Here is a 57,671-nt window from a genome sequence, read left to right on the forward strand (position 1 = left end):
AGTGCGGCCTGCGGGTGTTGTACTGCTGCCGCCACTGTTCGATCACCACCTGAGCCTCCTTCAATGAATAGAAGATCTCTCCATTCAGACATTCATCTCTCAGCCTGCACCGTGATCCCGGCTTCCTTGCACGCTTGCGGCGTTGTCTTCCCGCTGGCCACCGCCACTTCAACCTGCCGCAACACCACCGTTACGATCTGCTCTGGTTTGTACCTCTGCATCGGCATATTCAAATACCTCCCTCATGAGATTCTCTCTCACTTCGGCTGGTATCGAAATCGCCGGGCAGGTCAGGAGGCTACCTTAAAGGAAGTTGAAACGTGGGCTGTTCGGAAGTCCTACTTCCTCTTAGACGAAAACGCCTCAGATACATCCAAGGCGTTGAAAACATCACGCAACCGAGTGGCGCGCGTTATCAATGAAATGGATCGGGCCGATGTCGAACTATAATCCCCCAGGTCTTGAATTTTTAAACATTAGACTCCCCCATTCTCAAGTAATCCGCGGATACAGGAATTTCTAGATAGGGCGTTAACGACCACGGGCCCTGCTGTCCGTTGATATAATACTTAAAAGTCGAATGAATAGGTGAACTTGGCCTGCATGGTGCGATCTTTCTGGCCGTCCAGTTCCTCGCCCAGACGGCGGCCTTCGTTGTAGACGAGGAAGAAATCGTCGCCGGGGCGGTAGATGTAGTTCAGGCGAAAGTTCAGGCCGGAGAATGCGTCGGCGTTGTTGTATTGCATCGTGGTGGTGGTCAGCCACTTGTTGGTGAAGTTGTAATAGACGCGGAAGTTGACCACGTGATCGGTGAACTCGGTGGTGTTGATGCGCCCATCGTTGATGCGGTAGTTCAGTTCTACCGCCGAGTTGTTGTTGATCTTTACGCGCGGCGTGAACCCCCACTCCACCAGGTCGCCTCCATAGTAGCCCGGCGAGGGCTTGTAGGAAATCACGCCGGAGACGCGGCGCTTGGGCGAAAAGATAAAGCTGGAGTTGAGATAGAACCACTTATAATCGCCGTCCGGCACAACGACGGTGGGAAGCCGCCTCGCCTGACCGTACTGGTCAATCTCCACCAGCCGGCTGCGCAGCGTGAAGCGCTTGTCAATGCGCTCGAACGGCCGGTGCGGATTGGCGGTGATGGCGTCGCCGGAGTGAAACTCGATGCGATTGTGCATGTGCGCCAGGCGGCCGGTGAGACGGTACTGGCTGTCGGTCTCATAATCGAATCGCGGATTCATCGAGATGCGGCGGATGGGACCGCTCTTCGGCCGAGGGGCCACGGTGAAGCTGGCCGTATGCCTGCGCCAGTCCTTGCGGCGCGTGAAGCCGAGGTCGTTGCGGAAGTTCGGCTGGATATAAAAAGTTTCCACGCCAAAGGTATAGAGCTGCTCTTCCCAGAACATGCTGAAATCGCCTAGCCAGTCTTTGCCTTCGCTGCGCCTTGGCCCGATGGGCGAGGCGGTCTTGGCAAAGGTGCCAAGAATCTGTAGGTAGCGGAAAAAGGTGAAGTTAACGTCGGCGCCATACACGCGATTGTAGTCCCCCGTGCCGCCCATCTCCTTGCTCAGGACGAAACCGCCGATGATGGAGCGATTCAGCACGTTCTTCTTGATGCGGACGACGCTGTAGTTGCTGGCCAGCGTGTTGTAGTCCGCATCGCCTTCCGTCTGCACGGACATGAAGCCGAGCGAAAGGCCGCGATAGTTGCCGGTGATGCGCGCGCCGCCCTGCATGGGCACCGATGAATCATTATTGATGCTCGATCCGATGCGCCGCGTGTGGATCAGGCGCAACTCAGGGACAAACTCGGCGCGTGGGCGTCCGAACTCGAAGATGCCCGCTCCTTCCAGGAAAAATTCGCGTTTCTCGGGATAGAACAGCGGGAAGCGGTCGAGGCTCACTTGCTGATCGTCCACTTCGGTCTGCGCGAAGTCGGTGTTCCACGTGAGGTCGGCGGTGAGGCCGGAGGTCAGGCGAAACTTCATGACTTCCATGCCCACGTCGGAGGCGTTGTCCGTATTGCTGCGAAAGTCGTTTGACGACCGCTTGAATCCCGCCACGCTGTAGGGCTTGATGCGATAGCGCATGCCGCTGTCGATGCCCTCGAGGCCGTCGAGGTGCCCGGACTGCGAAATATTCTCCAGCTTGTAGCTGCGGCTGAAACTGTTCCAGTAAGAAAACTCATTCTTGCGGCGGATGACGCGCTCGACATCCAAGCCCCAGGACTGCGCGCCCGCGCCGTCCTTCATGCGCAGGCTTTTAAAGGGGATGGCGAACTCGGCCACCCATCCACCTTCGATAACTTTCGCGGCCACGTCCCACTTCTCGTCCCAATTTTCGTTGAGGCTGCGGCCTTCATCGGTGATCAACGCGTCATACTGCGTGCCCAGCGGATTGGTGCGGAACAGATAGGCGTTGCGGTGATCGTGGAACGTGTCGATGACCAGGCTGAGCATGTCGTCGTTGGCGAGCGAGGAGTCGCGGCGGCGGTCGCTGGCCAGGATGCCGGCGTTGTCTTTGTCATAGCAGAGGATGGCAACGTACAGCGTGGTGGGCGTGTAGACTACGCGGAACTCGGTCTTCTCCGACGACGGCTGTCCCTCTTGCGGGTCTTTCTGAACAAATCCCAGCGAGACGGTGGCGCGCTCCCAAGCGGTCTCATTTAGATTGCCGTCCAGCACCGGCGGCGTCGAGGTTTTTACGGCGCGCAGCGAGCGCTGGGCATGGGCCGCAACCGCGTTATTGGCGGTGGGTGCGGTCATTGCAGTCGCCCCGTACCCCTCGCTCTGTTGGGCCGAGCCGGAAGCCGTCCCGAGCAACAGGAACGTCGCCAAGGCGCAAACGCGCCGGAGGCTTATGAATTGGGCAAAAAGTTTCATGGCCATCACCACCTATGCACTTTGTATAAAAGAGCTTCGCAAATTATCAATACGGTCTCTGACCCTCTAGACTGAACAAGCTGAAGCATGAATAGTCCGGCCCGGCAAGAGCTGGTCAGCTGTGAGCGATTTTACGTGAGCGGATTTCACGGGTCAAGAAAGAAAACAAATATGAAGGTAGTGCCTCAAATTAAAATTGCGGCTGAACTGCCTTTGTCATCCTGAGCTGCGCTCAGGATGACAGCCTTAAAATCAGGCTGAAATTTCAAACTGACCCACTACCCGCCGCCGCGGGCGGCCTATTCGGGCGTGCTATAATTTTCTGCTATGATCCATGAAATATTGCCGGTGGGAATGCTGCGATGTAATTGCTCCGTGCTGGGAGATGAGTCTACCGGCGAGGCCATGGTGATTGATCCCGGGGATAATATTGACGCGATTCTGGCCATCGTGGCAAGGCACCAGCTGCGCGTGAAGGCCATCATCGTTACCCACTCGCACATTGACCACATCGGCGGGGCCAAGAAGATGAAGGCGGCGACGGGCGCGCCAGTGTATCTGAACGAGAATGATCTGGATCTGTATAAGCATCTGGGCGAGCAGGCGCTGATGATCGGCGTGGCCGATCCGGAAAAGACGGAGATTGATCTCTCGCCCAAGGACGGCGACACCATAACCGCCGGACGCATCAGGGCCACGGTGATTCACACTCCGGGACATACGCCGGGCAGCATCTGCCTGTTGGTCCCGCAGTTGCCCGATGCAGATGGCGCGGCGACGGGCGCTCCTCCCACCTTGATCGCCGGCGACACGTTGTTTCGCGGCAGCATCGGACGGACCGACCTGCGCGGCGGCAACACGCGGGCGATCCTGAAGTCGATCAAGGATAAGCTTCTCGAACTGGACGACGCCGTCATCGTCATACCCGGCCACGGCGAGGAAACCACCATCGGCTACGAACGGGTTCACAATCCCTTCTTGCAATTGAACTAACTACCTCCCCGCATCATTTTTGTCTCGAATCACTTCCATTCTCGTCCCTTCCGGCAGCGTTGCGCGGCGCGTATCGGCCGCGGCACAGGTGTGTCTACATAGCGCTTGCGCGTCCGCTCGTCCTGTTAACACTCAGGTATAGGCAACTCCAAATGAGTCTTTCGTACCATTCAATGGAATTCGTTTCTGTCCGATAGTTACCTTTTGCCCATGCTTGCGGGCATCGTGCAGGTGTGCCCACAGCAGGACGGCAATTAGACGGAAGAGGAAACGAGATGCGGCGGCGGACGGATCGGAACTCGGAATCAAATTTGCAGCGCGCGAGGCGATGCATCCATCTGTGCGCGCTGGCTGTTTTGTCATTCCTGCTCGCACCGGCGGGCTGGGCACAGACTGCAAGCCAGACATCGGAGGCACTGTTTGACGACTCCGTGGTGCATGAGATTCACCTCACCATGGCTCCGGCGGACTGGGCGCAACTGAAAGCCAATTTCCGCGCGGACACTTACTATCAGGCAAACTTCTCCTGGAGTGGACAGCAGGTCCAGCGCATTGGAGTGCGTTCGCGCGGCAATGGCTCGGCGAGCGGCGAAAAACCATATCTCGGGCTGGACTTCAGCCGCTATGTCTCATCGCAACGATTTCTTGGATTGAGCGCCTTCCGCCTGAAGAATGCTCTGCAGGACTGGTCGTTCGTGCATGACCGTCTGAGCATGGCGCTGTTCCGCCGCATGAACATCCCGGCTCCGCGCGAGGCGTTCGCAAAAGTCTTCATGAACGGCGATTACATCGGTCTGTATATCATCATTGAGGAGATGGACACCAACTTCCTCAATCGCGTCTATGGCGAGAGCGCCGGATACTTGTTCCAATTCTCCTGGGTGCGCGAGTACAACTTCGAGTTTCTGGGCAATGATCCGGCCAATTACGCGCCGAATATGTTCGAGCCCAAGACGCGCAAGACCAGCTACGACCCCGCCACGCTGGTGGCGATGATCCGGGCGATCAATCAATCGTCCGACGCCAACTTCATCGCGGCTGTCTCCGAATACATTGATCTGAAAGAGTGGCTGCAATATTTGGCGGTGGAGCAATATCTGGCCGAATTCGATGGAGTCTTCGGTCATCTGGGAATGAACAATTTTTATCTGTACCGTCCGCCTAATGGGAAGCTGTTTCATATCACTCCCTGGGATAAGGAGCAGGGTTTCTGGGAACCCGAAAAGTCCATTTGGGCGCGCACACAGCAAAACGTACTGATGCGGCGGGCGATGCAAGTCCCTGCCTTGCGCGACCTCTATCTTGACGCGGTGCGCCGTGCCGCGCTGGCCGCGGGCGGACCCGGCGGCTGGCTGGAGAAGGAACTGGCCCGCGCCTATGAACAGATACGGGAGGCAGCGCTGTCCGACCCGGCGAAGCTAACCACGAATGAGGAATTCGAGTTCGCCATTGAAGTCACACGGCAGTTCATTCAGGTCCGGCGCGATAACGTCATCTCAGAAGCCGGCCCAATCCCCGCGCCCTCCGTGCGATCGGCGATCCCCGCGGGGATGGAAAATCCTGCCAGTCCGGAGCTGGTAGTCGGCGGGCTGGCAGCGATTGAAGGTGAGAATCTGGCCTATTGGGATTGGCCGGCGGCAGAGTTCCCTCTGCCCAGACAACTGAATACCTCCGTGGCGGAAGTGAACGGCATCGCCGTGGCGCCCGGACACATCAACTTTCAGGTTCCCTGGGAGATGGCGGGCCTGACGAGCGCCACGCTGCGTGTAGTGGTGGATGGAAAACCGAGTAATGTGATCGAAATTCCCTTGACCGATGCGGCCCCGCGACTCATCTCGGCGAGCTTGGCTGCTCCGGCAATCCAGCCAGCAACAGCAGACTCTTCCAATGGAGATTCGGACGGTAGCGGGACCAACCCCAACGCCATGGCTCGCGGGTCGGTCATCTCGATCTATGCCATCGGCCTGGGGCCTGTCGCCAACCAGCCGACCAGCGGAGATCGCCCGTCCGCTGACCTGCCTGCCTTCAGCTTGCATGTCCCGGAAGTGACCATCGGCGACGTTCCCGCGCAGGTGCTCTATTCGGGCCTGGCGCCGGAGTGGGTGGGTGTTTACCAGATCAACGTCGCCGTGCCGATGGATGCGCCGGGCGGAGATTCCGTTCCGCTCATGCTGCGCATGGGCAGCGTGGAGTCCAACCTTCTCCATATTCCTATTCAGTAGAGTCAGCCACCGGACCAATAAACTGCCCTCCGCTTTGTTTGTGCCCCCTCAGCTAATCAGCGGCTGGACCACCGGGGGTAGACCATCGGGGGTTGGGTCAGCGGGCCCCGCTCATCCCCGGGCGTGTTATAATTTCCATTTGAATCATTGAATTTGCCTTTTGAATCACTGAATTTGGATGAATTATTGAGATGCCGGCCAATAAACCAGCGACCTCCAAAACAAATGTGTCCAGCGGCAAATCCACCAAGCGAGTGGTGAAGCGTCCGAAGAACTATTGCTTCGGATGCGGTCGTGACAACACAACCGGCATGCACTTGAAGATTGGCATTGACGAAGCGACTGCCGTGGCGCGGGGCGTCTATCGCACCAACGGACGTTTCCGTGGCTCGCGCTATCATCTGCATGGCGGAATTATCGCCACGCTGCTCGACGAAGCCATGGGCAATCTGAACCGCATTGACGCCATCATCGCCCCCACGGCGGAGTTGACGATTGAGTATTTGCGGCCCGTGCCCATCGGCACGAAAGTGGTGCTGGAGGCGCGGCGCTCGAAACAGGATGGCCGCAACTATTGGCGCGAGGGAACGGTGTCGGACGAGCAGGGCAACGTGCTGGCGCGCGCGCGGGCGCGGTTCGTCAAAATTGGCGACCGCTCGCCGAATCACCCATAGCGCGATGTGTGGTTGGAGTATGGAAGCCCTGGTAGCCACGGTGAGTGCTTTTCTCACCGTGAGCTTTCCCTCCAGATCCGACAGGCGAGAGCCCACGGCGAGAAAAGCACTCACCGTGGCTACCAACGCGAAGCACTAAACAGCAGAATTTTCGAGGAGGCAGCATGGCGGAGAATCAGGCGTATCGACTGAAGGTGGGATTGGCGGAGATGCTCAAGGGCGGCGTCATCATGGACGTTACCAACGTGGAGCAGGCCAAGATCGCCGAAGACGCCGGCGCGGTGGCGGTGATGGCGCTGGAGCGCGTGCCCTCCGACATCCGCAAAGAAGGCGGCGTGTCGCGCATGGCCTCCATCTCCATCATCCGCGCGATCATGAAAACGGTCAGCATCCCGGTGATGGCCAAGGTGCGCATCGGCCACGCGGTGGAAGCGCAGGTTTTGCAAGCTCTGGAAGTCGATTACATCGATGAGAGCGAAGTGTTGACGCCGGCCGATGAAGAGCATCACATCTATAAGCACGGGTATCAGATCCCGTTTGTCTGCGGTGCGCGCAATCTGGGCGAGGCGCTGCGGCGCATCGCTGAAGGCGCGGCCATGATCCGCACCAAGGGCGAGGCCGGCTCGGGAAATATTGTTGAAGCCGTGCGGCACATGCGCACCATCATGCGCGAGATGAAGCACCTGACCACTCTGCCCGAAGAGGAGCTGATGTCGGAGGCCAAGCGTCTGGCCGCGCCCTATGACCTGATCCGCGAAGTGGCCCGGACGGGCAAGCTCCCCGTGCCGAACTTTTCCGCCGGTGGCATTGCCACCCCCGCCGACGCCGCGCTGGTGATGCAGTTGGGAGCGGAGGCGGTGTTCGTAGGCTCGGGAATATTCAAGTCGTCCGACCCGGAAGCACGCGCCAAGGCCGTGGTGCGTGCAACCACCCACTTCAATGATCCCGCGGTGCTGCTGGAATGCTCCGAACAGGTGGGCGAGGCCATGCGTGGGTTGGACATCGCCCAGATAGACGAGAAGGACATGCTCCAGACACGCGGCTGGTAAGAGGAGCGGATAGAGGGAGAGTTTGACGTAAGGGCATGGCTTCAGCCATGCCGATTGAGCTTGCCGTAGCGAAGGGCTTTAGCCCCTGAGGTGCGTCCCCAGCGGTTAAAACCGCTCTCATGGACCATTTTACGGCACGGTTGAAACCGTGCCCTTACGATTTGCGAATTTGAAACTAACTGGCTACGAGAGGATTCCCTTAGCGCATGGGAGCCACGAAGACCTTTAATCCACTGGGTAAGCCTATCGGCATCCTAGCCATACAGGGTGATTTTGCAGCGCATGGCCGCATTCTGGAAGCGCTGAAGGTTCCCTTCCGTTTGGTCAAGAAGGCCGAGCACTTGGTAGGTTTGGCTGGCCTGATCCTGCCCGGGGGTGAAAGCACTACTTTAATTAAGTTCTTCGACAATGAAAAACTGTGGGAGCCGCTGGCGGCGTTCGCCAAGGATCATGCGGTGTTCGGTACTTGCGCCGGCGCCATCCTGATGGCCAGGGAAGTGGAAAACCCCGCGCAGCGCTGCCTGGGGCTGATGGATATGACCATTCGCCGCAATGCGTTTGGCCGGCAGGTCTATAGCTTTATTCGAAGCGCTCGCTGCAGCAATGAGTTCAATGCAACACTTGGCATGAAGGCAGCCAGCGACGTCCCTAAGATCGAGGCCGTATTCATTCGCGCGCCCCTGATTCTGAAGGCTGGCAAAGCGGTTGTCCCCCTGATCAAACTGGATGACAGCCCGGTGCTGGTCCGCCAAGGCAATTACCTGGCAGCGACGTTCCATCCTGAGCTTTCCGCTGACAGTGCTACCGTTCTATTCGTTCATGGATATTTCTGCCAGATGTGCTTCGGTGCTCTGCCCTCTCCCCTTAAGGGGTGTGTGTGATAACTCTGGTTTTGCGTCAGGGCACGGTTTCAACCGTGCTGAAATAGCGAATGCTAAAAGCGGTTTTAACCGCTAAGGGCGACACCTCGGGGGCTAAAGCCCCCCGCGATGGCGAGTCTGTTTGGCATGGCTAAAGCCATGCCCTAACGTCAAACTGACCCCGCACCAAACTCTGCATTGACCATTTATATAGATGAGTTTGTGGTACTGGCCCAGCTAGCCGATTAAGACTGAAGTTGTCTGGGACAGTGACGTGAAGTGTCACTAATAGTTGATTGCGCTGACTGGGCCAGTAGCGTAACTGAAAAATTACATTGTCCTACTGAGTGCGGTTAAGTATATATATCTAAAGTAAATATCCACTATGCTCGAAGACGTTAATGGCTTCGTTCTGATTTGGCATGGGAACTGCAACAGAGCTGCCGATAGAACGAATGGAACAAGAAATTCCAGCGTTCGGAGAGTTTTGCAAGATAGCTTAGTAGAAATTCAACTTAGTCCAAAATGTCGGAGAGGAGATTTACAGAAATGAAGAAGCAAAAAGGATTTTCGCTTATCGAGTTGCTGATCGTCGTGGCGATCATTTTGATCATCGCGGCTATCGCAGTGCCGAACTTGCTGCGTTCGCGCATGGCCGCCAATGAGTCGTCCGCGGCGGGTGGTCTCCGCACGCTTTCGACTGCCAATGTAACCTACGCCACGTCCTACGGTATCGGTTTTTCGCCTGACTTGGCTAGCCTTGGTTGCGGCGGCGGTTGCCCAGCCGCTCCAGCAACGGCAGATTCGACCGCCGCTGACTTGATTGATTCGGTTCTGGCCCAAGCGAGTGGTGGTATTGCCAAGAGTGGATACAGCTTCATTTATGAACCGGAAGTGGCGGCGCCCGATCCAGCTACGCAGAACCTTTCCTACGATATCATCGCCACGCCGACAGGTCCTAATGTTACCGGCGTGTCTCACTTCTGCGTGGATCAGTCCAATGTGATCCGCAAGGAAAACCCCGGCACGACCCTGGTCGGAGTAGTTATCGGAACCGCAACAAAAACTTGCGATCCTGCCATGCTCCCGCTGGGCAACTAACGAACTTGTTCTTAGTTGTGTAGATCAAATAGTATAAAGGGGGACTTCGGTCCCCCTTTATTTATTGGTCGGGTGCTCTGAGTTCAAATCGGATAGAAGTTTAGCGACCTCCGCCGAATTTCCCATGAACGCCCCAAAGAACTCCGCGGGATTGGCCGTGCGCCCGATCATGACCAGTGCAGCGTTGAGCGAACGCCGCGCTTCATCCCAGTTTCCCTGCTTCCAATACACAAAGCCGCTGATGATCCACAGCCCGGGATCAAATTGACTGACGCGCACGCCGCGCTCAATTGCCGCTCGCGCCGCTTCGAGGTCTCCAGCCAGATAATACGCGCGTGCCAGCTTGCCATGAATTTCCGGAGTCGCATTTGGCAATTCGGCCGCCATCTTATAGGCAATGATGGCTTGCTTGTAATCTCGCGCGGTAAAAGTAAAGCCTTCCCCCAGTTGTTGCAAGGTGTGCGGGGTAGCACGGATTTCAACCGCTCGAATCAACTCCTGCATCCCGCGATTGGTCTGGCCGTCCTTCAGAAGACTGGTTCCCAGGTTCATGTGACAGTACGCGGAGGTCAGGCAGGTGGGCGTAGTGGCCTCCCAGAGAGTCCGGTCACTCTTCCAGACAGGAATGTGTTGATGGGTACGCCATCCGAGGATGAGGACAATCGCCAGAATTGCTGCTTCCCAAGCACGCCTCGGAATTTTCGGCAAGAGCTCTTGGATATTAAAAAAGCCGATTCCTGCCAGGACAAATGCGCCGATGGCTGGAACATAGAGATAGCGATCAGCCACCCAGATTGGAAAAGGAACGATTTGTAGGACAGGTAGCAAGAAAACAAAAATCCACAATACCCAAAACTGAATTTTGCGATTGCCGCGCGATAGCACCCAGCTCATCGCGGCCAAGCCAAGCCAACCGAGAGTAACCAGCCAGTTAAAAGTTTCCTGCACTGGAAACATTTGCCAGGCCGACAGAGAAACAGGGAAAACTATTTGTTGCAGGTAAAATGCAAGCAGCAGCGGCATCTGCATGATGTGCCGCCCCGCTCCACCATAAAATTGCTGCTCCATGGACTGCGTTGAGCCGTGAAACGCGCCGAGATGGATTACCGTAAACATGCCGCTAATGGCAAAGAATAGCGACAGACTCCGCCACTTCAGGGTTCTGATGGTTGCCCCCTGGCGGTAGTCATACAACAGGAAGATTGCCGGAGCAACAACTGTATTGATCTTGGAGAGCACCGATAGAATCAGAAATAAGCCTGCCAGTGCTCCGTCCGTCCAATGCTGTCGCTCTCGCAGACGAATGAAAAACCAGAAAGAAATCAGAAAAAATAAAAATGCCAAAGTGCTCTTGCTTTCAGAGATCCACGCAACCGTCTCGACGTTGGTGGGATGCACCGCGAACAGCAAGCTGGCAACCAGCGCCACGCCCGGCGTTTCCAGCTTCTTCACAACCAGGTAAACCAGACAAACCACGGCGGTATGAATCAGCACCTGGCCTAGATGATACCCAAATGGTTCCAAACCAGAGAAGTGATGCACGAGCGCTAAGAAACTGTGCTGGACCGGCGCATAGTGTCCGAGATAGATGTCGGACCAAAACGCCCGTATGTGCATCCAGTCGAGTCCTTGAATTCTATAATTCCGAACTACATAGACTCCGTCATCCCAGACAAATTCGTAGTATAGGGTTACCGCGTAGAGAGCGGAAGTAACACTAATCAGTAGCGCATAAGGAAGCCATGCAAAGCTTGCGGAAAGCCTGTCCGTAAACTTCACAATAGACCATCGGTCACGAGATGCTGGAATCGTTGGGATCATGTCGCTTATTTCGGTATGGTGGAATTAGATGGCTTGAGTTCAGCCAACATCTTCCTTGTCTCGCCCCGGTCACCCCAATACTGGTCTACCATACCGTCAATTTGGATATCTTGGCCAAGCATTGAAATCAGCCCGGACAATGAGGCCCTAGCCCCATCCAAATTGCCCCGCTTCCACTGGAGGAATACGTCCATGACCCATACCCCGGGGTAGCGCCAATCATATTCTCTTCCAGTTTGAATCGCTTGACTCGCTAGATCCAATTGTCCTGAAAGTATATAAGCGCGCGCGAGTTTTGCATGGATTTTAGCAAGTCGTGGCCCTCCAATGTCCTGTCCGGCCGGCTTTCTGTCCTTTAGCGCCAGCAGATATATCCGAACCGCTTCGGGGTAATTTCGCGCGCTGCGCGTAAAGGCGTCGCCAAGATACATGAGAAACAGGGGTGTAGGCTGGAGTTCAACTGCTCGTACCAGTTCATCTCCACCACGCTGAAACTGCCCGGCGCTCATGAGCGCAAGTCCAAAGCTGGAGTGGCAGTATGCTGATGTCATGCACGTCGGTATGGTTGCCGACCACAGCGCCAGTTCATCCCTCCACACAGGCAGGTGCCTGTGTGTCCTCCAGGCCAGAGCAGCAACCACGGCCACCGCGAGCGTCCCCGGCTGCACAAGCCAATCCCAACACCAAAAGAAAAGCCTGGCTACGAGCGTCGCCCCGCCAATTAGAGGAATGTAGAGGTAGCGGTCCGCCACCCAAATCGGAAATGCAACTATCTGCAAAACGGGAAGCAAGAAAACCAGAATCCACAAGGCCCAAAACTGCGTGTCCCGGCCGGCACGAACGAGAAAAACAAGCAGCAGCGCAAGCCCAGTCCAGGCAAGGGCCACGATCCAATTAAAAGATTGTTGAACTGGAAACAGCTCCCAGGCAGACAGCCTGAAAGGAAGTACAATCATTTCCAAGTAGAACGAGATCAACAGCGGAAAATTCATAAGGCGCGTGCCCAGCCCGCTGTAGGGGCTGCCATCCAGCATTTCGCCACTGTTTCCGAACGCTTGAATATGAACCAGTACTAGAATTCCACTTAATACAAATAAAATGGCAAGAGAACGCCAGCGCAATTGTCTAAATGAGTCCCCGGTCTTGTAGTCATATAGAAGAAAAATAACCGGCGCTACAACGGTGTTGATCTTCGCAAGCGCTGAACAATCCAGAAAGATAGCGACCAGCGCAAAATGGAATGGTCGGTTCGTCTCACGAAATCGAATAAAGAACCAGAACGACAACAATACAAGCAATAGGGACAGAGTACTCTTGGTTTCTGAAATCCATGCGACGGTTTCGATGTTTGTCGGATGCACTGCGAAGAGCAAAGCTGCCAGGAGCGCAACGCGCGCCGGTTCGATTTTACTGAGAAGCGCGTATAACAAGCATACGCAAGCCGAATGAATCAGTACCTGACCTAAGTGGTAACCGAACGGCTCCATCCCTGAAACGCGATAGAGTAACGATAACAAAGTGTGATGCAATGGGGCGTAATGGCCCAAATAAGTACTAGTCCAGATCGCTCGAATGTGAAGCCAATCCAGAGATCGAATCCGATAATTTTCTCGGATGTAGATGGAATCGTCCCAGACAAAATTGAAGTACACAGAAGCGCCGTAGAGGGCGAAGGTGATAATAAGCAGGAGAGCGCAAGGGAGCCACTTAGCGGCACACTTATTCCCTTCCGCGGAAAGCGTTAAAGAATTGATTATCCTCATTTAGGCTGAATGTAGCATAGCCGCGCGGGGCCGATCTATGGCGCTGCGCAGTCTGTGCCGTAGAAGGAACTCCAACTACCGCACCGGCACTTTCCCCAGGCTGATGAGGTTGGCCACGATGCGGTATGCTCCGGGATTGCCCGCGGGCAATTGGCGGAACCAGACGTAGCCGGTGTAGGCGTAAAGGCCCTTGCCGTAGGGCGCGACCAGCATGCCACCTTTTTGCGGCGGTTCGCTCGGATCGTTGCTGGCCAGCAGCGGAGTGAACTCCGGGGCCCAGCTATCCATGAAGTAAGTGCCGCGCTCCTGCACCCATCCGCTGAAGTCGGCGGCGGTAATTTTGTTGGGGAAGTTGAACAAGGGATGCGTTGGGACAAGCATCTCCACAGGCGCCTCCTCCACTGAGACGCGCGGCGCCGAACCCATGCTCATGGCCAACGGCGCCCAAGGCAACGCGATTCCGCCAGGGCGACTGTACTGCACGATCAGAGACCCGCCGTTCTTCACGTACTCATCCAGCCGCGCGGAACTAGTGGCCAGGTCCTGCCGGACTTCAAACGCCCGGATACCCGTTACGATCACGTTGTATTGCTGAAGATTTCCGTAGGAAACTTCCTCTGGGCCGAGCAGCGTTACATTCACTCCCAACTGCTGCATGCCCGTCGCCACGTCATCGCCTGAGCCCATGATGTAGCCGATTTTCAGCCCCGGCGCCACCTTTACGTTCAAGCGCAGCAGCTTTCCCGCCGCCGGTTGAAACAAGTGTCGCGTCTCGACATGAGGATAGTCGATGACCATATAACCCGTTGAAAACTTCTGTCCGCCGGATTCCGCGACCGCGGTGAATGGGACTGTCTCCGACACTCCCGTGATGGCCGAGGCGGGCGGTGATACTTCAAAGCGGACCGAAAGTTCTTCGTTCTTCTCTTTCCACGACACCGGATGCTGAGCGGGAACGGAGGTCCATCCCGCAGGCAGTTGCAAGCGTATCACCGCCGTCTGCGCACCTTCGACGTTGCTGCGTGCCCGCACGCGAACCATGCGCGTGGTCTTCACGCCCACGGGAAATACCGACACACCCGGCTCCAGCCATACGCCAATCGCTGGCACCACGGCCAGCGGATTCTCCCGCTCGCCGTAGATGCGATCGGTATATCCGTAACCCACGTTCTTATGACTTTCAGCATTCAGGCGGTTCTGTCCGCCGTCGCCGCCAGCCCCGCCTGCCCCTACAGTCACGCTCAGCGGAAGCCGCACCGACAGCAACGCCGGGTCAGCGGCGTCGCCCATCCCGGGAGCGGGCGCCACGTTGAAGGAATCCTTGCGCCGCGGCAACACCAGCCAGTAAGGCTGCGAGGCCGGAGCATCCGCCGGAACCGTCACCTTGAAGCTCGCCTCAATCCGTCCATTCGAGTTCCCCGCTCCGGCAGGTGTTCCACCTGGCGTTCCAGATGTCGCGGGCTCGATCTTCCATCCGCGCGGCGCGTGAAGCTGCGGGATGCCAGCCTGAATCAGATCGCGGGCGCGCACCGCGCCTGATACGGTTACGGTGAAAGTTGATCCCGGAACCAATTCACCCGCGCTGGCCAAGGCGTCATAATACACTCCGCCAGCGAGAGTGATGGCGTCCTCAAAATCTCGTTCCTTCTGTGCCAGCAGGAACAGCGCGTGTTCCTTCATATCCGCGGTCATGTTGGGTAGCTCCAACTGCTGCCGCAATTGGCGCAACAACCCCAAGCCCTGAGCCAGAGGCGGCAGAGCCTTCTCCGGAGCAAAGGGCGACATCGCCGCGCTGGCTTGCTGAATGGTTTTCTCAATCTCAGCCACGCGCGCGGCAATCAGCGCGTTGCCACCGGACATCTTGGTAAAGCGGCCCAGAGTGAGATCAATTCCGTCAAACAATTCCTTGGGTGCCTGTGCTCCAACGTGATCCACCAGGGTAAAGCTGGTGGTGTAAGTGGACGCCCGGCGCGCGCCGCCCATGCCCTGGCTGCGATGATTGCTGCGCGCCTCCATACCCAGATCGCCAAACTGCTGACCGTAGAGCGGACTGAATCCTCCCAGCGTTATAGTGAATCCGTCGCCGGCACCGCCGCGCCCGCCACCGCCACCGCGATTCAGCAACAGCCGTGTGGCCTGCCACGGCTTCAGTCCCTCGGCGTCTTGTTCGGGAAATCGTGCGGGATCGGCGGCGGCGCGAAACGCCTCCTTGGTAAGAATGCCGGAAGACTGATGATGTCCGTGTCCATCGCTCGGCGTGCCGGTGAAGCGCGAGATAATCACGTCAGGGCGCAGGCGACGGATGGTTCGAACATAGTCGCCCAGTACTCCGTTGCGATCCCATTTCTCCAGCGTTTCGTCGGCGGACTTCGAGAATCCAAAATCATAGGCTTGAGCGAAATACTGTTCCGCGCCATCCATCTTGCGCGCGGCAATCAACTCTTCCGTCCGCAATATGCCGAGCGCTTCGTACTGCTCCGTGCCCAACAGATTTTGCCCGCCGTCGCCACGTGTGGCCGACAGATACGCCGTACGCAGATGCAGGCCGCGCGCAAGATAGGCCAGCAGTGCGTTGTTTTCATCATCCGGATGAGCCGCCGTCAGCAGCACCGTGCCCACCACGGGGAGCTTCTCAATGGCCGCGGCCACGGCAGTCGCATCAATTGGATCGGCGGCCGCCACCACGGAAATCGACTGCTCGCGCCAGACCAGCGCGGATAACGCCAGCGCGAGGGCTACCACCACGGCTCCGGCGCGACGGCGCTTAAAAAACGAGTTCGAATCCGTGTTCATCCATTGATTCTGTTTCATGATTTTTGCTCCAAAACTTTTCGGTAGAGTTCTTCATAGCGGGGAATAATAAGCGTAGAGCAGAACCGCGTCAGCGCTGTGTGGCGCGCGGCGGCGGCCATCTGCTGATACAAAACTTCATTGGTTAAGAGGTCAACGGTGTGCGCGGCCATGACGGCCACGTCCCCCACCTCTGCTAGAAATCCGTCCAGGCCGTGCGTGATCAACTCCGGCACGCCGCCCACGCGACTGGCCACCGGCGGAACTTCGCAGGCCATGGCCTCCAGCGCCGCCAGCCCGAATGATTCCAGTTCGCTTGGCAGCAGCATGACATCGGAGTTCGAGAGTATCTGGTCCACGTTGTCCTGCTTGCCTAGAAAATGGATGTGCTGCTGGATGCCCTTGCGATGCGCCAGCATCTCGGCGGCGGAACGGTCCGGGCCATCGCCGGCCATCAGCAGTTTCGCATCCACCTTCTCACGCACCAAGGCAAATATTTCCACTACGTCGGTGGCGCGCTTGACGGCCCGAAAATTCGACAGATGCACCAACAGCTTTTCCCCATTAGGCGCAAAGCGGGCGCGGTAGGCCGCATCAGGCGTGCGGCGATAATTCTCACAGTTGACGAAGTTGTAGATCACTTCGATTTCTTTGTGGATGTCGAGCTGCTCGAACGTTTTCTTCTGTAAGTAACTGGAGATGGCGGTTACGGCATCACTCTTCTCAATGGCAAATCGCGTAATACCCCGGTACGACCCGTCGATGCCCACCAGCGTGATGTCCGTGCCGTGCAGCGTGGTGATGAAGGGCAGCTTCTTCGGCTCCATCATCTCGCGGGCCAGATGCGCGCTGACGGAATGCGGGATAGCGTAATGCACATGCAATAAATCCAGTTGGGCGAACTCCGCGACCTCGGCCATCTTGGTGGCCAGCGCCAGCGCGTACGGCGGATAGTCGAATAGCGGATAGGTCATCGGTTCGACTTCGTGAAAATGAATCAGAGGATTGGTCGCGCGAAGCCGCATGGGCCAGGCCGAGGTGATGAAATGGACCTCATGACCGCGCGCGGCCAACTCGATCCCCAGCTCGGTGCCGACGACTCCGCTACCGCCGTAAGTGGGATAACACGTGATTCCGATCTTCATCGTTCGGGAAACTTCCTCGCTTCTAATCGTTCATTCCACACGCTGGCTCACACCACCACTATTCTTGCGGAAACAGATGCGCCTGTCGATCGGCTGGGAACTGGCGGAAGTAGGCCACGGGATCATTCAACTCCAGCGCCTCGCGAACCAGGAAAGGCTCACCGTGCGCAGCGCCGATCATGGCCCCGTAATAGCGAGTCATGGACTCAAAGACCTGCATCGCATAGGGCGTGCTGATCAGCGTCTCTGGCTCGCGCTGGCCCTTCTTACTGTCCGGCACGGCGATTGCTTGGCGGCTTCCGACCTGTGTCGAATAGCAGCGCAGTGCCTTCATCTTTTCCTCGAAGGTAGCTGATATATCTACAACAAAAGATGGATTGAATCCGATGCGTCCAACATAAAACATCACGCGAAACGGACGCCAGGCCGGCTGGCCGGTTTCGATCTTGTTGAGGCCGGAATAAAACGCCGCTTCGGCGATCAGACGGCTGGCGTGTACGTGATCATAGTGGCGCTCCTCCCAGTAAGGAGCAATGACCAGCCACGGGCGATGCTGGCGAATCTGGCGGATGACCGAATGCAGATTCTCCTGGGTCGTCGCAATGTTACCGTCTGGCAGCCCCAGGTTCACGCGGAAGTCGAGCTTCAGAATGCGATTGGCCGCCGCGGTCTCACGAGCCCGCGATTCGGCGGAGCCGCGAGTACCCAGCTCGCCTCGCGTCAGATCAACCGCGCCGACTCGCCACCCTTGGCGGCGCAGCAGGATCAGCGTGCCGCCACAGGTGATCTCCAGATCATCCGGGTGCGTGCCAAACGCCAACACGTCAATCCCTTGCCCCGGCCCTGGCACAGGCCCTTGTCCTGGCCTTGGCCCTTGCCCTTGTCCACTGTCATGCGGAGGCAGGCTTGCGCCAGCACGTCGTTTTTTTGGTGGTTTGGGCAAATATGAGTCCCTAAAGTTCTGAGCATGAACGAACCATTTGGCGGTGTCAAGACAGCCTCCCAAGAAGCGGCTTTGACCACATTTGAGGTTCCAGCGGAACACGGGGAAAATGCGGAAAATTCGGTCGTGCTCAAAGTGCACACTTTCACGGTTCTGACCACTCTGACCAGATTGACAAACCAGGGATTGTGGGTTCGGGTTTGGGGGGGGACTTCAGACCAGATTTCCCGCCACTTCGCACCCGTCTCGAACGTCAAATTTTCCAAATTGTTCACTCTGACCAAATCCATGGTTCCGCCGCCAAACAAATTTTCCAGATCCACCAAATTGCCCAACCTCGCGGTTCCGTCGGCAGGACGGCGGGAAATTAGGGAGTAGGGAGTGGGAATTGGGCAATGGGCTGCGCCGAGGACTTCCGCAGATGCCCTCCGGGCAGGCTGGCACGAAAGTAAATATTTTGGACACTGCCGAAATATTTCCCCCGCCTTAAGAAATCTTATCCGTGTTGGGTCATTGTGCAAGGTACAATGCACGCAAAAAAAATCCGGCAGGAGGCATCCACAGACGTATGCGGAGGAACGTCCCGTCTGTCCCTGGTTTTCCCGTTCCGGAGTCATGAGTTCCGTAGTTCACATTAAATTTGCTCTAAGGAGGAGATGGCATTGCAGCTAACCGGCAGCCTCAAAGAACTTGACTACAACCTTCCCAACGGTTTTCACGATGCACTCATTGAACGAATCGCGGTGGACTAGGTGAGAAGGATCGCTACTGTGAATCTCGAGTTGTCGACGGGTGGGCCGGATGGCCCGACGGAAGCACTTCGGGAAGAGTACAGGAAAGCTACGCTCACCTTAGAAGGTCTTGTCTACATTGTAATTGATCCTCCGTTTCCGGATTATGACTTCGCAAAGGCGGGAGCGTTATGGATAACGGGTGGCGAACACAAGTCGACAGACAAGGTTCAGCCACCGATACCGCTTGAGGAAATTCCGCATGACGCTTTCACTTACCGCTTCTATGTGGAGAATTGGAATTCATGCATCCATATTGTGGCGAAACAAGCAAGAATTCAGGTGGAATAGGACTGCGGCGCAACGTATTTCTACGGGCAGGACGGACTTGGGTCGGTGACGAGCCTGTTCACCACCACGGCGACGCTGGCGGCGACGTACACTTATGATGCCTACGGCAAGCTGGCGGCGACGACGGGCAGCGTGGTGAATCCGTACCGCTACACGGGCCGGGAGTTGGACGCCGCGACGGGCCTGTAGGGCTGCTGCTCGGGTGGCGCGCCTGCTACTACGACCCAACGGTGGGCCGCTTCCTCTCCAAAGACCCCATCGGCTTTGCCGGCGGCAACAACTTCTATTCTTATGTCGATAATAATCCGGCCAATTTTTCCGATCCTTTTGGTCTTGAGTCTGCGCCTCCCGGAGGTCCTCCGTTCGGGCGCTCCTGACGGAAATGGGACAGCCTGAACTGCGCCATTTTCCCGCGCGCTGGATCATACAAAAAGCTTCCCCCGGGCCGCACGCATCGCGCGGCACAAGGTGTCGGCATACAACCGATTCAGGCTCACCCATTAAAAATAAATTGAAATAAATTGCGCAGTTAAGGTTGTCCCCGTTTCCTTCTTTTCCTTCAATCAGGGTAGTTCTGGCACGGTAATTCGGGAAGCAATGGCTTGAATTTGTTGGGTACTGCGGGTTATCATTCCGGTTGAACCTAATTCAATTATCTGCAACGCGTTAGGGACTTTCCCCGTCTAGTTACTTGGCCATGGCGTGAAGTATTTGGGAGGAGACTGCGACTGTGAGTTTGATCAATATGGGTACGAAGTGCATAGGTACGAAAAAAATGGGTACGAAGAAAAAATTCAAAATGGCTCGCGGCGGTTTGCTGGTGGTAACCGCGCTGCTGATGCATTTCGGCGCGGGCGCCATTCCCGCACTGGCCCAAACCAACTCCCAAACCAATGCTCAGAGCAATGGACGAGTCTCCACGCATGGACAAAAGTCAGTGCGCGCCGCCAAGGCCGCGGGCGCATTTGTGCTGGATGGCGTGTTCGACGAAGCGGCGTGGAAGGATGCGCCGGTAACTTCTTCGTTTGTTCAGAAGGACCCCAATGAGGGCGCCGCCGCCAGCGAGAAGACCGAGTTTCGCGTCGTTTACACCACCTCGACTCTGTATGTCGGAGTGACGGCCTACGACTCCGACCCGCAGGCCATCGTCGCTTCCGAGCGTCGTCGCGACGGCAATCTCGACAATGACGACAACCTCACGCTGGTGATGGACACCTTCCACGATCATCGTAATTCCTATCGCTTCAAGACCAACGCACTAGGAACGCAGGCTGACGCATTGATTACCGATGAGGGCAACAACACCAACGAAGATTGGGATGAAAATTGGCAGGTGGCTTCGCGCATTACTGAAACGGGTTGGACCGCGGAATTCGCATTTCCGTTCAAGAGTCTGCGCCTGCCCATGGAAGATGGCGCGCCGGCCTGGGGCCTGGATGTCGAGCGGTTGATCCGCCGCAAGAACGAAGATACATTTTGGGCCAATTACCATCGCGGCTTTGAAGTCGAGAGTGTCTCACAGGCCGGCCACCTGAATGGAATCTCCGAGATCGAGACGGGGCTGAAACTACGCATCAAGCCTTACGTGCTGGGCGGTTTCTCGCACACCGCGGAACAGCGCGCCAGCCATGAATGCCGTCCTTCCGATACGCCGTTTCAAAACGGGCTCACGGGCGAGACTTGCAGCAACTCCAACGCCGGCATCGAAGTCATCAAGTATCGAATTACACAGAGCCTGACCGCTGACCTGACTTTCCGCACCGACTTTGCGCAGACCGAAGTGGATGACCAGGAAGTGAATCTCGATCGCTTCCCGCTGTTCTATCCCGAGAAGCGCGAGTTCTTCCAGGAAGGCGCCGGCGTATTCGAGTTCGGCATCGCCCAGAATGAGAATGGACAGGCCGTCTCGAAGCTGTTTCACAGCCGCCAGATCGGATTGTCGCCGCGGCGGTTACCGATCCCGATTGTGGGTGGCGGCCGGATCACCGGGCGCATCGGCGGCTTGATAGTGGGCATGATGAACGTGCAGACCGAGCGTTTCCAAGTCCGCACCGAGACCAATACGCCGACCGGCGTGGCGCGCTTCGAGGAGAATATCGCGGCCAGCAATTACAGCATTTTCCGCGTCAAGCGCGATGTGCTGAACCGCTCCAACATCGGCGGATTCTTCCTGAACCGTGAAGTCGGCGGATTCAATGTTCGCAATCCCGATGGGCAGATAGTTAATGATCGCAACAAGATTTACGGAGCCGATGCCACTTTTGTTTTCTATCGCTATTTGAGTATGAGCGGAGTGGTGGCCAACTCGGACGACCCGCGCACTACCGGCAGGGATTGGTTCACCTCCGCCGATGTAAAGTGGGACAGCGATGAGTTCAATCTGCAAGCCTCCTGGCACACCGTGGAAGCGAATTTTCGCGATGACCTGGGCTTCATTCCCCGCAAGGACCGCAAGGACGTGTCGCCGCAGATCGCCTGGCGTCCGCGTCCGGATGGCAACAAGCTCATCCGCCAATTGATCTTCCGCCTGCGCACCGACTACACCATGAACTCGAAGAACGTGCTGCAGACGCGCGTCAGCCATTCCGCGTTTGAGATGCGCCTGCAGAATGGCGATCTGTTCGGCTGGGTGCCTCATGTGCGGTTTGACACATTCGCGGCGCCGTTCAGCAATCGCGCCGGCGTGTGGATCATCCCCCCAGGCAGCTACTCCTGGTGGAACAACGCCCTGCGCTACGGCTTGAATCCCGGTCGGCGCATCTCTGGCCAGATCATTAACTGGGCGTGGCACGTCGGCTATTATGGCGGCGGCACGCTGCATGACATCAATTTCAATCCGCGCATCCGCATCACTAACCAGCTTTCCGGCCAGGTCGGCTACGGCATCAGCAAAGCGACATTCCCCACGCGTATGTGCGTGGATAAGACCGTGCAGGAGTGCGGTTTTACCGATCACGTCGTCAACGCGCGGTTGAATTACAACTTCAACAATCAATGGCTGACCAGCAGCATCATTCAGTACAACAACGTGGATCATATCTGGGGAATGAACTTCCGATTGAATTACATCTTCCGTCCCGGCGACGATTTCTTCCTGATCTATAACGAAGGCCGCCGTTTCCGCGACGAGAACTCTGGTCTCGCTTATGGCCCCAATGAGCGCACGCTACAGGCCAAGCTGACTTACTCGTTTGATTTTTAGTCAATGAACATCATCATAAAAATATTTCGTGGGAATATCCATGGCACGGCGGGTTCTGTTTTCACCCTGCTGTTGCTATGGGCCTGTGTTGCGGCCTGGGTGACACAGAGTGTCGCACAAACTTTAGGACAAGCCACCACGCATGGCCGCAAAACGCTTCGCGCCGTGGCCACGGACGCGCCGCCGGTGGTGGATGGGAAGCTCGATGAGGCCGTCTGGCAGAGCGGTGGCGCGGCCTCGGAGTTTTTCCAGCGTGATCCGCAGGAGGGTGCGCCCTCCTCGGAGCGCACTGAGTTCCGCATCGTGTACACGCCTACAACTCTCTTCATCGGCGTGATGCTGCACGATTCGAGGCCACAAGATATTCTGGCCAATGACCGGAAGCGCGACTCGACGCTGGAAAACGACGACACCATCAGCATCGCGCTGGACACTTTTCACGATCACCGCAACACCTACGTTTTCCGCACCAACCCGCTGGGTACGCAATATGACGCTCTGGTAACCGACGAAGGCCGCTCCAGCAACGTCAACTGGGACGAGCGCTGGAACGTGGCCGCGCAGGTCAGCGAGACGGGCTGGTCAGCGGAGTTCGCCATTCCCTTCAAGAGCGTGCGCACCACGGAAGACAATCCGCGCATCTGGGGAGTGGACCTCGAGCGGCTGATCCGCCGCAAGAATGAAACCGCTTCGTGGAATAATTTTCGCCGTGGCTTTCAACTGGAGAGCGCTTCGCAGTCGGGGCATCTGACCGGCATCTCCGACATCGAAACCGGGCTGCGGCTGCGCATCAAGCCGTACGCGCTGGGAGGATTCTCGCACACCAGCAACCGTGCGCGGACTCCCGTTTGCCGCGACGCTGGTTCGACCAGCGCGCCCACGCCGGGCAGCGAGTGGTGCAATGAATCGAACGCTGGCCTTGAAGTGGTCAAGTGGCGAATGACGCCCAGCCTGACTGCGGACTTCACGGCCAATACCGATTTCGCGCAGGCCGACGTGGACAATCAGCAGATCAATCTGGACCGCTTCCCGGTATTCTTCTCCGAACGCCGGGAATTTTTCCAGGAAGGCGCGGGCGTATTCGAGTTTGGCATCGCGGAAGGCGAGAATCGTGGCTCGGCGGAGATGAAACTATTTCACCCGCGCCAGATCGGCCTGTCGCCAAACCGCCAGCCGATTGCCATCCTGGGCGGCGGACGCATCACCGGGCGGGTGCAGCGTTACAGCATCGGACTGATGAATGTGCAGACGAAGCGCTATGACCCGGAAAATATTCGCGCCAGCAACTATTCGGTGGCCCGCGTCAAGCGCGATATCCTGGACCGCTCCACAATTGGAGGTTTCCTGCTGAACCGCGAGCAGGGCGGCACCGGCGATCACAACCGGGTTTTCGGCGCCGACGCCAACTTTGTTTTCTACCGCTATTTTTCCGTCGGCGGATTCCTTAGCAAGTCGGCGGCCACGCGGCCGCGCGGCGAGAGCGGAGACGACCTGGCCACGGCCGGGGCGATTCGTTGGGACTCCGACACGCTGAACGTGGAGACAAGCTGGCTGGTGGTGGACCCGAAATTCCGCGATGACTTGGGATTCGTTCCGCGCGTTGACCAGCGCAGCAACTCCTCGCAACTGTCATTTAAGCCGCGCATCGACGGCAAGCATATTCGCCAGCTCATCATTCGTCATCGCACCGACTACACCATGAACCAGAAGTGGAATCTGGAATCGCGCACCACGCACAACGCCATCGAAGTGTTCTTCCAGGACGGCAGCGTGCTCGGCTATGTTCCGCACACGCTGTTTGATTGCCCGCCGGAAAACTTCGCGCTGCGCCGCGGGCTGGTGGAGATTCCCGCCGGGTGCCACAGCTGGTGGCGCAACGGCATCCGCTATTCGCTCAATCCCTCCAAGCGCGTCTCCGGGCAGATCATTAACTGGCTCTGGAATTTCGGCTACTGGGGCGCGGGGACGCTGCAGGAATTCAACTTCAATCCGCGTTTCCGTCTGACCAATCAGCTTTCCGCGCAGGTCGGCTACGGGATCAACCAGGCCACCTTCCCCGCCCTGCGCTGCGTGGACAGGACCGTCAGCAGTTGCGGATTCACCGACCACCTGGTGAATGCGCGTGTCAACTTCAACTTGAACAACCGCTGGCTGACCACCACCACGATTCAATACAACAGCGCGGACGATTTCTGGGGCTACAATTTTCGACTGAATTATATCTTCCGCCCCGGCGACGATTTCTTCCTGATCTACAACGAAGGCCGTCAAGGCGGAGAGTTGTACCGCAACGGCCGCCTGCTGAATGACCAAACGCGGGAACACAAGGACCGCACTCTGCAGGCGAAATTCACCTACTCGTTTGATTTTTAGGTTTTGATTTGGTAGCCACGGTCAGCGCTTTTCTGGCCGTGGGATCTGTCATTGGAACAAAAAGCCCACGGCGAGAACGGCGCTCACCGTGGCTACCCGGATTTCCGCAACGCGGCCAGGAACTTTTCGGCGGGCAGCGTGTTCAACACATCGGATTTTTCGAGCCACCCGCGCCGCGCCGTCAGCACTCCATATTTCATGTGGCTCAGGTGGCGGGTGTGGTGGGAGTCGGTGGAGATCACCAGCTTCACTCCAATCTCCTTGCACATCCTGACATGCGTGTCGCGCAGATCGAGCCGGTCGGGAAACGAATTGATCTCCATGGCCACGCCGTGGCGCTTGGCGTGTTTCAGAACGGCCTCCATATCAAAAGGGAATGGGTCGCGGCGCAGTTGCAAGCGGCCCGTCGGATGGCCGATGATGCATAGATTAGGATTCTCGATCGCTTTCAGAATACGCTCCGTCATCTGCTCCGCGGGCTGATTCATGTGCGAGTGAACACTACCGACCACGACATCCAACTCGGCCAGGGCAGCGTCCTCTAAATCGAGTGAGCCGTCGGCCAGGATATCCACTTCCGTTCCGCACAGGATGCGGATGCCCTCCACCTGCTTCGCCAATGAACGTATCTGCTTGATCTGCTCCAGCAATCGGTTCTCGTTGAGGCCGTTGGCCATCGCCAACAATTTCGAATGATCCGTGATGGCCACGTACTCAAGACCTCTCAAGCGAGCGGCCTCAGCCATCTCAGTGATTGAGAACTTCCCATCCGAGGCGGTGCTGTGCATGTGCAGGTCGCCACGCATGTCTTCCAGCCGCAGCAGCGTGGGGAGCCTCAGCAGTTTAGGATGCTGAGCGGGACGGTCCTCCTGCACTTCGGCGGCATCCAATTCTCCTGTGTTCTCCCGCAGCTCCGGTTCAATGTAGGCCAGACCCAGCGTGGAATAAATCTCTTCCTCCGTCGCGGCGGCAACGAGTTTTTCGTCTTGAATGCGGAACAATCCATACTCATTGAGCTTGTAGCCCATGCGTTTCGCGCGGTCGCGCAAGGCAACATTATGTAGCTTCGATCCGGTGAAGTATTGCAGCGCGGCGCCGTGGCAGCTTTCTTCCAACATGCGCACGTCCACCTGAATACCCTCTTTCAGATGCACGCTGATTTTGTTCTCGCCCTGTGCGATGACGTCGGCGATCTGCGGATGCTTTAGAAAATGCGTTGCAACATCCTTGGCATCGCCGCCTGAAACGAGCAGATCAATATCGCCTACTGTCTCGCATCCGCGGCGCAAACTGCCGGCGGCGGTTACCGACTTCACATCCGGAACCTGCTTCAGATAATCAGCCAGTTCGCTCGCCAGATGATCGGCCACGTCAATCAAACGGCGGCCCGCGGTCTGCTGCAGAGACTCCAAAGACCGGATAATCTTCTGCTCCAGCTTCTCCCCCATGCGCGGCAAATCGCGCAACTTGCCCTGTCGTGCCAACGTTTCCAACTCCCCGAGCGACGCCACCTTGAAATGGCTCAGTACCGTGGCGATTCCCTTCGGACCAAGGCCCTGGACTTTGAGCATCTCCAGCGCGACGGGCGAGAGTTTCTGCAGCAGCTCTTTGTGCACGGACAGCTTGCCCGTGCGCAGAATCTCTTCAATATGAGCGGCCATGCTCTTGCCGATGGCGGGAACATCGGTAAGGTGACGCCCTTGCGTCGCAGCAATATCAGCCGCCTGCTCTGTCATGGTTTCCAAAGCCTGACAGGCATTGCGATAGCTGCGAATGCGAAATCCATCCGCGCCGTCGATCTCCATTAGGTCGGCGGTTTCCGTAAGAATTTGCGCGATCTTATGATTGTCCATAGGATGATTTTATCTCATCGCTGTCATTCTGAACGCAGCGAAGGATATGCTCTGCTCTTATTTTGGCGATTGGGGGAAAAACAGATTCTTCACTGTGCTCGGAAGGGCCACCAAATTTATATCATGTAATTCCGGGACAAAGCGCTGGATGGAATAAACTATTACTCTGCCAGCTCTGCTAGGACCGGGGATGAATGATTATGTCCACACTCTTGATGATCGGGCTGACCATGGGATTGCTAGCGGCTTTGGGCTGGCTGGTTTGGTATATGGTGGCGGCTCCCGATTCGCAGATCATTTGCCCAAGCCTCGTCGCTGGGCCGCGTGATCGGCAAGCAGTCGCACTCACATTTGATGATGGCCCAGGTGAGGATACGCCGCGCATCCTGGACATCCTCGCTGAGCATCAGATAAAGGCCACCTTCTTCCTGTGCGGACAAAATGTGGAACACTATCCCGAGATCGCTCGCCGCATCGCGGACGAGCGGCACGCTATCGGCAATCATGCCTACTCGCACCGACCATTCCTGTGGCGATCTCCCGGCTGGATTAAACAAGAGATTGAGCGCGCCCAACAAGTGATCGTTCAGAATACACACGCCACAGGCCCAGTTCTCTTTCGCCCACCCTACGGACTTCGCTGGTTTGGATTGGCTCCCATACTGCGATCCCTCGGGATGCAGGCAATCATGTGGGAAGTAAACTCGTTCGATTGGAAAAGCTCTCCCTCTGAAATTGCCTCCCGCGTGGCGCAGAAGACTCGGCCTGGTTCCATCATCCTGCTGCACGATGGAGTGCCGCCAAAGGAGTCCGGCACGCGAGCGAACACCGCCGATGCGCTGCCAGCCATCATCGCGGAACTGACGCCTCGATATCGTTTCGTTACGATTGCGCAATTGCAACGACGCTCAAACGATCCAGTCTAAAGATTAAATAGTTCCCTCAAACGCGGAGTCTGTGCGCGACTCACCAGAACCTCAGTGCCCTTGCGATCATTCATGAGCAGTTTGTAGGTGCTCTTGAACCAGGGAATAACCTCTCGTACGTGATCAATATTCACCAGATGCGAGCGATGCGCGCGCCAGAATGACGCGGCGGGCAGCACGGCTTGCAGCTCATCAAGAGATTTGAAGTTGGATTCCCCTTCGCAATCCTTCGCCACCATGGAAAGCCTTCCGTCCTGCATGGCTGCAAAGATCAGATCACGTGCGTCGATCAGCAACATGCGGTTGCCGGAGCGGACCATGAGCTTGGACTGCGACCCCGCAGCCAGCGCTGTTCTCGGTTGGACTGCATTGGGAGGCAACGATTGCAAAGCCTTCAGCACTCCATCGAGACTGCTGCCCATCTTCTCCGGAGTTCTCCTGAAAGATTCCAGGAACCGTCGAACGCGCTGTAACGATTGTGCGAGCCGGGGTTTCTCAATGGGCTTCAGCAAGTAATCGACCGCGCTGATCTCGAATGCCTGGACCGCGTATTGATCGTAGGCGGTGGCGAAGATAATCTGCGGGAGCTTCGCTTTCCCTCGCCGCTCGATCAGCTTGCGAACCACCTCCAGGCCGTTCTGCCCCGGCATATTGATGTCCAGAAACAACAAGTCCGGTTCGTGCTCTTTAACCAATTGGAGCGCTTCATTGCCGCTGCGGCCCTCGCCCACCACGCGAACATCGCCGTGCGCCTTCAGCAGATAGATCAACTCCGCGCGAGCCAGTTGCTCATCATCCACAACAATTGCGGTGATCATCGGCAAGTCCGCCGCCCGAGCCTCGATTTTGTTGGTATCGCGCATGTCGAAGGAGCAGTATAACAGTCCGCCCTGCGTGCATCCAGAGAAGCACGACCGATACCATGCGGGCGCGCCGGACACTGAACCGCGAAATTTTCCCGCCGTGCTATAATTTCATTTTCCCGTAGTTAATTTTTCTTACGCATCTTGCGGCAACACCGACAAGCGCCTGACCAACTTATGACAAGCAAATGACCAAAGCAAAAGACCATGCAGAGAAGCTGGGCGCCAGCGAGATCTTGTACTCAGGCCGTGTTTTTTCGCTGGAGCGCCACCGCGTTCGTGAACCGAATGGCCTGCTGGCCACGCGAGATATAATTCACCACCCTGGCTCGTCGGTAATCCTGCCCGTGCTGCCAGACGGCAACGTCGTATTGATCCGGCAATATCGCATCGCCATCAACTGCGAGATATGGGAACTGCCCGCGGGAACGCGCGACCCCAAGGAAACTTTTTTGCAAACCGCCAAGCGGGAGTTGACGGAAGAAACCGGCTATCGTGCGCGCAGATGGAAAAAGCTGGTGGAATACTTTCCATCTCCGGGCTTTCTGAACGAGCGGATGGCAATCTATCTGGCCGACCAGCTTGTGCCGGGCCAGGCTACTCCAGAGGACGACGAGCAGATTACCGTGCATCGCTTTTCTTTTGAACGGGCCTTGCAAATGATTCGGACCGGACAGATATGCGACTCAAAGACCTTGATTGGGTTGCTCTACTGGAAGCAGTTCGTGGTGGCCCAGACTCAACCAAAATCAAACAGGAAGATTAAATAAAATGAAGAAGGACTATCCCGACGATCTGTCCCGCGCGGGACTAACCGCGGCGCTCCCGGCGCTCTCCACCTGGCCCAATCAGTTTCCGAAAACTGAGATTACCATTATGGTGCCTGAATACACATCCATCTGCCCGAAGACGCACCTGCCCGATTTCGGGACCATCACCATTCGCTACGTGCCAGGCCGCACCTGCATCGAGCTGAAGTCGCTGAAGTACTATCTGTTGGGCTATCGCAATTTAGGGATTTTTTATGAGAACGCGGTCAACCGGATACTGGAAGACATCGCGGATGCCTGTCGGCCCGAGTGGGCCATTGTGAAGGGCGAGTTCAGCACCCGAGGCGGCATGCATAGCATAATAGAAGTCCGCTACGACAAACCGAGTAAGTCTCAGAGCAAAACCAGCCGCAGTTAATTTCTCGACAGCCGCACTGAAAAACTGTTCGCAGCCCTGCCATCATCAGAGCTGCGAGAGCCTTGTTTGCAACCTGTGTCCGGTTATTCGCCGACAGGAAAGGTAACGGTGTTGCTGACGATATCGAATTCGCTCACGGAGCCGAGAATGATCAGGTTCTGTTGCAGCGAAAACTTTGTTAAGGGATTCGGAGCAGCGTCGGTCGGAACGGTGAAGTACACCTGGTAAACTCCCACCGATCCTTTCAGCAACCCGGCAAAAGAAACGGATGTTCCAGTCGAACCCGTGGTCGTAGCGCTGTCGGTGATGCCGAGCAGCGTTGAGGCAGTGGGAACAATCAGGCGGAAGGAGATTTGCGAGTTGGAGGTAGGGTTCTTCAGGGCAACGTTAATCCGGTTATTCACGGTATCCGCCGTGGCGGAAACGTTGGGGTCCGTGCTGATTACCTGCGCGAAGTTGGTAACCATGGACTGCAACGTGTCGGATGCAGAAACGGTATATTGATACACTGTCTCCAGCAGACGGACGGTGAGAATTTCGCCAGGAACCGGCGTCCCGCCAAAGAAGATGGTGCCGGGAACGACATTCAATGCTTCGCCTATCGTGGCGGAAACCGTATTCGTTGCCTGCGCGTCTCCCGCAGTCAGCCTGTTGCCTTCCGTCAGAAGTTGGAAGGGTTGCGTTCCACCAATGGATATGGAAACAGGGGTTTGATCCGCGCTGGTGGTAACAACCGTGAGTGTCGAACCACTGGGTAAAATCAGGCGGAACTCGATTGCATCTGTCAGCGTGGGGTTCCTGCGGGATAGTAATATCCGATTCGTGATTGTGTCCGCAACAGCGGCAACATTGAGGTCCGCATTGATGACTTGAGAGAATTTCGTTACCAGGGTTTGCAAAGTGTCGTTGGACACAACCGTATAGGTATAGGAAACCCCTCCCAACTGAAGGGTTAAAACGTGGCCGCCTGTCAGTGCCCCGGAGAAAGTGATGGAGCCTGGAACGAGCAGTTTCGGTTCTTCCCGAAGGGCAATGGAGATCGTGCCCGCTGCTGAATCCGCTGTTGCCGAAACTTTGGGATCAACATTAATAAGGCCAGCCAACCTGGTGGCAATCGTCCCCAGCGTATCGCCGGCAACCACCGTGTAGGAATAAATACGCGTCCCGACGAATGCTCTTACCGTTTGCCCAGTGCTGGGGTTTCCGCGTAGCGCAAGCGTCGCGGGAGCAACGCCCACTCCGCCGGTATCAGCCTGGAAGGCTGCCGCCAGACGGACAAATGCAGAAAAGGAAATGTTCAGATTCGGAGTTTTCAATGCAAAGGCGATGGATTTTTTAGCGGTGTCCGCAGTGGCGCTTACGTTGGTATCCGCATTCACCAAGGCGGCCAGCCGCGTAACCAGAGTCTCCAGAGTATCCCCGGCGACCGTCGTATAGGGATACTGCGTACTCTGCATCACGATCGTAACGGTTTGTCCGGGAGTCACCGGTCCCGCGAAAGTGAGTGATCCCGGAACCGAAGAGAAAGTCCCGGCGATGATGACAATGGAAGTCCCCGCATCGGACAGAGACGAACGGAATGGGATGTTCAGGTTTTCGTCTTCCAGCACCAAGCGCATTGACAAATTTGCCAGATCCACGCCAACGGCGATATTGGGGTCCGAGTCGATATCGGCAGCAATCTTTCTCAAGACATCCGCGGCGGTGTCGCCAGCCACAACCGTGTAAGTGTACGAAGTCTGCGCGAAAGTGAACAGCACCGTCTGACCAGGAACGGGAGTCCCGCTGAAGGAGAAGCTGGCGGGAAGAGAGAGTGAACCTGCAGTCGTGGCGTTGAGTGATGAGCCGTCCGCACCCGAGGCCGAGTAGGTGATGTTGGTACCCTGATCCCCATAGACTATGGCGCGCAGGGCGATGCCGCCCTCGGCTTCATTGGCTGTAGCCTTTACATCCGGGTCATTGGCATTGATTAAGGCTGCCAGACCGGAGTTGACCAATGTAAGCGTATCATCTTTGCGAGCGGTGTATGAGTAGGTCCGGCCGTTGATGGTAACCGTCACGGTTTGGCCTTCCGCGACCACACCGTTGACGGTAATGGTCCCTTCCGCGCCAAACTGCGCTGCGACACCATTTACCACGGGATGATCGACCGTTCCGAGTCCCGTAACATTAGCGATGAGGATTTCCCCTTTTTTCGCCGGATTGGCTTCGGTTACTGGAGTCAGGTTGGCGTGGGTGATTAAACCAGGCCCATTGCCATCGGCTTTGCCGTCCACGGTAAAGATGCCGGGTGCGCCATTAGCGAGTCCAAGGGGAGCCGCGGCGGAAGTGATTGAGGTATTACCGGTTCGGCGAGTTACTTCTATAGACGCACTGTATCCGGTAACTTCAAAGGGAATCTGTATATTAACCTGCCCCGGCGAAACAAAATACACCGGCGCGGGTATGCCGTTGACCTTTACGCTGACGCCGCCTAATTCGTATGCCATCGGCAGGTCTTTGGATTCTATCGACGAGTCCGCCAGATTGGCGCCCATCACGGCGGCCAATCCACCCGGAGCCACCGGCGGCTGTGGCAGTATGACGCTGCAAGCCGCAGTTTGCGCACGGGCCGAAAAGCTCGCGGCATTCACGACGGAGCTGATGAGGGGCGCGCCCGGACGGAATCCCAAAACACGGCGGTTAAAACTGTCCGCAACAAACAGAGTGTCGCCATCGCTGCCCGCCGCATAGGGCACGGCGAAGTAGGACGCCGCGCAGCTTTCGAACAAACCCGTGAAATCCTGTTGCCCAATCACCAGGTCGGCCACCGCACCATTGGCGGTGGGAATGCGGTTATAGATCAGGACACGGTTGTTGCCGGAGTCCACAATCAGCAGGCGTGTGCCATCGCTGAAGGCATAGCGCGGAAAATTCAGGGTAGAGGCGGTGTTTCCTGGTTCGGCTCCGGTGAAATCTAACTGACCCACCACCACGTCCGCGCTCGCGCCACTTTGCGTGGGAATGGAATTGTAAATGAGCACGCGGTTGTTGCCGAAGTCGGTAACGATGAGCCGTGTGCCATCGGTGGTCACGCTCATCGGATCGTACGTGCGATTGGCGGCGGCGGGAGACCGTCCAAAATTGTCGAAGTTGGCCTGGCCGAGAACCACATCCGCGTTCGCGCCGTTCTGCGTGGGGATGGAATTATAGATCAGGACACGGTTGTTCAGGGTATCGGCAATAAACACTCGACGCCCGTCGCTGGCCACGCTGTTGGGGCGGCGCAGGCGGTTGGCGCCGGCTGCAAACGCGGAAGTCGTGAAATTGGCCTGACCAATCACGACATCGGCGGGCACGCCCTCTTCCGTGGGAATGCGGTTGTAGATCAATATGCGATTATTTCCCCACTCGGAAATGAATAGTCGCGTGCCATCAGTGGCGACGCCCACCGGCTGATTCATCAACGTGGCGGAAGTGCCCGGAGTGGTGGTGTCGGGACGGGCCTGTCCCAAGACAATATCCGCATTCGGAAGGTTTCCCTGGGGGAGTCGTTGCTTGATTAAGGCAAGATTGTTGTAGATGAGCACACGGTTATTGTTCGGCGGGGCCAGATAAGAAGAGTCCGCGACAATCAACCGATTCCCGGCGATGGCCATGCCGGAGACGGCGCCCCAACGATCCGGTGTGTTGCCAAACGTGATGTCGGAAAAATTCCTCTGACCGACCACAATGGATGCGGCCTGGCCGGTAACCAGCGGATTCGGCAACGCGGGCGCTTGCGCGAGCAAGCCGTCCATTGCGCCGACAAGCAGTAACATGGTACCGATCAGAAAGAGTTTCTTCATCATTAAGCCAAACATTTCTCCGGAGTTTCGACCACCCGTCCCTATCGTTGACTTGTATCCGCCGCGCTGACTAGTCCCGGCAACACTGGGTGATTTCCTATTCTATTCAATCTGATGGCAACCGCGCAACTGGGCGCGCAAGAATCTGCAATAATTATAGACTAAACCAAAGAAGTATATCGATGCCTCTGAGAGGATTCGGGTTGCATAAACCAGCAGGAAACTTATTCGGGCATCGCGCTTTGATAGCGTTTTGATATGCGGGAAGACGGAAATCGTGGCAACAATCTGGTGCGGGTAGCGAACCCTACTTCAGTAAAGCCAATAGCCGGTCACGCGCTTCTTGCGCCCTTTTCCCATCCGGAGCGGCGGCGAAAACCGTATCTTCTCCGGCAATGGTCCCAACGATTTCCGGCCAGTGCTCCTTATCAATTGCGTCGGCCACCGGCGCAGCCGTGCCACGCACGGTACGGATGATCAGCAGATTCTGCGCGACCAGCACATCCCGAACGTAATCGACCACATCGCGCTTAAAGCTGTTGGTCTCCTCGCCATCAGACCCGGCGGCGGCTCCTGCCTCCTGATATCCGCGCGGCCCCTTGACCAAACCCATTTCACGGATATCGCGGGAAAGCGTAACCTGCGTTACGCGCACGCCAACGCCCTTCAGCGCATGAGAAAGCTCATCCTGCGTGCGCACTTCCTTATGGCGGATTACGTTCAATATCTGCTCGTGGCGAAATGCTTTGTTCACAATGGGTGCAACGCTCGCAGAGCCTATCATCGCTCGCGAGCAGGTCTCCTGCTAGAGGTTCTCGTAGCTGGGGCCGCCGCCGCCCTCGGGCGGAACCCAGGTAATAATTTGGTACGGGTCCATGATATCGCAAGTTTTGCAATGGACACAGTTGGATGGGTTCAAATGAATCTCACGGCGCTGCTTGCCTTCCACCATTTCGTACACTGCCGCCGGACAAAAATTCTGGCAGGGATTACCATATTCCACCGTGCAACGCGTATTGCAAATATTCGTGTCCGCGATTAAAAGATGCGATGGTTGGTTCTCTTCATGCCGTGTGGCGGAATGAAATACATCCGTTGTCTTGCTAAATGTCAGCTTGCCATCCGGAACCAACGGAGGCTGGCTATTCTCCGCTACCTGAATGAGCTTCGCCATGTGTTCGTGACCGGGGCGGCTCGGATATCGCGCGTATAGCCCTCGCCCGCCGGTGAGCATTTGCAGCGCCACATGAGCTCCGCCGCGCAGAGGCCCGTTTTGCATCGCCTGGTGAAAGTTGCGGACCGGCCAAAGCTCTTCACGAATCCAACTGTTTTCGACACGCAAGGCGTACTCGCTCATCCGCGCGTCGGAGAAATCGTCCGCCGCCATCGCCTGATAAATCGTTTCGGCGGCCAGCATGCCGCTCTTCATGGCCAGATGAATTCCCTTCAGCCTTTGAGAATTCAGGAAACCCGCGGTGTCCCCCACCAGCAGCGTTCCCGATATGGAAAGTGGCGGCAGCGAGTACCAGCCACCTTCGGGAATCGACTTGGCTCCATACTTCACCAACTGCCCGCCTTCCAGAATCCGCCGAATCAGAGGATGGGTTTTATAGCGTTGAAATGCGGTGTGCGGGTCAAACCGTGGGTCGCGATAATCGAGGCCGGAAACCAGACCGACCGAAATCATCCCCTCCGGCATGGCGTAGAGCCAGCCGCCGCCAAACTGATCGCTGCGCAGCGGCCAGCCCGCCGAATGGATCACCGTTCCCGGCGCGATCCTGCCCGATGGAATTTCCCACAATTCCTTGACGCCGACAGCATAGGTCTGTGGATTGCTGCTACTGGGAGGAATCCTGGATGGGAGAGTGTCGGCCAGCAGTTGTTTGGCGAGTGAGCCGCGCGAGCCCTCCGCCAGCACCGTAATCCTGGCGCGCACATGATAACCAGGCTCAAAGTTGCTCTTGTGATTTCCTGCGCGGTCCACGCCCTTGTCATCGGTAAGGACGCCTGTTACGCGGCCCTCTTCATATACCAATTCCCTGCCCGCGAAACCGGCGAAAATGGTCGCGCCCGACTGTTCGACTTTCTCCCCCAGCCAGCGCCCCAGACGGTTCAGTGAAACAATCTTATTTCCGGAATTGTGAAAGAACGGTGGAAGGATGGGCAGTTTCCATTGACCAAGTTCCGTCAAATAGTAGACTTCATCGCGTGCAACGGGACAGGCGATTGGAGCCGCATCAGGGCCATCCGCGGAATCGAATTCGGGCAGCAACTCACGCAGGGCACGCGGGTCCATCACCGCGCCAGAGAGAAGATGTGAGCCGATCTCCCGGCCCTTCTCCAATAGACAAATTTCTTCAGTCGAGAGTTTTCGTCCCTGACGGGAACCGCGGTCAATTTCAGAATTATGCTGATGGATTAGCTGCGTCAGCCGTAGCGCGGTCCCCAGGCCAGCCGGTCCGGCGCCGACGATCAGAACGGTTGTGTCAAAACGTTCGCGCTCTGCCATGTGGTTCAATCACGTAGTTAAATTGCGAGTTCAATAGCGATTGGTGGATTAGCCCTGCCAGGCTTTCATTAGCCTTGGCGGGCTTTAATAATCTCTTCCGTCAAGGCTGGAAGAACATCAAACAGATTGGCGACGATGCCGAAATCGGCCACTTCAAATATGGGGGCATTGGGGTCTTTGTTGATCGCCACGATGGTCCGCGAGCCTTTCATGCCCACCAGATGCTGAATGGCTCCAGAGATGCCGATGGCAAAATAGAGTTTGGGTGAGACCGTCTGCCCGGAGCTGCCCACCTGCCGTTCCATGGGCAGCCATCCGCTATCGCAGATCGGACGCGACCCGGCGATCTGCCCGCCGAGTGCCGCGGCGAGTTTCTCCACCAGCGGAAGGTTCTCAGCCTCCTTGATGCCGCGGCCCACGGCCACGATCACTTCGGCCTGCGAAAGATCGACCGTGCGCTTCGCCTCCTGCACACGTTCCAGAGGGATGGTGCGTATTGAATCGTTCGGTAACTCCACCCGCTCCACAATTACCGGCGCAGGGTTTTCGCCGCGCTCAAGCTGGGCAGCGGGGAAACTTCCGGCTTGCACGGAAATGAAATAGGGGCCGTCTCCCTCGAAACTCAAATCAGCGCTCAGCTTGCCCTGATAGAGCTGGCGGGAAAAAATCACCTCGCCACCCTCAATACGGAATCCGGTGCAATCGCTGAGTATTGCACGCCCCATCCGCGCCGCCAGCTTCGGGGCAAATTCCCGGACTTGATAAGTGTGCGGAAGAAATACGTAGGAAGGATTGCGGATCGCAACCGCACCATGCAAGGCAAGGCAATACGCATCGGGTGTGTATTGACTCAGCTCCGCAGCATCGAGATTAATAACCTGCGTAACTTTGCAGGCAGCCACCTGGCCGGCGAGATGGCCCAGCCCAGAACCCAGCACCATCGCTTCCACTGGCAGGTTCAGCGCCGCACCCAACTTCTGCGCGGCGGCGAGTGCTTCCCAGCTTAAGCGGACGATTTTCCCATCCTGATGTTCCAGTATGGCGATGATGGACTGAGTCATAATCCTGGGCATTCCCTACGGCGATAATAATGCAGATTCTCCGCTCCGCTCGGATGGACACCCCAAACGGATATTTGCAGACCGCTAACTTTGCAAAGAAGCAATCTCGCGGCGTATTCGCTCAACCAGTTTGGCGGCAGCTTCCTTCGGTGTTCCTTCTAGAAATTCCGTGTTCTTGGATTTTATAGGAACATAAATTTTCCTGAGTCTAAGCGTGTTCGTTCCGGAAACCTCTGCCCCAAGTTCCGCCGGCGTTACGCGGCGTATTTCCTTGGTCCTGGCTTTTTTGATGCCCAGCAGGCTGGCATAGCGCGGCTTATTCAATCCAGACTGAATGGTCAGCAGCGCTGGCAGCGGCATCTCCACCCATTCAAACCACCCATTCTCGAGTTCGCGCTTGGCCTTAATACGACATTCCTCAATCTGAATTTCCATAATGATGGTGGCGTGGGGTAGACCGAGAATCTCCGCCAGGATCACGCCCGTTTGCCCTGTCCCCAAATCGTCCGACTGCAATCCGGTGAGCACGAGATCAAACTTCTCCTCGCGAACCGCCGCGGCAATCCGTCCCGCGGCCCACGCACGATCCACCGACTCCGAATGTTCCGTCTCGATATGAATGCCGCGGTCCGCCCCTTTGGCCAATGCTTCGCGGATGGACGCCAGAATCCTGGCTGGTCCAAGGCTGACCACTACGACCTCTCCTCCGAGCTTTTCCTTCAGGCGCAGCGCTTCTTCGAGAGCAAATGTATCGGGTTCGTTGATTTCAAAACTCAGATCGGATTCACGCACATGGAGGGAGTCCTCGCTCAACCGTAGCGTGGATTCCTTGGCAGAAACTTGCTTTAGGCAGACCAGTATTTTCATTGTGAGAGTATACGAACGACCACGCGGTCCATCACCTTGTTCCGGTTACTCGTGGAAGCGGCGGAACAGCAGCGCGGCGTTGGTTCCCCCGAACCCAAAGGAGTTGCTGAGGATGTAGTCCAACTTGGCGGGACGCGCCTGATTGGGGACATAGTCCAGATCGCAATCTGGATCGGGATTTTCATAGTTGGTGGTAGCCGGAATAATTTGATCACGCAAGGAAAGCACAGCAAAGCCAGCCTCAACTCCGCCGGCGCCGCCGAGCAAATGACCCGTCATGGATTTCGTTGAACTAATGGCCACCTTGCGAGCGTGATCGCCAAACAACCGCTTAATGGCCAGGGTCTCCAACCGATCATTAAATGGCGTGGAAGTCCCGTGAGCATTGATGTAATCGACCTGTTCAGGCTTCACACCGGCATCTTCAAGTGTGGCCCGCATCGCACGGAAAGCACCGTCGGCATCTTCAGAAGGCTGAGTGATGTGGAAAGCGTCGCCGGACATTCCGTAGCCGACGATCTCAGCAATAATGTTGGCCCCGCGTTGCTTGGCGAACTCCAGTTCTTCGAGGACCAGGATGCCTGCGCCTTCGCCGATGACAAAACCATCGCGTTCTTTATCGAACGGCCTGCTGGCGCGAGTGGGTTCCTCGTTTCGCGTGGAGAGTGCTCGCATGGAGGCAAACCCGCCCACGCCCATCGGAGTGATGGCAGCCTCCGCTCCACCGCTAATCATGACGTCCGCCGCGCCTCGCTGAATAATCTTAAAAGCATCGCCGAGGGAATGCGCGCTCGAAGAGCACGCCGTACAGGTGGCCGAGTTTGGCCCCCTGGCATTATGTCGGATCGAAACATGGCCGGCGGCGAGATTGACGATGCTGGCGGGGATGAAGAAAGGTGATATCCGGCGTGGTCCACCCTGCATGAGCGCGGTGTGCTCGCGCTCGATGACATCGAATCCCCCGATGCCGGAGCCAATACAAACGCCTGTTCGCTCGGAGATATCGTCGGTAACTTTCAACCCGGATTGCTTCATAGCAAAGTCCGCCGCCGCGAGGGCGAACTGGATGAACAATCCCATTTTCTTGATTTCTTTTTTCTCAATCCAGAGCAGCGGATCGAACCCTTTCACTTCCGCGGCGATGGTGCAGGAGTAATCCGTCAGATCAAATCGTGAAATGGTACCCACGCCGGATTGTCCGGCGAGGATCGCCTTCCAAGACTCCTCCGTACCGATCCCAAGGGCGGTCACCAAGCCAACTCCGGTAATGACGACTCGTCTGCCCATATCATCCTTTATGTAGAATTACGCAACGGTTGCGGAGGGAAAGCTCCGGACTGCACCCAAATCTGCAACCTTGCCGGATGCAGGTCGGAGCAGCCTTCCAAGAAAGGTCCCGTCAAATGTCCCGGAGAAATTTCCGGTAGGCTAAGTATTGTGCCTAGCCTTTAGAATGCGACTGGATGTAATCAATGGCCTGCTTGACGGTCTTAATTTTTTCCGCATCCTCGTCGGGAATGGTGATCTCGAAGGACTCCTCGAGCGCCATTACCAGCTCAACCGTATCGAGCGAGTCGGCTCCCAGGTCGTCCACAAAAGAAGCGGTCGGCGTAACCTCCGACTCTTCCACTCCAAGCTGCTCAACGATAATCTGCTTTACTTTCTCTTCAATCGAGGCCATGGCCCCTCCCTCTTAGATAAATTATGCTAGCTGCTCACAATACGATTCAGTCAGTTTTAGCGGCTCCGCTTGGGACGTTTCATTCAGACTACTGTCACGGACCGCACCGCATACTGGTCTGAAACTGTCTATTGTACTGCAAATTTCCGGATGACTGTACCTCGCGCTGCAAGGAACCACCTCCCATCACCGGCAACTCCAATGGTTCCAAGAGATCCCAGCATCTCACCATCGAACGATTCTAACGACGGCTGCACTCATGGGTCAAGCAGAGCAAGGTCCAACTAAGGTGGACATGCGTTGAAAATAATTATGATTCCGCGGAACTTTACTGATCCGTCTGCCGACTCACAGGGTGGTGGCGAATGATGACGCCTTCAACCATATAAACCACATCTTCGGCGATGTTTGTAGCGTGGTCGGCAATCCTTTCAAGATGGCGGGAAACAGAAAACAGATGCGTGGCCCGTTCAATCGTAGATGAATCCTGTTTCATCATCTGCCAGACCTGTTCAATTACGCGGCGATTATAGTCATCCACTTCGTCGTCTGCCGCGCAGATGTCTCTCGCGGCATAGGGGTCTGCCTTGATGAAGGAGTCCAGGCTTCCCAAGAGCATGCGCATGGTGGCCGCGGTCATTTGCTCAATTTGGGGTGGGTATACGAGAGGCTCTGACTGAGCCAAGGTTTGGGCGTGCTCGGCGATATTTACCGCCTCATCTCCCATGCGCTCCAGATCATTGTTGATACGCATCACCGCAGCGATGAAGCGAAGATCGGCCGCCACCGGCTGATAAAGAGCCAGCAGCTTCAGGCACTCCTCTTCGATCTCGACTTCGCCCAGATTAATGCGATTGTCGCCGAGTATGACCTCCTCGGCCAGGCCGGCGCGGCGCTCCAGAATGGCGGTAACCGCTTTCTGAACAGTCATCGCCACGGTCTCGCCGATGGTTAGTAGACGGCGTTTCAGGCGCGCAATCTCAATTTGTAAATGGTGTGCCAAAGTGTACCAAGGTGTAAGAAAAAAGGTGTAAGAAAAGAATGCTAACCGAATTTTCCGGTGATGTAGTCTTCCGTCTCGCGTTTGCGCGGGCGAGTAAATATTTCCTTTGTCGACCCAAATTCGATCAGGTCTCCAGCGGAGAAGAACGCCGTCCAGTCCGAAAGCCGCGCGGCTTGCTGCATATTGTGGGTAACGATGACGATCGTGTACCGTTCTTTCAATTCGAACAGGAGGTCCTCAATGCGCGCCGTGGATGCCGGATCAAGAGCCGAGCAAGGCTCGTCCATGAGAATCACATCCGGCTCCAGGGCAATGGCACGCGCGATGCACAACCGCTGTTGCTGCCCCCCGGAGAGCGCCAACCCGCTCTGGTCGAGCTTGTCCTTCACTTCGTCCCATAAAGCGGCCTTACGCAACGAGCTTTCGACCAACTCCGCCAGATTACCAGTATGTCCATTGATGGAAGGTCCCCAGGAGACGTTTTTGGCGATGGACCGGGGAAAGGGGTTGGGTTTTTGAAAAACCATGCCGATGCGCCGTCGCACTTCAACGGGATCGATATCAGGAGAGTACAGGTTGACGCCCCTGTAGAGCGCCTGGCCTTCCGTGGAAACCGCTGGGATAAAGTCATTCATCCGATTGAAGGCGCGCAAGAAGGTGCTCTTGCCACAACCGGACGGACCGATGATGGCCGTGATCTGCCGCTCCGCGATGGCCAAATTAATTTGGCGCACGGCGGGAACGACTCCGTAGCGAATGCTCAAAGAAACGGCTTCCAGGATGGATCCCCCGACAACTGGAGGCTGAACCGTTTCATTCGCCATCATCTCCGACTCTTTTACCATCGTGAATCTTTCTGCGCCCGAGCGCGAATCCAGATGGCTGCCGCGTTCATTGTCAACAAGACTAGCAGCAATACGACAATGCCGGCGGCGGCCAGACTGTAAAACTCTTTCTGCGGGCGTGAGGCCCAGTTGAATATCTGAATGGGCAAGGCGCTGAAGGAATCCATGGGACCATTCGGAGTAAATGCCACATAGCTAAGCGCCCCAATCATTACCAGCGGAGCAGATTCCCCGATGGCTCGAGACAACGCCAAAATGATTCCGGTCATAATCCCCGGCAACGCCGCCGGCAGCAGGTGATGACGAATCGTGTTCCACCTGGTAGCGCCTAACGCAAAGGAAGCCAGGCGAATCGATTTGGGAACAGCCCGCAACGCCTCGCGGCTGGCCATTATGGTCACCGGAAGAATCAACAAGCTCATGGTCAATGCGCCAGCCAGCAAGCTCCTTCCCAAGTCTAACCAACGGACAAACAGCGCCAAGCCGAGAATACCATAGACAATCGACGGGGTCCCGGCGAGGTTGGCGATATTGATTTCAATCGTGGTGTTCAACCAACTGGGGCCCGAGTATTCTTCCAGATAGACCGCGGCGCCTACGCCAATGGGAATGGAGATGACCGCGGTAAGCAGGATCAGCCAGATGGTTCCCCACAGTGCCGCCTTGATACCCGCCTTTTCCGCAAACCGCGAGGGAAAACTGGTCAGAAACTGCAGATCCAGCCAGCCCATCGCCTGCCATGAAATCTGAATCAGCAGAATGGCCAGAATGAAGACTCCCGTCCAGGTGGCTACTTGAAAAAAAGTTTTCATCATCCGGCTGCGACGATGCCGCCGCTGCAGGTTGGACCCTTCCGATTTCAGTAAAATTGTGGCCACTTCGCTCATTCATAGACCTCACGAAAACGCCGCAATACTCGATTCGCCAGCAAGTTCATTATGAGAGTGATCACAAACAACAGAGCTCCGACAGCGAATATAGTTTGATAGGAGATGCCGCCCGCCGGAGTGTCGCCGAGCGACACCTGGACGATGTAAGCCGTCATAGTCTGAATGCTTTCGAGCGGATTCATGGTCAGCTTAGGAGTGGCTCCAGCAGCCAAGGTAACCGCCATGGTCTCGCCGATGGCGCGGGAGAGCGCCAGCACAAACGAGGCCAGCACGCCCGAGAGAGCGCCGGGCAAAACCACCTGCGTGGAAACTTCCAGCTCAGTTGCCCCCAGCGCGTAGCCAGCGTCGCGCAGCGATTGTGGCACCGCGCGGCAGGCATCGTCGCAGAGTGAGCACACCATGGGAAGAATCATGATGCCGACCACAAATGCAGCGCTGGCCGCGTTGAAGACTTGGGTCTGCGGTAACACACGCATCAACAGAGGGGTTACAAAAGTGATGGCAAAGTACCCGTAGACGACGGTCGGGACTCCAGCCAGAATCTCCAGAACTGGCTTGAGGATATTGCGTGAGCGATGCGATGCGTACTCGCTTAGGAAAATACCGCTCGCCAGTCCCAAGGGCAAGCTGACCAGGGCGGCCCCGGCCACTACCAGCATGGTCCCGCAAACGAGAGGGAGCACGCCGAATGACCTCGGCTCGATAAGCGGAGCCCAGCGCGTTCCGGTCAAAAACTCGATTGGTGAAACAGCAAAGAAGAAGGCGGAGGCTTCGCGCACCAGTACCCAGATGATCCCCACCGTGGTGGCCACTGAAAGAAACGCGCACAGGAACAGCGCCAGGCGGATGGCTTCCTCCACCCATCGACGATGTCCCCGTACGCGAAGGCTATCGAGCGCGGTGCGACTTGTGGTTGTAGTACTCAAGCAAGGTTTAGTAGATCGCTATTTGCTAGTTTGCAATAATGCTTCCAGGTTCAACTGCCCTTCTTTCGCGTGTCCATGGAAAACGCTACCGGCTACTTTACTAGCCCAACGCTGCTTTACCAAACCGCCGATGGTATCCGGAAGCTGGATATAACCGACTTCGGTAGCCAGCGGCCCACCCTGGGCGAGGTAGAAATCGACAAACGCCTTTACTTCCGGTCGAGCCTCGGCTTTGGCCGCGACATAAATAAAAACGGGACGGGAGAGCGGCGCATAGCTGCCGTCGCGAATTGTTTCTGGAGAAGGCAGGATGGGGCCAGCGCCATTGTCCACCGCAACCAATTTTAGTTTGTCCCTGTTGGCGGCGTAGTAGGCGAAACCAAAGAAGCCGATGGCATCCACATCTCCGGCGATGCCTTGCACCAGAACATTGTCATCTTCGCTGGCGCTGAAATCGCCGCGAATCGCCTTAGCCTTGCCGTTAATGGCTTCCGTGAAATAATCGAACGTCCCAGAGTCCGTGCCTGCGCCAAAGAAGTGGATTTCGCGCGCGGGCCAAGTGGGCCGGACGTCGCTCCAGCGCTTCACTTTGCTGCCCGGCTCCCACATTTTTTTGAGTTCGGCAACGCTTAGAGTGCTAACGAAATCGTTCTTCGAATTGACCAGGATGGATAGACCGTCATAGGCGATCGGCAACTCCACAAACTGCAATCCATTCTTTACAGCGGTCTCCACTTCTTCAGTCAGAACTGGACGTGAAGCGTCGTTAATATCCGTCTCGCCGGCCAGGAACCGCTTGAATCCACCGCCGGTACCGGCAATACCCACAGTCACTCGAACCTGCGGATAAAGTTTCTGGAACTCCTCCGCAACTGCCTCCGTAATAGGATAGACCGTGCTGGAGCCATCAATCAGGACGGCCCCGGTCAATTGGCTGGCAACTGGTGCTTCCGTTGTTGGCTCGCTGGGGCGGCTGCATCCCATCACCATGACCATTGCTAAAACGAGAAAACCCAGTTTGTTCATCAACATTGATTTCAACATTTATTCTCCTTGGTAGCGCAATCTATGGCGCTTACGTTGTTCCTGCCTCCCACGAAATCCACTTAGGGTACCCAAGGAAATCCGACGCACAACTATCAGACTTCCCTTTTACCCCTGGATCGTGACGAAGACAAGCATCGTAATCTTTCGGTAACATCATGCTGAAAAAATGAATAGAGAATTGTTAATGCATTGTTAACAGATTGTTAATGCTCACGCCGTTGTCAGTGGCAGTCCCAACAGGATGGTGGTCCCACCTTCAGCTGGGCATTCGATATGAAAAACATGGTTTGCACCGTAAAGAACGCGCAGCCGCTCCTGAACATTGCTGATTCCAATTCCTCGTTGGTTAATCTGATCAAGAACCTCGCGCGATATGCCGACACCGTTGTCACGAACTTCCAGCAGAAGATGTCCATTTTGTTTATGTGCCCGAATATTAATGATTCCCCCTTCAACCTTGGGAGCAAGTCCGTGCTTAATGGCATTTTCAACTATGGGTTGCAGCAGCATACTGGGGACCGGCGTAGAGAGAGCTTCCTGATCAATTTCTTTCTCGATTTTCAGCTTTTCAGTGCCAAACCGGACGACCTCAATGGATAGATAGTCATCTATGAAAGCAAGCTCTTCCCGCAGTGTGGAAAAGTTATCTGACTTCTTTAATAATTTCCTTAAAATGCTTGATAACTTAAAGATTACCTGTCTTGCTGCCTCGGCGTCCGTACGCGCAAGCGAGGCAATGGAATTGAGCGTATTGAAAAGAAAGTGAGGATTGATCTGAGCCGTCAATGCGTCCAAACGTGCTTGGACGAGAAGGCGGCGCTGCTCTTCCAATAGCAGATCGTTCCGGACATTCTTCCAGATCGTAATGGGGATGGCTACGCAAGCAATCGTCGTCAGGCAGATTGCGATAACAATGGGCACAGACCCATCCAGAACGTGATAGAGATGCTCGGGAAAGAGTCGACCCAGGATCATGCGGACGGCCTCTATGACGATGATGGCCAGGAAAAAAAACATCTGCCATTCCGCCCGTGGATAGCCGAATCGCTGGCGAAACCAGCGGTAGAGATTTAAGTCAAAAAAAGGTGAGAACGTCCAGACATCATCTTTCCCAGGCGCCAGACTGCGGGCAAATCCTCCCATCGCCCCGGCGGCCAACAGTACGGGTAGAGCCAGCAGTTCATTGTGGAGCAGGGCGGGAAGCGAAGCCAGCCCCCCGGCCATTAATCCGGCAACGGGGCCTGCCAGCACGCCCGCTAGGATCGCGCCCTCCAACCCGAGGTCCGGTGGTTGATAATTCAATAAAACCCTGAGCAGCACACCGAACATCAGCGGAACACCCAGGACCAGTCCAAAGATGAACTGATCGGAGAGCTGCTTACTTGTTGAAAACAATAAGCGTCTGAAATAGCTTGAGCGCGCCAAAATGCTGGCTATCGCCGCCGCCGCCAATATCTTCACGAGAAGTATTAGCAGTAACAGATCTCGGGCATCAATAGTGGCATTCAGGGAAGTAGTGTTCAAAAATCCGCTCCAATCACGGCTAGTCGAGGATCAATCAGGCACCTTCTCTTTGCAACAATTCTGGTCGTTGGTCGGTCGCCAGCTTGTCTCTTTCCCAGCACACTCATTATAATGAATTGGAGCGATACTTTATTTCGCATAACACATGAATAAACCAGCAGCGCCATCCGCAACACATCTACCGGGTACTCCGGTCCAGACTCCCCCGCGCATTCCCGTCGTAAAAATCGCGGAGGCCGACTTCCCCTCTGTTTTCGGAAAATTTCGGATCTGCGGATTTCGACTGACGGATGATCGCGGCATCGAGAACGCAGTAGTTCTAGTCCGGGGAACACCGCAATCCGGGAAGATTCCATTGGTGCGCATTCACTCCCAATGCCTGACCGGCGACGTCTTCGGCTCACTGCGCTGTGATTGCCGTGAACAACTCGAGATGGCCCTGGCTCAGGTGGGCGCGAGCGACTATGGGTTTATCATCTATGAAGAAAAGGAAGGCCGCGGCATCGGGCTAATGAACAAACTGCTGGCCTATCAGTTGCAAGACGAGGGACTGGACACGATAGAGGCCAACGAACGGCTGGGATTCGAGGCGGACCTGCGTGATTACCGTCTGCCAGCCGGGATTCTGCAGTACTACGGAGTTTCGCAAGTTCGCATGCTCTCCAACAACCCGGAAAAGTTACAGGCTATGGAAGCCAACGGAATCGCCATCAAGGAACGCGTGCCTGTGGAAGCTAAACCGCACCAGGCTCGAGTGAAATATCTGCGAACCAAGCGCGACAAAATGGGCCATAAGATTGGCGAATAGCAGAGATAATTCAATCAGCATCTTCAATCAGCATCAAGGGCAGCATCAAGGGCAGTTGCGGCCCCTCTTTTATCCGCAAACTCAAATGATCCCCCGCCTATAAAATGAACAATCTCCAGTTGGTCCTGGTCGCTCAACACGGTGTTGGGCCAAGACTCTCGCGGCACAATGTGGCGATTCAACTCCACGGCGCAGCGATCGGATCTCAGCTCGAGCGAGCGAAGAAACTCGGTTAGGGTTAATGGAGCGTCCAACGACCGGACTTTTCCATTCACAACTATATCCATTTGCGAGTACTCACCATGCCGCGGCGAATTTGATTTGCTTTGAGTGCCTATCGACTTGGAAATTCTGGAAAGACTGGAACATCAAAAATGCTCAAGCCACAGGCTGAATATTGAACTTGGCGAACTGCTTGCCTTGCGGACCTTTCGCCCGAATTATCAGCATCCCGGCCTGCGAAATTTCCGGGGAACTTACCCATATCTCCGCGCCACCGTCCCGGCGTGAATTCAACGTCTGCTGATCAATAACCTGTCCGTCCACAATCCAGCGGATATCCAATGCCAGATCGCTGGCCGGAAAGTTGCTATCCCGTTCGCGGAACGCAAACTGAAAACGAAAATACTCCCCCTGCTGAAACTCGTTTGCATTGGTCATTTCGATCAGGTAGACAGGAGTGGAAATTGCAGATCCATTGCCACCCATAGCGGCTGAAGCAACAGAATCACTGGCGAGGGACGGGGGTGCAGCGGGAACGGGCTGCGGGGTTGGCAACCAAGTCCCGTTACGGACCGCTTCCGTCAATTCCTTGTGTTGATGCCGGACCGCCTCTTCAATCTGCTCTTTGCTGGAAGTTGCTGGATCGTAGAGGGTGCGGCTCTTGCCAAGAATCTTGCCACCAACGTAAATGATGGATTCAACGACTGGATTCTTGTGCCCACGGTCTTCCGTCTGGACGTGGTAGAGCGCATCTTTTCCCTGCACATCAGTATTGAATCCGAAGATCATGCAACAAACCTTTCACAGATTAGTTCACTCTTTGGGACGCCCTGGAACCGACCATTCTGCAGACCGCACCCACCACATTCTGCTACACTTGACAGGGCGGTCGAGCGGCCCCTATATTCATAATTACCGCTATTTCTCTGTTCATTATAACATCGGGTCTCATGTCCAACGGGTATTTTGAAAATTACATTCCCATACTTCTGCTTGCCGGGGTTGTGACTCTGTTGGCGGTGGGCATGCTATTGCTATCCTACCTGCTCGGCCCGCGGCGTCCCTCCAAGGAAAAGTTGGCGGCATATGAATGCGGACTGGTGCCGACCGGTGATGCCCGCCAGCGCTTCAGCGTCAAATTCTACCTCGTTGCCATGGTATTTATTCTCTTCGACGTGGAAGTAATCTTCTTGTATCCATGGGCGGTTATTTTTCATGAACTGCGGATGCTCGGATTCATTGAGATGCTTTTGTTCATCGGACTCGTTCTGCCTGGCTTCGTCTATCTATGGCGTCAGGGCATATTTGACTGGTCAGAAACGGACACCAGTGATTGGCCGGATACCCCGCCCGTCACTTTGCAGGGTGTCTCGCTCGTGGTCCCAAAGGTTGTCCATGAAGCTACTCCATTCTCCGGAGGGTCTCAATGAAGCTTGAGGACCTTCAACTAAAATTGACCGCGATGCCCGATGCCGTCGCGCTCATGGAATCTGAGCCGCTCGCCATCATTGATGGCGGTTGCGAGCGGGGCGAGTGGACATTCCAGATTGAGCCGAACCAGATACGGCCAGTTTGCGAATTCCTGAAATCCCACCGCGGGTACCGAATGCTGTCGAACTCCACCGTGGTGGATTGCTACCCGTCCGAGCCGCGTTTTGAAGTCGTCTATCATTTGCTCTGTCATGATAGCAAACAACGCCTGCGGCTAAAATGCAAGATCGGCGGCGAGCAACCTGAGATTAGTTCGGTAAGCATGGTGTGGAATTCCGCTGACTGGTTTGAACGGGAGATATTTGACCTGTTCGGTATCCGCTTCATCGGCCACCCGGACCTACGGCGCATCCTGTTACCAGATACTTGGGAAGGCCATCCCTTGCGCAAAGACTATCCAGTTACGGGGTACCGCTAATGGCGGAACTAGCCATTCCTGCCAGCTCCCGTTCGCTGGTGCTCAACATGGGGCCACAGCATCCGTCCACGCACGGCGTGCTCCGTCTGGTGCTGGAGCTGGACGGTGAGACCATTCTCAGCGCCAAGCCCGACATCGGTTATCTGCACACCGGCATTGAGAAAACCTGCGAAGAGAAAACCTACCATCAGGTGATTACGCTCACCGATCGCATCGACTACCTCTGCCCGCTCACCAATAATCTCTGTTACGTCCTGGCGGTCGAGAAGCTGCTTGGCCTGGCGCCGCCTCTCCGCGCTCAACAAACCCGAGTGCTGCTGAACGAATTGAGCCGCATCGCCAGCCATCTGGTCTGGCTCGGCACACACGCCATCGACATCGGCGCCATGTCCGTCTTCCTCTATTGCTTTCGCGAGCGCGAGGAGATTCTCAAAATATTCGAGTTGGTCTCCGGGCAGCGCATGATGACCAGCTATTTCCGCGTCGGCGGCCTGGCCTTGGAACCGCCGCCGGAATTTCTCCCGCGCGTGAAACACTTCATGGGTTATTTCCCCGACCGGTTGCGCGAGTACGAATCGCTGCTGACCCGCAACCCCATCTGGAAGCGCCGCACGGTTGGCGTCGGCATTCTTACCAAAGAGGATGCGCTCGATTTCGCCGTCACCGGCCCCACAGCGCGCGCCTCGGGAATCGACTACGATCTGCGCCGCGACGAGCCTTACTCCGGCTATGAGAATTATAAGTTCGACGTTCCGGTGCGCACTGAGGGCGACGTTTACGCCCGTTACCTGGTTCGCATCGAGGAATTGCACCAGAGCGTGCGCATCGTGAATCAGGCCGCGGAAAATATGCCCGACGGCCCGGTCCGCGCGAAGGCTCCCGGAATCGTCCTGCCCGACCGCGAGAAAATGAAGACCGAGATGGAATCGTTAATCTACCATTTCAAAATCGTGACGGAAGGCTTCCGCGTCCCGCCCGGCGAGGTCTATCAAGCCATCGAGTCGCCCCGCGGCGAAATGGGCTATTACGTCGTCAGCGACGGCACGGCGCATCCCTATCGAGTGAAGGTCCGCTCGCCGTCGTTCTCTAACTTGCACGTACTGCCGCGCCTCGCCGAAGGCCGCCTGCTCAGCGACATGATCGCCTGCATCGGCAGCATCGACATCGTGCTGGGAGAGATCGACCGGTAGATTTGTACAGCAACGATGCAGGACGAGGAAGAGCATTTCATGGAATCTCAGGAATTGGATAGCTTTCTCGATCATAGCGGGATGCCTTACACAAAGAAAGTGCGGCCAAGCTACGAGAGCTTCGTTGCCGAGTGTCCTTGGTGTGGCCAAGAGAACACATTCAATCGGCGGACCGATCATGATTGCACGTTTGTCCGTATGCGCGCGCTGTTCCTGCGACAACTTCTCTCCGGAATCTCCCCGAAGAGTCTGCTTGAAGCAGAGTCCGCTATCGCGGCATTAGGGAACCGTCTACGTGAGCCAACTCCTGAAGAACTTGAGGCACATCCCGACAAGCAATTGGTCGCTCTCCTCAAGTCAGTAAAGGAAATAAAGATAAACAATCTACGAAACCAAGTTGTTCACAAGCACGCGTATCGTCCGACCCGATACGAAGCCGAAGCTGCTCTTGAGGAGAGTCGGTCAGTTCTCTTTCCTTTAGGCCATCGACTACATCTGCATGACGAAATAAACTGGTACGTGAGCTTGAAGAAGAGAGATAGCCTGTAACTCTGTAATAACGTGAATAACAGGTTTCTCGCTGTCCGAGTATTTCTGTCGAAGCAGGCGTAAGGGCACGGCTTCAACCGTGCCGATAAGCTCGCAAAACGGAAGCGGTTTTAACCGTTGAGGGAATATGGCTGTTCCACCGAGACGCACGAAAGACGCCGGAACGTACTTCGTTACCTCCCGCACGTGGGAGAGCCGGAAACTCTTCATCAAACCCGCGGTTTGCGAAATTGTGATTGGGACGTTGCTTCATTATCGGGAGAAACACAGCTATCTGCCGCATTCTTTTGTGCTGATGCCCGATCACATTCATGTCATGCTGACGCCGAGCCAGGAAATCACGCTGGAGCGGGCGGTGCAGTTTATTAAAGGTGGATCATCTCGCAGGATTTCACAGGCGCTGAATTTCCAACTGCCTGTGTGGCAGCGGGGTTATACAGACCACCGTATCCGCGATGCGCAGGATTATCAGACGCATTTGCGATACATCGAACAGAATCCGGTAAAGGTGAAGTTAGTTTTATCGGCCAGTGAGTATCCCTGGTCCTCCGCACCCGGGGCGTTTGCGATGGACGATTGCCCTCAGGGGTTAAAACCCATGAGGAAAGCGGAGCCTATCGGCACGGTTGAAACCGTGCCCTTACGTCGCGCTTGAAGCGTTGACACATTTTTGAAATCGTACTTTTGCGTCACGACCGAAGTGATTGTGCATTTTTGAAACGGTACCTTACGTCGGGTATGCAGCGCTCCCGATTTTCTATAGCGGGTAAACACGGCAATTGCTTTCCTCATCGTGGGCCTTTTGTGCAGAGGAAGCCGGAACAAGTTTATACTGAGGAATAATAGGAACAAGCGCCAGTGCCGACCAAGGAAACTGTTAGAACATTGCTGGACCGGTTGCCGGACGATTGCAGCCTGGAAGACGTGCTGTACAACCTGTATATAATCCAAGCAGTAGAACTGGGGCGAGTTGACGCGCGAGCGGGCCGCACAGTTTCCCATCAGGAGGTCGCTGAGGGGTTACTTCGGAAATGGCGGGGGACTGCTCAGGAAAGCGCGTAAGAACAATCATGCAGTTTAATGAAAAACTCGAAGCGAAATATCAAACGCTGCTCTCGCGTTATCCGGTGAAGCGCTCGATTCTTGTGCCGCTGCTGCTGTATGCGCAGGATGAGCACAACTATCTCAGCAAAGAGCTGATCGCGGAGATCGCGCGGCGCGTGGACTTGCGTGTACTCGAAGTGGAAGAGGTTATCTCGTACTACTCGATGCTGCGCAAGAAACCCGCGGGCCGGCACAATTTGCAGATTTGCACCAACATCTCCTGCCTGCTGCGCGGCGGCGATAAACTCTATGACCACGCCAAGCGGAAGCTTGGCATCGGGCACAAGGAAGTAACCGCCGACGGCGAGTTTTCCATTGAAGAAGTCGAGTGCATCGGCGCGTGCGCCTGGGCACCGGCGCTACAGGACAATTACGATTTCTATCACGAAGTGACGCCGGAAAAGTTCGATGCGCTGCTGGATCAGTTGCGCGCTGGAACAGCCAAGCCGGACCTCCCCGCGCAGTCAGTTTCTGAACATGAAGTTCCCGTGCTCACGCGAACCTCTCACCATCCGAACCCGGCAGCCCTCGACACCTATCTGGCCAACGATGGCTATACGGCCATCGAAAAAGCGCTCAAACAGATGACGCCGGAAGCGGTGATCGAGGAGATGAAAGCATCCAATCTGCGCGGACGCGGCGGCGCGGGTTTCCCCACCGGGATGAAATGGACCTTCGTGCCCAAAAAGGCGGAGAAGCCGAAATACATCGTCTGCAACGCGGATGAAAGCGAGCCCGGCACCTGCAAAGACCGCTTGCTGATGCAGAACGAACCTCACCAGTTGATCGAGGGCTTGTTGCTGGCTGGCTTCGTGGTGGACGCGCACCAGGGCTACATCTATGTGCGCGGCGAGTATCGCTATCTGATCGATATCCTTGACCGTGCCATCGCAGAGGCTTACGCGCGCGGATACCTAGGCAAGAATATCCTCGGCACCGGTTTCAACTTTGAACTATGCACGCACACCGGCGCAGGCGCATACGAATGCGGCGAGGAGTCGGCGCTGCTGGAATCGCTGGAAGGCAAACGTGGCATTCCGCGCATCCGTCCGCCATTTCCGGCTGTTGTGGGACTTTACGGCGGACCTACAGTTCTTAACAATGTGGAGACATTCTCCGCTGTTCCCGCCGTTATACGCGAAGGCGGCGCATGGTACGCAGGCCTGGGCACACCCAGGAACGGTGGCACGCGGATGTTCGTTCTCTCCGGACACGTTAACCGGCCTGGCGTTTATGAACTGCCGATGGGCTTTTCATTGCGCCGCATGATCGAGGAGGTCGGTGGCGGCATCCTCGACGGAAAAAAAGTGAAGGCAGTCATTCCAGGAGGATCATCCACTCCCGTGCTGACTGCCGATGCGCTGGACACTCCCATGGATTTCGAGTCCGTGGCCAAGGCGGGGTCGATGCTGGGCTCCGGGGCCGTGATCGTGATGCACGAAGACACCTGCATGGTGCGCGTCGCCCTGCGGCTGATGCAGTTCTACGCCCACGAAAGTTGCGGCTGGTGCATACCCTGCCGCGAAGGCACGTCCTGGCTGAAGAAGACGCTGACGCGTTTCCACGCTGGCGGCGGAAGAGAGGAAGACATTCGCCTGATCGAAGACCTGGCGAAGAACATGCTGGGCCGGACATTCTGTCCGCTAGGCGACGCCGCGGCCATGCCTACAATCGCATTCGTACAGAAATTTCGCGAAGAGTTTGAGCAGCACTTGTCTGGCAAGCCCTGTCCATTTGATCCGCAGGCGGACGCAGTTTTGCTCGCTCATTAGGAACTGAATCGAGAAAATGCCTGACACGCTAAAATTCGACATGCTGAAATTCACAGTTGATGGACGAGAACTGCACGCTCGTCCAGGTACGTTGCTGATTGACGCCTGCCGCGCGTCGGGCATCGAGGTGCCTTCGTTTTGCTACTACCCGGGCCTCTCGCTGCAGGCGGCGTGTCGCATGTGCCTGGTGGAGATTGAGAAAACGCCCAAGCTGCAAACCGCCTGCACGGTTCCCGTTGCCGAAGGCATGATCGTGCGCACTGCGACGCAGCCGGTGGCCGATGCGCGTCGCTCCATGCTGGAATTGCTGCTGGCCAATCACCCGCTGGATTGCCCAGTGTGCGACAAAGGCGGCGAGTGCGAGTTGCAGGATATGGTGTTCCGCTATGGGGCCGGCGAAAGCCGCTTCACCGAAGAGAAACACCACGTGGAAGAGCAGCAGTGGTCTCCTGTTGTTTTCTTTGACGCCCCGCGGTGCATCCTCTGCTACCGCTGCGTCCGTGTCTGTGATGAAGGCATGGGCGTTGGCGCATTGGGAGTCATCAACCGCGGAGCGGGCTCCGAGATTGCGCCGAATCACGGCGACCATCTCGAATGCGAAGAGTGCGGCATGTGCATCGACATCTGTCCCGTGGGAGCGCTCACCAGCGGCGCGTATCGATACAAGGCCCGGCCCTGGGAGATTCAGTACGTCTCCACCATCTGCACCCACTGTGGCGACGGCTGCAAAACCACGCTGAGTGTGCGCAACAACAAGATTCTTCGCGGCAACAATCGCGATCACAGCGGAGTTAACGGCGAATTCCTGTGCATCAAAGGCCGCTACGCGTATGATTTCGTCGAGCACGCGGATCGCCTGAAACGTCCGCTGGTCCGCAAGTCTGGAACGCTGACGGAAGTTAGCTGGGACGAAGCCATTCGCACGGTGGCCGCGCGCTGGAAGCAGACCGTCGACCGGCAACTTCCACCGGAACGAGTCGGTGTCGCTGTCATTGGCTCCAACCACACCACCAATGAGACGAACTATCTGCTGCAACGGTTCACGCGAACTGTTCTGCGCTCCAACCACATCGACCATCTGCGCACCGCCGATTTCCCTGCTCTGATGTCGGCGCTATCGGCAACCTCCGGCACCTCCGGTCAATTGCCGCTAGCGAGCTCCCGCGACTTGGCTCAAGCTAAGGCAATTCTGATCGTGGGAAATAATCCAACCGACCAGCATCCGCTGTTGGCGTGGAACATTCGCGAAGCCGTCCGATTGGCTGGAGCGCGACTCTACGTGATCAACTCGCGCGAAATTCCGCTGGCAAAGCAGAGCTTCCGCCTGATTCCAGTTGGAGCGGGCTGCGAGAACACCGCCATCAGATATCTCACCGGAGACAGCACCGCCGCGACCGAGCTGATTGGACGCACGGCCGGCGGTCGCAATGTATCCACAGACTCACTACAAGAATTCCGCGACAAATTGCTGGCAGAGGAAAATGTAGTAATCGTTTTTGGATCGGAAGTGTACGGCACTAGCATCTCGCAATTAGTAAAACTTGGCGAAATGCTGAAAGGTCCAGCCCGTTACATCGCGCTGGCCGACTACAGCAATTCGCGTGGTGCCGCTGACATGGGACTCTATCCGCACCTGCTTCCAGGTTTTCAGTCCGTACGGAACGATGTGCTTCGGCTTCAGTTCGAGGCGGCCTGGGGAGCGGCTATCTCTCCTGATCCCGGCATGAATTACGAACAAATGCTGCAGGCAGTTGGCGAGAGCCGAGCGGATTCGCTATATGTTGTCGGTGCGAATCCTTGGAAGACTCGCAATCCGAATGATCTTGCAGGCAAGTCGTTTCTCGTTGTTCAGGATTTGTTCCTGCATGAAACAGCGCAGGCCGCCGACGTGGTGCTCCCCGCTGCCAGCGCCTATGAGTGCAACGGCACAGTAACCAATACCTGCGGCGAACTGCAGCGCAGGCGTATGGCGATTAACCTGCCCGGAGCGCGTCCGGACATCGATATCATAGCGGATATGGCGCGACAGCTTGGCGCTGATTCTCTGCCCGCAAGTCCGGATGAAATTCTGCGGGAAATACTTCGGGTCGTTCCCGGTTACACCGTCTCTTATGCCGCGGTGATTTCCGGCATGGCCCAGATGCTCCCGGGCAGCGCATCCGAGACACCTGGCCCGGTTGAAAACCAGAGCTTAGTTCAGATACGGTCCGTGCAAGATCATCTCTTCTCATCTGGAACGATGGGCAGATATAGCTCGATACTCAACCTTGTGCCAGAGCGAACGACCCGGAAGCAGCCGGAACTACTCTAGCGACTCGATGGCAGTCGCTGGAAATTTGACGAGTTAAGAAAACGTAGAATGGACCTTCCCTTTCTCCTATACACGCTGCTGAAAATCGTCGTCGTTGTGTTCGTGCTTTTGACGGCGGTAGCCTACACAGTCTGGTTTGAGCGCAAGGTCGTGGCCCACATGCAGTCGCGCTGGGGCCCCACGCGCGTGGGCCCGCATGGGCTTCTTCAACCACTGGCCGATGTCATTAAGCTCATCACCAAAGAGGACATTACGCCATCGGGCGTCTTTCGTCTGGTGTATCTGGCGGCACCCTGTCTGGCGGTGATCACTGCGCTGCTGGTGTTCGCGGTCATCCCTTTTGGCCCACGAACCGTGATGGGCGGCATCGATATTTTCCAGATCACTGATCTCGACATTGGGTTGCTCTTCATTCTTTCTGTCAGCTCCATGGGCGTGTATGGCATTGTATTGGCCGGCTGGTCGTCCAACAGCAAGTACTCGCTGCTTGGTGGACTGCGCAGCTCGGCGCAGATGATCAGCTACGAGCTGGCCATGGGACTCGCCATCGTGGGTGTCGTCCTGCTAACTGGCAGCCTCAGCCTGCGCCAGGTGGTAGACAACCAGTCCGGCTCGTGGTGGGGATTCATCCCACACTGGAATGTCATTCCCCAATTCATCGGATTCTTCTGCTACTTCGTCTCCGCCATCGCTGAGACCAATCGTCTGCCGTTCGATCTGCCGGAGGCTGAAACAGAGTTGGTCGCGGGCTATCACACGGAATACTCCAGCATGCGCTTCGCCATGTTCTTTCTGGCGGAATACACCAACATGACGGCGGTCTCCTGCGTGGCGACGGTATTATACTTCGGCGGCTGGAGCGGACCGGTCTTCGGACCAGAAGCTTTGCAGACGGTGCTGCCCCTGCTCTGGTTTTTTCTAAAGGTCCTGGCTTTTTTGTTTGTCTATGTCTGGATTCGCGGCACGCTGCCTCGTTTCCGCTATGATCAATTGATGGCCTTCGGCTGGAAGTTTCTTCTGCCGCTGGCCCTCGCGAATATGGTTCTGACTAGTTTTATTCAAGCCGTCCGGTACGGCGGTTAGTTCTACGGTGTAGTTTTGTAAACGGGTGAATTGAGTCCCATGTACGAAATACTATTTTTTGTTTTTGCGGCGGCGGCGGTGGGCTTTGCCATCAACCTGCTGGTGCAGCGGCACCCCATCTACGGCGCCATCTCGTTGATCGGTGTCATGGCTTCGCTCGCCTCTTTGTATTTAATGCTGGGAGCGGAGTTTATCGCCGCTGTTCAGGTAATCGTCTATGCCGGGGCCATCATGGTCCTGTTCGTTTTCGTGATCATGCTGCTGAACGCCGGCGTGGAAGAGCGCACCAACCGCAGCCGGATGGCGAAACAACTGGGCGCGCCGCTGGTAGTGTTGTTGCTCGGCTTGCTGACTTCGCTGGTCTATCGCAATTTTCCGCCGGATGCGGCAGTGCGTTTCGGTGATTTCCCCGGCCAGACCGCCGACATCGGTCGCCGTCTCTATATTTACTATATGCTGCCGTTCGAAGTGGTCTCGATCCTCATACTGGTGGCGATCGTCGGCGCGGTGGTTCTGGCAAAGAAGGAAACTTAGTGCTTGCCGCGTGAATGGCAGCGCGAGTGCACAGGAGAAGTTATGGTTCCGTTGTCCTACTATCTGGTTCTCTCGGCCATCCTGTTTAGCCTGGGTGTCGCGGGATTTATTTTTAAGCGCAATTTGGTCACGCTGTTTATGTCCGTCGAGCTGATGCTCAATGCCGTGAACCTTTCGTTTGTCGCGCTGTCTTACTACTTCCGTCAGTTGGATGGCCAGATATTTGTATTTTTCGTGATGGTGGTTGCGGCTGCTGAGGCCGCCGTCGGACTGGCC

General features: G+C 56.3%; 48 protein-coding genes and 1 pseudogene (1 of these 49 running past the window's edge). 25 read left to right on the forward strand and 24 right to left on the reverse strand.

The window, feature by feature from the left end:
* Nucleotides 1-106, reverse strand: a pseudogene (locus tag EXQ56_00830) (hypothetical protein).
* A 463-nt stretch (nt 107-569) separates the two neighbouring features.
* Entirely contained in the window at nt 570-2,891 is a 2,322-nt protein-coding gene (locus tag EXQ56_00835) for a hypothetical protein (protein ID MSO19003.1), read from the reverse strand.
* 321 nt (nt 2,892-3,212) lie between these two features.
* Here EXQ56_00835 and EXQ56_00840 point away from each other — a divergent pair, with 321 nt between their 5' ends.
* From EXQ56_00840 to EXQ56_00865, 6 genes are all read left to right on the forward strand, one after another.
* The gene (locus tag EXQ56_00840) at nt 3,213-3,878 is read left to right on the forward strand and encodes an MBL fold metallo-hydrolase (GenBank protein ID MSO19004.1); all 666 of its coding nucleotides are present in this window, start codon (nt 3,213-3,215) and stop codon (nt 3,876-3,878) included.
* 275 nt (nt 3,879-4,153) lie between these two features.
* Nucleotides 4,154-6,100 carry a hypothetical protein gene (locus EXQ56_00845; GenBank protein MSO19005.1) on the forward strand — a complete coding sequence of 649 codons (1,947 nt, stop codon included), beginning with the start codon at nt 4,154-4,156 and terminating at the stop codon, nt 6,098-6,100.
* Nucleotides 6,101-6,291: 191 nt separating this feature from the next.
* On the forward strand, nt 6,292-6,774 hold the full coding sequence (locus tag EXQ56_00850; GenBank protein MSO19006.1) for a PaaI family thioesterase: 483 nt from the start codon (nt 6,292-6,294) through the stop codon (nt 6,772-6,774).
* Nucleotides 6,775-6,938: 164 nt separating this feature from the next.
* Nucleotides 6,939-7,823 carry a pyridoxal 5'-phosphate synthase lyase subunit PdxS gene (pdxS, locus tag EXQ56_00855; GenBank protein ID MSO19007.1) on the forward strand — a complete coding sequence of 295 codons (885 nt, stop codon included), beginning with the start codon at nt 6,939-6,941 and terminating at the stop codon, nt 7,821-7,823.
* Nucleotides 7,824-8,029: 206 nt separating this feature from the next.
* A complete protein-coding gene (gene pdxT / locus EXQ56_00860) occupies nt 8,030-8,704 on the forward strand; it encodes a pyridoxal 5'-phosphate synthase glutaminase subunit PdxT (GenBank protein ID MSO19008.1) in 675 nt (224 codons plus the stop codon).
* A 528-nt stretch (nt 8,705-9,232) separates the two neighbouring features.
* On the forward strand, nt 9,233-9,784 hold the full coding sequence (locus EXQ56_00865) for a prepilin-type N-terminal cleavage/methylation domain-containing protein (protein ID MSO19009.1): 552 nt from the start codon (nt 9,233-9,235) through the stop codon (nt 9,782-9,784).
* A 57-nt stretch (nt 9,785-9,841) separates the two neighbouring features.
* On the opposite strand, the gene EXQ56_00870 is transcribed toward EXQ56_00865, so the two are convergent.
* From EXQ56_00870 to bshB1, 5 genes are all read right to left on the reverse strand, one after another.
* Nucleotides 9,842-11,605 (reverse strand): tetratricopeptide repeat protein, encoded by a 1,764-nt coding sequence (locus tag EXQ56_00870; protein MSO19010.1) that lies wholly within the window; start codon nt 11,603-11,605, stop codon nt 9,842-9,844.
* Between the two features lie 5 nt (nt 11,606-11,610).
* Nucleotides 11,611-13,368 carry a hypothetical protein gene (locus EXQ56_00875; GenBank protein ID MSO19011.1) on the reverse strand — a complete coding sequence of 586 codons (1,758 nt, stop codon included), beginning with the start codon at nt 13,366-13,368 and terminating at the stop codon, nt 11,611-11,613.
* Between the two features lie 75 nt (nt 13,369-13,443).
* A complete protein-coding gene (locus tag EXQ56_00880; GenBank protein ID MSO19012.1) occupies nt 13,444-16,179 on the reverse strand; it encodes a hypothetical protein in 2,736 nt (911 codons plus the stop codon).
* Nucleotides 16,176-17,303 (reverse strand): N-acetyl-alpha-D-glucosaminyl L-malate synthase BshA, encoded by a 1,128-nt coding sequence (gene bshA, locus EXQ56_00885; GenBank protein ID MSO19013.1) that lies wholly within the window; start codon nt 17,301-17,303, stop codon nt 16,176-16,178. Before bshA ends, EXQ56_00880 begins: the two co-directional genes overlap by 4 nt.
* Nucleotides 17,304-17,361: 58 nt before the next feature.
* A complete protein-coding gene (gene bshB1, locus EXQ56_00890; GenBank protein ID MSO19014.1) occupies nt 17,362-18,132 on the reverse strand; it encodes a bacillithiol biosynthesis deacetylase BshB1 in 771 nt (256 codons plus the stop codon).
* 884 nt (nt 18,133-19,016) lie between these two features.
* On the opposite strand from bshB1, the gene EXQ56_00895 reads away from it, so the two are divergent.
* The 4 genes from EXQ56_00895 to EXQ56_00910 all read left to right on the forward strand — a co-directional run bounded on the left by EXQ56_00895 (nt 19,017) and on the right by EXQ56_00910 (nt 24,903).
* Nucleotides 19,017-19,328 carry a hypothetical protein gene (locus tag EXQ56_00895; protein MSO19015.1) on the forward strand — a complete coding sequence of 104 codons (312 nt, stop codon included), beginning with the start codon at nt 19,017-19,019 and terminating at the stop codon, nt 19,326-19,328.
* A gap of 191 nt (nt 19,329-19,519) precedes the next feature.
* A complete protein-coding gene (locus EXQ56_00900) occupies nt 19,520-19,705 on the forward strand; it encodes an RHS repeat-associated core domain-containing protein (GenBank protein ID MSO19016.1) in 186 nt (61 codons plus the stop codon).
* A gap of 353 nt (nt 19,706-20,058) precedes the next feature.
* Nucleotides 20,059-22,530, forward strand: coding sequence for a hypothetical protein (locus EXQ56_00905; GenBank protein MSO19017.1), 2,472 nt, complete (start codon nt 20,059-20,061; stop codon nt 22,528-22,530).
* 3 nt (nt 22,531-22,533) lie between these two features.
* The gene (locus tag EXQ56_00910; protein ID MSO19018.1) at nt 22,534-24,903 is read left to right on the forward strand and encodes a hypothetical protein; all 2,370 of its coding nucleotides are present in this window, start codon (nt 22,534-22,536) and stop codon (nt 24,901-24,903) included.
* A 92-nt stretch (nt 24,904-24,995) separates the two neighbouring features.
* Here the strand turns inward: EXQ56_00910 and polX are convergent, their stop codons facing one another.
* Nucleotides 24,996-26,756 (reverse strand): DNA polymerase/3'-5' exonuclease PolX, encoded by a 1,761-nt coding sequence (polX, locus tag EXQ56_00915; protein ID MSO19019.1) that lies wholly within the window; start codon nt 26,754-26,756, stop codon nt 24,996-24,998.
* A gap of 194 nt (nt 26,757-26,950) precedes the next feature.
* Between polX and EXQ56_00920 the strand changes: the two genes are divergently transcribed.
* The gene (locus EXQ56_00920; GenBank protein ID MSO19020.1) at nt 26,951-27,682 is read left to right on the forward strand and encodes a polysaccharide deacetylase; all 732 of its coding nucleotides are present in this window, start codon (nt 26,951-26,953) and stop codon (nt 27,680-27,682) included.
* On the opposite strand, the gene EXQ56_00925 is transcribed toward EXQ56_00920, so the two are convergent.
* Nucleotides 27,679-28,500, reverse strand: a complete 822-nt coding sequence (locus tag EXQ56_00925; GenBank protein MSO19021.1) for a response regulator transcription factor — start codon at nt 28,498-28,500, stop codon at nt 27,679-27,681. The genes EXQ56_00920 and EXQ56_00925 overlap by 4 nt on opposite strands.
* Nucleotides 28,501-28,733: 233 nt before the next feature.
* Between EXQ56_00925 and EXQ56_00930 the strand changes: the two genes are divergently transcribed.
* Together EXQ56_00930 and queF are read left to right on the forward strand one after the other, a co-directional pair.
* Nucleotides 28,734-29,315 carry an NUDIX hydrolase gene (locus EXQ56_00930; protein MSO19022.1) on the forward strand — a complete coding sequence of 194 codons (582 nt, stop codon included), beginning with the start codon at nt 28,734-28,736 and terminating at the stop codon, nt 29,313-29,315.
* Between the two features lies 1 nt (nt 29,316).
* Entirely contained in the window at nt 29,317-29,733 is a 417-nt protein-coding gene (gene queF, locus EXQ56_00935; protein ID MSO19023.1) for an NADPH-dependent 7-cyano-7-deazaguanine reductase QueF, read from the forward strand.
* A gap of 83 nt (nt 29,734-29,816) precedes the next feature.
* Here the strand turns inward: queF and EXQ56_00940 are convergent, their stop codons facing one another.
* The 13 genes from EXQ56_00940 to EXQ56_01000 form a co-directional block, all read right to left on the reverse strand.
* Complete coding sequence (locus tag EXQ56_00940; protein MSO19024.1) at nt 29,817-33,575, reverse strand: hypothetical protein; 3,759 nt, start codon at nt 33,573-33,575, stop codon at nt 29,817-29,819.
* 292 nt (nt 33,576-33,867) lie between these two features.
* The gene (locus EXQ56_00945) at nt 33,868-34,344 is read right to left on the reverse strand and encodes an ArgR family transcriptional regulator (protein ID MSO19025.1); all 477 of its coding nucleotides are present in this window, start codon (nt 34,342-34,344) and stop codon (nt 33,868-33,870) included.
* A gap of 21 nt (nt 34,345-34,365) precedes the next feature.
* Nucleotides 34,366-36,069: an electron transfer flavoprotein-ubiquinone oxidoreductase gene (locus EXQ56_00950; GenBank protein ID MSO19026.1), complete on the reverse strand. Its 1,704-nt coding sequence runs from the start codon at nt 36,067-36,069 to the stop codon at nt 34,366-34,368.
* A 68-nt stretch (nt 36,070-36,137) separates the two neighbouring features.
* Nucleotides 36,138-37,130, reverse strand: coding sequence for an electron transfer flavoprotein subunit alpha/FixB family protein (locus tag EXQ56_00955; GenBank protein MSO19027.1), 993 nt, complete (start codon nt 37,128-37,130; stop codon nt 36,138-36,140).
* Between the two features lie 84 nt (nt 37,131-37,214).
* Nucleotides 37,215-37,997: an electron transfer flavoprotein subunit beta/FixA family protein gene (locus EXQ56_00960; GenBank protein MSO19028.1), complete on the reverse strand. Its 783-nt coding sequence runs from the start codon at nt 37,995-37,997 to the stop codon at nt 37,215-37,217.
* A 45-nt stretch (nt 37,998-38,042) separates the two neighbouring features.
* The gene (gene fabF / locus EXQ56_00965) at nt 38,043-39,284 is read right to left on the reverse strand and encodes a beta-ketoacyl-[acyl-carrier-protein] synthase II (protein MSO19029.1); all 1,242 of its coding nucleotides are present in this window, start codon (nt 39,282-39,284) and stop codon (nt 38,043-38,045) included.
* A gap of 154 nt (nt 39,285-39,438) precedes the next feature.
* Nucleotides 39,439-39,678, reverse strand: coding sequence for an acyl carrier protein (locus tag EXQ56_00970; protein MSO19030.1), 240 nt, complete (start codon nt 39,676-39,678; stop codon nt 39,439-39,441).
* A gap of 328 nt (nt 39,679-40,006) precedes the next feature.
* Entirely contained in the window at nt 40,007-40,837 is an 831-nt protein-coding gene (gene phoU / locus EXQ56_00975; GenBank protein ID MSO19031.1) for a phosphate signaling complex protein PhoU, read from the reverse strand.
* A complete protein-coding gene (pstB, locus tag EXQ56_00980; GenBank protein MSO19032.1) occupies nt 40,723-41,526 on the reverse strand; it encodes a phosphate ABC transporter ATP-binding protein in 804 nt (267 codons plus the stop codon). The genes phoU and pstB overlap by 115 nt, the downstream gene beginning before the upstream one ends.
* A complete protein-coding gene (gene pstA / locus EXQ56_00985) occupies nt 41,520-42,413 on the reverse strand; it encodes a phosphate ABC transporter permease PstA (protein MSO19033.1) in 894 nt (297 codons plus the stop codon). The genes pstB and pstA overlap by 7 nt, the downstream gene beginning before the upstream one ends.
* Nucleotides 42,410-43,342: a phosphate ABC transporter permease subunit PstC gene (gene pstC, locus EXQ56_00990; GenBank protein ID MSO19034.1), complete on the reverse strand. Its 933-nt coding sequence runs from the start codon at nt 43,340-43,342 to the stop codon at nt 42,410-42,412. The genes pstA and pstC overlap by 4 nt, the downstream gene beginning before the upstream one ends.
* A gap of 18 nt (nt 43,343-43,360) precedes the next feature.
* Nucleotides 43,361-44,368: a PstS family phosphate ABC transporter substrate-binding protein gene (locus tag EXQ56_00995; GenBank protein MSO19035.1), complete on the reverse strand. Its 1,008-nt coding sequence runs from the start codon at nt 44,366-44,368 to the stop codon at nt 43,361-43,363.
* A 231-nt stretch (nt 44,369-44,599) separates the two neighbouring features.
* Nucleotides 44,600-45,913, reverse strand: a complete 1,314-nt coding sequence (locus tag EXQ56_01000; protein ID MSO19036.1) for a sensor histidine kinase — start codon at nt 45,911-45,913, stop codon at nt 44,600-44,602.
* 145 nt (nt 45,914-46,058) lie between these two features.
* Here EXQ56_01000 and ribA point away from each other — a divergent pair, with 145 nt between their 5' ends.
* Nucleotides 46,059-46,721: a GTP cyclohydrolase II gene (ribA, locus tag EXQ56_01005; GenBank protein MSO19037.1), complete on the forward strand. Its 663-nt coding sequence runs from the start codon at nt 46,059-46,061 to the stop codon at nt 46,719-46,721.
* Between the two features lie 23 nt (nt 46,722-46,744).
* On the opposite strand, the gene thiS is transcribed toward ribA, so the two are convergent.
* Both thiS and EXQ56_01015 read right to left on the reverse strand, forming a co-directional pair.
* Nucleotides 46,745-47,008: a sulfur carrier protein ThiS gene (thiS, locus tag EXQ56_01010; GenBank protein ID MSO19038.1), complete on the reverse strand. Its 264-nt coding sequence runs from the start codon at nt 47,006-47,008 to the stop codon at nt 46,745-46,747.
* Nucleotides 47,009-47,099: 91 nt separating this feature from the next.
* Complete coding sequence (locus tag EXQ56_01015) at nt 47,100-47,732, reverse strand: hypothetical protein (protein MSO19039.1); 633 nt, start codon at nt 47,730-47,732, stop codon at nt 47,100-47,102.
* Between the two features lie 161 nt (nt 47,733-47,893).
* Between EXQ56_01015 and EXQ56_01020 the strand changes: the two genes are divergently transcribed.
* The 11 genes from EXQ56_01020 to nuoK all read left to right on the forward strand — a co-directional run.
* Complete coding sequence (locus EXQ56_01020; GenBank protein ID MSO19040.1) at nt 47,894-48,373, forward strand: NADH-quinone oxidoreductase subunit A; 480 nt, start codon at nt 47,894-47,896, stop codon at nt 48,371-48,373.
* Nucleotides 48,374-48,405: 32 nt separating this feature from the next.
* Complete coding sequence (locus EXQ56_01025; GenBank protein ID MSO19041.1) at nt 48,406-48,852, forward strand: NADH-quinone oxidoreductase subunit C; 447 nt, start codon at nt 48,406-48,408, stop codon at nt 48,850-48,852.
* Nucleotides 48,852-50,042 (forward strand): NADH dehydrogenase (quinone) subunit D, encoded by a 1,191-nt coding sequence (nuoD, locus tag EXQ56_01030; protein MSO19042.1) that lies wholly within the window; start codon nt 48,852-48,854, stop codon nt 50,040-50,042. Before EXQ56_01025 ends, nuoD begins: the two co-directional genes overlap by 1 nt.
* Nucleotides 50,043-50,081: 39 nt before the next feature.
* The gene (locus EXQ56_01035; protein MSO19043.1) at nt 50,082-50,591 is read left to right on the forward strand and encodes a hypothetical protein; all 510 of its coding nucleotides are present in this window, start codon (nt 50,082-50,084) and stop codon (nt 50,589-50,591) included.
* A gap of 127 nt (nt 50,592-50,718) precedes the next feature.
* Nucleotides 50,719-51,246, forward strand: coding sequence for a transposase (locus EXQ56_01040; protein MSO19044.1), 528 nt, complete (start codon nt 50,719-50,721; stop codon nt 51,244-51,246).
* Between the two features lie 203 nt (nt 51,247-51,449).
* Complete coding sequence (locus EXQ56_01045; protein MSO19045.1) at nt 51,450-51,653, forward strand: hypothetical protein; 204 nt, start codon at nt 51,450-51,452, stop codon at nt 51,651-51,653.
* Nucleotides 51,623-53,467: an NADH oxidoreductase (quinone) subunit F gene (gene nuoF / locus EXQ56_01050; protein ID MSO19046.1), complete on the forward strand. Its 1,845-nt coding sequence runs from the start codon at nt 51,623-51,625 to the stop codon at nt 53,465-53,467. Before EXQ56_01045 ends, nuoF begins: the two co-directional genes overlap by 31 nt.
* 16 nt (nt 53,468-53,483) lie before the next feature.
* Nucleotides 53,484-55,778, forward strand: a complete 2,295-nt coding sequence (nuoG, locus tag EXQ56_01055; protein ID MSO19047.1) for an NADH dehydrogenase (quinone) subunit G — start codon at nt 53,484-53,486, stop codon at nt 55,776-55,778.
* Nucleotides 55,779-55,826: 48 nt separating this feature from the next.
* Complete coding sequence (gene nuoH / locus EXQ56_01060) at nt 55,827-56,861, forward strand: NADH-quinone oxidoreductase subunit NuoH (GenBank protein ID MSO19048.1); 1,035 nt, start codon at nt 55,827-55,829, stop codon at nt 56,859-56,861.
* Nucleotides 56,862-56,900: 39 nt separating this feature from the next.
* The gene (locus EXQ56_01065; GenBank protein MSO19049.1) at nt 56,901-57,395 is read left to right on the forward strand and encodes an NADH-quinone oxidoreductase subunit J; all 495 of its coding nucleotides are present in this window, start codon (nt 56,901-56,903) and stop codon (nt 57,393-57,395) included.
* Between the two features lie 42 nt (nt 57,396-57,437).
* Nucleotides 57,438-57,671 carry the 5' portion of an NADH-quinone oxidoreductase subunit NuoK gene (gene nuoK, locus EXQ56_01070; GenBank protein MSO19050.1) on the forward strand. Its footprint extends 69 nt past the window's final position, so 234 of the gene's 303 nt are visible here — the first part of the coding sequence; it begins with the start codon at nt 57,438-57,440; the stop codon falls past the right edge of the window.

The sequence above is a fragment of the Acidobacteriota bacterium genome, from assembly GCA_009691245.1.
Classification (GTDB): Bacteria; Acidobacteriota; Terriglobia; order 2-12-FULL-54-10; family 2-12-FULL-54-10; genus SHUM01.

Coding starts and splice junctions, on each gene's coding strand:
- EXQ56_00995 (MSO19035.1), bottom strand. CDS start 44,368: ATGAACAAACTGGGTTTTCTCGTTTTAGCAATGGTCATGGTGATGGGA.
- nuoH (MSO19048.1), top strand. CDS start 55,827: ATGGACCTTCCCTTTCTCCTATACACGCTGCTGAAAATCGTCGTCGTT.
- EXQ56_00920 (MSO19020.1), top strand. CDS start 26,951: ATGATTATGTCCACACTCTTGATGATCGGGCTGACCATGGGATTGCTA.
- EXQ56_00960 (MSO19028.1), bottom strand. CDS start 37,997: ATGAAAATACTGGTCTGCCTAAAGCAAGTTTCTGCCAAGGAATCCACG.
- EXQ56_00865 (MSO19009.1), top strand. CDS start 9,233: ATGAAGAAGCAAAAAGGATTTTCGCTTATCGAGTTGCTGATCGTCGTG.
- nuoF (MSO19046.1), top strand. CDS start 51,623: ATGGCGGGGGACTGCTCAGGAAAGCGCGTAAGAACAATCATGCAGTTT.
- EXQ56_00835 (MSO19003.1), bottom strand. CDS start 2,891: ATGGCCATGAAACTTTTTGCCCAATTCATAAGCCTCCGGCGCGTTTGC.
- pdxT (MSO19008.1), top strand. CDS start 8,030: ATGGGAGCCACGAAGACCTTTAATCCACTGGGTAAGCCTATCGGCATC.
- EXQ56_00930 (MSO19022.1), top strand. CDS start 28,734: ATGACCAAAGCAAAAGACCATGCAGAGAAGCTGGGCGCCAGCGAGATC.
- EXQ56_01035 (MSO19043.1), top strand. CDS start 50,082: ATGGAATCTCAGGAATTGGATAGCTTTCTCGATCATAGCGGGATGCCT.
- EXQ56_00840 (MSO19004.1), top strand. CDS start 3,213: ATGATCCATGAAATATTGCCGGTGGGAATGCTGCGATGTAATTGCTCC.
- EXQ56_01065 (MSO19049.1), top strand. CDS start 56,901: ATGTACGAAATACTATTTTTTGTTTTTGCGGCGGCGGCGGTGGGCTTT.
- EXQ56_00880 (MSO19012.1), bottom strand. CDS start 16,179: ATGAAACAGAATCAATGGATGAACACGGATTCGAACTCGTTTTTTAAG.
- EXQ56_01025 (MSO19041.1), top strand. CDS start 48,406: ATGCCCGATGCCGTCGCGCTCATGGAATCTGAGCCGCTCGCCATCATT.
- thiS (MSO19038.1), bottom strand. CDS start 47,008: ATGGATATAGTTGTGAATGGAAAAGTCCGGTCGTTGGACGCTCCATTA.
- EXQ56_01015 (MSO19039.1), bottom strand. CDS start 47,732: ATGATCTTCGGATTCAATACTGATGTGCAGGGAAAAGATGCGCTCTAC.
- EXQ56_00945 (MSO19025.1), bottom strand. CDS start 34,344: ATGATAGGCTCTGCGAGCGTTGCACCCATTGTGAACAAAGCATTTCGC.
- EXQ56_00875 (MSO19011.1), bottom strand. CDS start 13,368: ATGAGGATAATCAATTCTTTAACGCTTTCCGCGGAAGGGAATAAGTGT.
- EXQ56_00850 (MSO19006.1), top strand. CDS start 6,292: ATGCCGGCCAATAAACCAGCGACCTCCAAAACAAATGTGTCCAGCGGC.
- EXQ56_00925 (MSO19021.1), bottom strand. CDS start 28,500: ATGATCACCGCAATTGTTGTGGATGATGAGCAACTGGCTCGCGCGGAG.
- ribA (MSO19037.1), top strand. CDS start 46,059: ATGAATAAACCAGCAGCGCCATCCGCAACACATCTACCGGGTACTCCG.
- nuoD (MSO19042.1), top strand. CDS start 48,852: ATGGCGGAACTAGCCATTCCTGCCAGCTCCCGTTCGCTGGTGCTCAAC.
- EXQ56_00910 (MSO19018.1), top strand. CDS start 22,534: ATGAACATCATCATAAAAATATTTCGTGGGAATATCCATGGCACGGCG.
- pdxS (MSO19007.1), top strand. CDS start 6,939: ATGGCGGAGAATCAGGCGTATCGACTGAAGGTGGGATTGGCGGAGATG.
- fabF (MSO19029.1), bottom strand. CDS start 39,284: ATGGGCAGACGAGTCGTCATTACCGGAGTTGGCTTGGTGACCGCCCTT.
- EXQ56_00870 (MSO19010.1), bottom strand. CDS start 11,605: ATGATCCCAACGATTCCAGCATCTCGTGACCGATGGTCTATTGTGAAG.
- EXQ56_00955 (MSO19027.1), bottom strand. CDS start 37,130: ATGACTCAGTCCATCATCGCCATACTGGAACATCAGGATGGGAAAATC.
- EXQ56_00970 (MSO19030.1), bottom strand. CDS start 39,678: ATGGCCTCGATTGAAGAGAAAGTAAAGCAGATTATCGTTGAGCAGCTT.
- EXQ56_01020 (MSO19040.1), top strand. CDS start 47,894: ATGTCCAACGGGTATTTTGAAAATTACATTCCCATACTTCTGCTTGCC.
- EXQ56_00950 (MSO19026.1), bottom strand. CDS start 36,069: ATGGCAGAGCGCGAACGTTTTGACACAACCGTTCTGATCGTCGGCGCC.
- pstA (MSO19033.1), bottom strand. CDS start 42,413: ATGAGCGAAGTGGCCACAATTTTACTGAAATCGGAAGGGTCCAACCTG.
- EXQ56_00940 (MSO19024.1), bottom strand. CDS start 33,575: ATGTTTGGCTTAATGATGAAGAAACTCTTTCTGATCGGTACCATGTTA.
- bshA (MSO19013.1), bottom strand. CDS start 17,303: ATGAAGATCGGAATCACGTGTTATCCCACTTACGGCGGTAGCGGAGTC.
- polX (MSO19019.1), bottom strand. CDS start 26,756: ATGGACAATCATAAGATCGCGCAAATTCTTACGGAAACCGCCGACCTA.
- queF (MSO19023.1), top strand. CDS start 29,317: ATGAAGAAGGACTATCCCGACGATCTGTCCCGCGCGGGACTAACCGCG.
- EXQ56_01040 (MSO19044.1), top strand. CDS start 50,719: ATGGCTGTTCCACCGAGACGCACGAAAGACGCCGGAACGTACTTCGTT.
- nuoG (MSO19047.1), top strand. CDS start 53,484: ATGCCTGACACGCTAAAATTCGACATGCTGAAATTCACAGTTGATGGA.
- EXQ56_00845 (MSO19005.1), top strand. CDS start 4,154: ATGCGGCGGCGGACGGATCGGAACTCGGAATCAAATTTGCAGCGCGCG.
- pstB (MSO19032.1), bottom strand. CDS start 41,526: ATGGTAAAAGAGTCGGAGATGATGGCGAATGAAACGGTTCAGCCTCCA.